This is a genomic window from Paenibacillus marinisediminis, from assembly GCF_054343325.1.
Map to the genome: position 1 here is coordinate 1 of NZ_JBTGUH010000020.1, position 46748 is coordinate 46748.

The 46748-nt window shown below is 46.7% G+C and carries 38 protein-coding genes and 1 pseudogene; 34 read left to right on the forward strand and 5 right to left on the reverse strand.

Translation table 11 applies throughout. The features are described from left to right. Positions 1 to 726: 726 nt before the first annotated feature. Entirely contained in the window at positions 727 to 2304 is a 1578-nt protein-coding gene (locus tag ACXX53_RS22620; protein ID WP_458570961.1) for an FAD-dependent oxidoreductase, read from the reverse strand. Between the two features lie 278 nt (positions 2305 to 2582). On the opposite strand from ACXX53_RS22620, the gene ACXX53_RS22625 reads away from it, so the two are divergent. Then, positions 2583 to 3338: a class I SAM-dependent methyltransferase gene (locus ACXX53_RS22625; protein ID WP_458570997.1), complete on the forward strand. Its 756-nt coding sequence runs from the start codon at positions 2583 to 2585 to the stop codon at positions 3336 to 3338. A gap of 24 nt (positions 3339 to 3362) precedes the next feature. Here ACXX53_RS22625 and ACXX53_RS22630 read toward each other — a convergent pair whose 3' ends face one another. Further along, positions 3363 to 3959 (reverse strand): HD domain-containing protein, encoded by a 597-nt coding sequence (locus ACXX53_RS22630; RefSeq protein WP_458570962.1) that lies wholly within the window; start codon positions 3957 to 3959, stop codon positions 3363 to 3365. Between the two features lie 166 nt (positions 3960 to 4125). Here ACXX53_RS22630 and ACXX53_RS22635 point away from each other — a divergent pair, with 166 nt between their 5' ends. Beyond that, a complete protein-coding gene (locus tag ACXX53_RS22635; RefSeq protein WP_458570963.1) occupies positions 4126 to 5103 on the forward strand; it encodes an aldo/keto reductase in 978 nt (325 codons plus the stop codon). A gap of 42 nt (positions 5104 to 5145) precedes the next feature. Here ACXX53_RS22635 and ACXX53_RS22640 read toward each other — a convergent pair whose 3' ends face one another. Beyond that, entirely contained in the window at positions 5146 to 6327 is a 1182-nt protein-coding gene (locus tag ACXX53_RS22640) for an acyltransferase family protein (protein ID WP_458570964.1), read from the reverse strand. Between the two features lie 257 nt (positions 6328 to 6584). Between ACXX53_RS22640 and ACXX53_RS22645 the strand changes: the two genes are divergently transcribed. The 15 genes from ACXX53_RS22645 (at position 6585) to ACXX53_RS22715 (ending at position 24089) form a co-directional block, all read left to right on the forward strand. After that, positions 6585 to 7850, forward strand: coding sequence for an ABC transporter substrate-binding protein (locus tag ACXX53_RS22645; protein WP_458570965.1), 1266 nt, complete (start codon positions 6585 to 6587; stop codon positions 7848 to 7850). Between the two features lie 80 nt (positions 7851 to 7930). Continuing rightward, positions 7931 to 8884 (forward strand): carbohydrate ABC transporter permease, encoded by a 954-nt coding sequence (locus ACXX53_RS22650; RefSeq protein WP_458570966.1) that lies wholly within the window; start codon positions 7931 to 7933, stop codon positions 8882 to 8884. Positions 8885 to 8894: 10 nt separating this feature from the next. Further along, positions 8895 to 9776, forward strand: coding sequence for a carbohydrate ABC transporter permease (locus ACXX53_RS22655; RefSeq protein WP_458570998.1), 882 nt, complete (start codon positions 8895 to 8897; stop codon positions 9774 to 9776). A gap of 81 nt (positions 9777 to 9857) precedes the next feature. Then, positions 9858 to 10922, forward strand: coding sequence for a Gfo/Idh/MocA family protein (locus ACXX53_RS22660; RefSeq protein WP_458570967.1), 1065 nt, complete (start codon positions 9858 to 9860; stop codon positions 10920 to 10922). Between the two features lie 11 nt (positions 10923 to 10933). Then, entirely contained in the window at positions 10934 to 11773 is an 840-nt protein-coding gene (locus ACXX53_RS22665) for a hypothetical protein (RefSeq protein WP_458570968.1), read from the forward strand. Positions 11774 to 12268: 495 nt separating this feature from the next. Next, a complete protein-coding gene (locus ACXX53_RS22670) occupies positions 12269 to 12493 on the forward strand; it encodes a hypothetical protein (protein WP_458570969.1) in 225 nt (74 codons plus the stop codon). A gap of 76 nt (positions 12494 to 12569) precedes the next feature. Next, complete coding sequence (gene rpoD, locus ACXX53_RS22675; RefSeq protein WP_458570970.1) at positions 12570 to 13499, forward strand: RNA polymerase sigma factor RpoD; 930 nt, start codon at positions 12570 to 12572, stop codon at positions 13497 to 13499. 166 nt (positions 13500 to 13665) lie between these two features. After that, positions 13666 to 13893 carry a hypothetical protein gene (locus tag ACXX53_RS22680; protein ID WP_458570971.1) on the forward strand — a complete coding sequence of 76 codons (228 nt, stop codon included), beginning with the start codon at positions 13666 to 13668 and terminating at the stop codon, positions 13891 to 13893. A gap of 15 nt (positions 13894 to 13908) precedes the next feature. Then, positions 13909 to 14487, forward strand: coding sequence for a GNAT family N-acetyltransferase (locus ACXX53_RS22685; protein ID WP_458570972.1), 579 nt, complete (start codon positions 13909 to 13911; stop codon positions 14485 to 14487). A 235-nt stretch (positions 14488 to 14722) separates the two neighbouring features. Further along, complete coding sequence (locus tag ACXX53_RS22690; RefSeq protein ID WP_458570973.1) at positions 14723 to 15397, forward strand: class D sortase; 675 nt, start codon at positions 14723 to 14725, stop codon at positions 15395 to 15397. Between the two features lie 307 nt (positions 15398 to 15704). After that, the gene (locus tag ACXX53_RS22695; protein ID WP_458570974.1) at positions 15705 to 20279 is read left to right on the forward strand and encodes a SpaA isopeptide-forming pilin-related protein; all 4575 of its coding nucleotides are present in this window, start codon (positions 15705 to 15707) and stop codon (positions 20277 to 20279) included. 184 nt (positions 20280 to 20463) lie between these two features. Beyond that, the gene (locus tag ACXX53_RS22700; RefSeq protein WP_458570975.1) at positions 20464 to 21564 is read left to right on the forward strand and encodes a threonine aldolase family protein; all 1101 of its coding nucleotides are present in this window, start codon (positions 20464 to 20466) and stop codon (positions 21562 to 21564) included. 43 nt (positions 21565 to 21607) lie between these two features. Beyond that, on the forward strand, positions 21608 to 22240 hold the full coding sequence (locus tag ACXX53_RS22705; RefSeq protein ID WP_458570976.1) for an SAM-dependent methyltransferase: 633 nt from the start codon (positions 21608 to 21610) through the stop codon (positions 22238 to 22240). Positions 22241 to 22361: 121 nt separating this feature from the next. Then, a complete protein-coding gene (locus tag ACXX53_RS22710) occupies positions 22362 to 22862 on the forward strand; it encodes a hypothetical protein (protein ID WP_458570977.1) in 501 nt (166 codons plus the stop codon). A 66-nt stretch (positions 22863 to 22928) separates the two neighbouring features. After that, a complete protein-coding gene (locus tag ACXX53_RS22715; RefSeq protein ID WP_458570978.1) occupies positions 22929 to 24089 on the forward strand; it encodes a hypothetical protein in 1161 nt (386 codons plus the stop codon). 26 nt (positions 24090 to 24115) lie between these two features. On the opposite strand, the gene ACXX53_RS22720 is transcribed toward ACXX53_RS22715, so the two are convergent. Continuing rightward, positions 24116 to 24655, reverse strand: coding sequence for a hypothetical protein (locus tag ACXX53_RS22720; protein WP_458570979.1), 540 nt, complete (start codon positions 24653 to 24655; stop codon positions 24116 to 24118). Positions 24656 to 24966: 311 nt separating this feature from the next. Here ACXX53_RS22720 and ACXX53_RS22725 point away from each other — a divergent pair, with 311 nt between their 5' ends. The 6 genes from ACXX53_RS22725 (at position 24967) to ACXX53_RS22750 (ending at position 32208) form a co-directional block, all read left to right on the forward strand. Next, positions 24967 to 26436 carry an ABC transporter permease gene (locus tag ACXX53_RS22725; protein WP_458570980.1) on the forward strand — a complete coding sequence of 490 codons (1470 nt, stop codon included), beginning with the start codon at positions 24967 to 24969 and terminating at the stop codon, positions 26434 to 26436. Positions 26437 to 26450: 14 nt separating this feature from the next. Beyond that, positions 26451 to 27956 carry an ABC transporter permease gene (locus tag ACXX53_RS22730; protein ID WP_458570981.1) on the forward strand — a complete coding sequence of 502 codons (1506 nt, stop codon included), beginning with the start codon at positions 26451 to 26453 and terminating at the stop codon, positions 27954 to 27956. A 13-nt stretch (positions 27957 to 27969) separates the two neighbouring features. Then, positions 27970 to 28941, forward strand: a complete 972-nt coding sequence (locus ACXX53_RS22735; protein WP_458570982.1) for an ABC transporter ATP-binding protein — start codon at positions 27970 to 27972, stop codon at positions 28939 to 28941. Continuing rightward, a complete protein-coding gene (locus tag ACXX53_RS22740) occupies positions 28938 to 29918 on the forward strand; it encodes an ABC transporter ATP-binding protein (RefSeq protein ID WP_458570983.1) in 981 nt (326 codons plus the stop codon). The genes ACXX53_RS22735 and ACXX53_RS22740 overlap by 4 nt, the downstream gene beginning before the upstream one ends. 38 nt (positions 29919 to 29956) lie before the next feature. Then, positions 29957 to 31795, forward strand: a complete 1839-nt coding sequence (locus ACXX53_RS22745; RefSeq protein ID WP_458570984.1) for an ABC transporter substrate-binding protein — start codon at positions 29957 to 29959, stop codon at positions 31793 to 31795. A gap of 224 nt (positions 31796 to 32019) precedes the next feature. Beyond that, positions 32020 to 32208: a DUF3934 family protein gene (locus tag ACXX53_RS22750; RefSeq protein ID WP_458570985.1), complete on the forward strand. Its 189-nt coding sequence runs from the start codon at positions 32020 to 32022 to the stop codon at positions 32206 to 32208. Between the two features lie 463 nt (positions 32209 to 32671). Here ACXX53_RS22750 and ACXX53_RS22755 read toward each other — a convergent pair whose 3' ends face one another. Next, a complete protein-coding gene (locus ACXX53_RS22755; protein ID WP_458570986.1) occupies positions 32672 to 34141 on the reverse strand; it encodes a GGDEF domain-containing protein in 1470 nt (489 codons plus the stop codon). 393 nt (positions 34142 to 34534) lie between these two features. Between ACXX53_RS22755 and htpG the strand changes: the two genes are divergently transcribed. The 11 genes and pseudogenes from htpG (at position 34535) to ACXX53_RS22810 (ending at position 46485) form a co-directional block, all read left to right on the forward strand. Continuing rightward, positions 34535 to 36415 carry a molecular chaperone HtpG gene (gene htpG, locus ACXX53_RS22760; RefSeq protein WP_458570987.1) on the forward strand — a complete coding sequence of 627 codons (1881 nt, stop codon included), beginning with the start codon at positions 34535 to 34537 and terminating at the stop codon, positions 36413 to 36415. A 349-nt stretch (positions 36416 to 36764) separates the two neighbouring features. After that, on the forward strand, positions 36765 to 36974 hold the full coding sequence (locus tag ACXX53_RS22765) for a DUF6199 family natural product biosynthesis protein (protein WP_458570988.1): 210 nt from the start codon (positions 36765 to 36767) through the stop codon (positions 36972 to 36974). 22 nt (positions 36975 to 36996) lie between these two features. Next, positions 36997 to 37248: pseudogene (locus ACXX53_RS22770) on the forward strand (RNA 2'-phosphotransferase); the annotation flags it as partial. A 227-nt stretch (positions 37249 to 37475) separates the two neighbouring features. Further along, the gene (locus ACXX53_RS22775; RefSeq protein WP_458570989.1) at positions 37476 to 37886 is read left to right on the forward strand and encodes a hypothetical protein; all 411 of its coding nucleotides are present in this window, start codon (positions 37476 to 37478) and stop codon (positions 37884 to 37886) included. Positions 37887 to 37934: 48 nt separating this feature from the next. Beyond that, the gene (locus ACXX53_RS22780) at positions 37935 to 39059 is read left to right on the forward strand and encodes a slipin family protein (RefSeq protein ID WP_458570990.1); all 1125 of its coding nucleotides are present in this window, start codon (positions 37935 to 37937) and stop codon (positions 39057 to 39059) included. A gap of 228 nt (positions 39060 to 39287) precedes the next feature. Then, entirely contained in the window at positions 39288 to 40292 is a 1005-nt protein-coding gene (locus ACXX53_RS22785; RefSeq protein WP_458570991.1) for a tetratricopeptide repeat protein, read from the forward strand. A 34-nt stretch (positions 40293 to 40326) separates the two neighbouring features. After that, positions 40327 to 41202, forward strand: coding sequence for a radical SAM/SPASM domain-containing protein (locus ACXX53_RS22790; protein ID WP_458570992.1), 876 nt, complete (start codon positions 40327 to 40329; stop codon positions 41200 to 41202). A 24-nt stretch (positions 41203 to 41226) separates the two neighbouring features. Further along, the gene (locus ACXX53_RS22795) at positions 41227 to 41955 is read left to right on the forward strand and encodes a DUF6904 family protein (protein WP_458570993.1); all 729 of its coding nucleotides are present in this window, start codon (positions 41227 to 41229) and stop codon (positions 41953 to 41955) included. Positions 41956 to 42019: 64 nt separating this feature from the next. Next, on the forward strand, positions 42020 to 43375 hold the full coding sequence (locus ACXX53_RS22800; RefSeq protein ID WP_458570994.1) for a dipeptidase: 1356 nt from the start codon (positions 42020 to 42022) through the stop codon (positions 43373 to 43375). Positions 43376 to 43549: 174 nt separating this feature from the next. Beyond that, positions 43550 to 45823: an outer membrane protein assembly factor BamB family protein gene (locus ACXX53_RS22805; RefSeq protein ID WP_458570995.1), complete on the forward strand. Its 2274-nt coding sequence runs from the start codon at positions 43550 to 43552 to the stop codon at positions 45821 to 45823. Positions 45824 to 45957: 134 nt separating this feature from the next. Continuing rightward, positions 45958 to 46485, forward strand: coding sequence for an ankyrin repeat domain-containing protein (locus tag ACXX53_RS22810; protein ID WP_458570996.1), 528 nt, complete (start codon positions 45958 to 45960; stop codon positions 46483 to 46485). Positions 46486 to 46748 lie beyond the last annotated feature (263 nt).

Sequence of the window (46748 nt, forward strand, 5' to 3'; positions counted from 1 at the left end):
CGAAAGCGATCTAACAGTACCCTCGGATATATGTCGCCGGTACGATTTGAGCAATTGTACTACGAGAGAGCAGCATAACTTAAGGGTGTCCACTCTATTGACAGAAGAGCAAAAAACCGTGTTACAGAGACGAGGCTGTGTGCGGATGGGGAGGCCGGCGCGAGCTAACAGGTTTTTTCCCCGTTACAGCGGGTGAAACTCGCAGGTTAGGTGAGATAACGTGGAAAAACCGTGTTACAGGTAAGAGGCTGTGTGCTGATGGGGAGGCCGGCGCGTGCTAACAGGTTTTTTCCCCGTTACAGCGAGCGAAACTCGCGGGTTAGGTGAGATAACGGGGGAAAACCGTGTTACAGAGACGAGGCAATGCAGGGATGGGGAGGCCGGCGCGCGCTAACAGGTTTTTTCCCCGTTACAGCGGGCGAAACTCGCAGGATAGGTGAGATAACGTGGAAAAACCGTGTTACGGAGACGAGGTTATGCAGGGATGGCCTGAGACGTCGAAAAAGTGCATCTCAGCCCCCGAACGAGCCGATTTTGGGTCTGAGACGTCGATAATCGACGTCTCAGGTGGTGAATCGAGCTCGTCAGAAGGGATTCGGGGTCTGAGACGTCGAAAAAGTGCATCTCAGCCCCCGAACGAGCCGATTTTGGGTCCGAGACGTCGATAATCGACGTCTCGGGTAGTAAATCGAGCCCGCCAGGAGGGTTTGGGGCCTGATATGGCGCCTATACAGAGTGAATCGAAGGCCATTTCAGCTCGATGCCCTCTTGCACCAACCGCTTCTGGAAGCTGTCGAGCTCTGACGCATTGTTGCGGACTGCAGTGGGATGAATCCCGTGATCCAAGCAGTAGCTTGCGCAATAGCCAGCAGCCTCCCCAATGTTCCATTCCACAGGGTGAAGGCGGTAGCAGCCGTTCGTGATGTGGGTTACACCTAGATTCTTGCATGCCGCAAGCACATTAGTAACCCGCTGTGGGATTAGGCTGCCGAGCGGGATCTGAAATGGAAGTGAAGAGATATCAATGTACGGCCGGTTGCCTGTGCTTGGATGCAGATCGATCCGGTAGCAGCCGATACCGACGGAATCGTGAAACTCTTCGGCTTGGCCGCTTGGTCGGCAGGCTGTTGCGACATGCTGCTCAAGGACCGTGAACTCGGCTTGAATCCTTCTGGACTCTCGGACATATGGATACATCGCCAAGCCATCTTCGGTACCGACGACATCTGGACGCAATCGGAATCCAGGATATCCTTGCTTGTCATCCGATCGCGGCGCTTCCGTCTGCAGCCAGTACAGCAGCGAGAGCGACAGCTGCTTCGCCTGATGCAAGTGCAAAGCGCGCTCCTCTTCGCTCACATCAATGATCGAGCCTAACCAGTAATCATTTTGCGGCCAGTTCACTAGAGAGATAGAGCTTTGATAGGTTCCCTCTTGAAAATGCTGATGATTCAGGATCTGTCTATAATGAAACAAGGAGAATCCAACGGTTGCCGTGAGCAGCTCATATTGGACGGGTTCCATCGTCGATGGTATTACACCCTTCAGACTGAGCAGATGATCAGGCCAGAACTCCGGCTTATAGCTGCGCCAGAAATCATAAAGCTCTGGCTTGGCTATCGTATGATTCTCGCCTTCTAGGTAATCTACCGCGAAGCAATAGGTAAAGCCCTGCATATCCATCGGCAGCGGATCCCCATCTACCGCGTGCGGCTCTCCGGTCTGTTGGATCGATTCAGCTCCCGTGACATATTCGATGCCGGCGAGAGGCAATAGATCTCCGCATTCCGTCGCATCCAGATAGAACGGAGCGAGCAGAACCGTCCGTTCCTCTGTCGCAAGATCTCTCACGGTTACTGCGCTTACCTTATCGCCAGATGTCTCAGCATGATCAAGGACATGGCGATACAGAATGCGCAACCGCCCGCTATGTATGTAAGGGGCAAGCATCTGCTGCAGAACAGCGAGCGCAACGCGCGGCTCATGGCATAATCGGCTGACGACACCGCTGCCGGGGTTCAAGTGCTGGATTGCTCTGGCTTCAGCGGTCATTGGGAAGTGCTGTCGGTAATAGCTGCGCACACCTTCTCGAAATTGCCGATAGCTTCTAGTACAGCCGAAGGACTCAATCCAACGATGTTCGTCAGGCGGCACAGCTTGACTAGTCAACTGACCGCCGATCCATGAGGTCTCCTCCGTCATAATAACGGTCTTGCCAGATCTTGCAGCAGCAAGAGCAGCGGCAGTTCCGCCCGTTCCTCCGCCGATGATGACGATATCGGCTTTCATTTCTCGTCGATTCATACTGCAACTCTCCTTTATGAACGTATGATAAAGCTGAAATCGTTAAAGCATATGCACATCCTTAATGATAAAATCATGCTGTCAGTTTCGATGCGGCATTAGAATTGAATTTAAGCACGAAGCTACTTTCATTGTAGAAACTCGAATAGGTGAATAGAAGGGTATAGGGATGACCATTTATGGTAATCTGATGCGTTCTTGCATAAAATAGATTCCATATAGTTGAGATAGCATCCATGATCGTAACCGGAACATTACATAGGAGAGGATGATTGAGATTGCAGCCGACTCATAGATTCACAGGTAAAGCAGGTGTTTACTCCCAATACCGCCCAGGGTACCCAATGGGATATATCGACTATCTGATCTCATCGAATGGGCTGACTCCTGATCATATCGTTGCTGATATTGGCGCGGGGACTGGCATATTAACAAGGCAACTGCTTGATCAAGGTTTGAAGGTCATAGCTGTTGAGCCCAACGACGATATGAGGGCGAACGCGGAGGGGATGTTAAATCACTATCCGAACTTCAGCTCTGTCAAAGGAACTGCTGAACATTCAGGACTCACCGATCACAGCGTTGATCTTGTCACGGCAGCGCAGGCGTTTCATTGGTTCGATCAGGAGCAATTCAAGGAGGAATGCAAGCGAATCTTGAAGCTAGATGCGCTTGTGGCCTTGGTGTGGAACAGCAGAGATTCCTCCAGTGAGCTGGTTATCGAAAATGCTAGAATCTGCAAGGCCTATTGCCCTGCCTTCCAGGGCTTTAGCGGCGGAATAGAAGAAACGCCCGAGATATACGAGCGTTTCTTTAGAAATGGCAAATATGATTATCAAGTAGTAGATCATCCTATAGCATTCGATAAAGACAGCTTTATCGGTCGCAATCTATCCGCTTCTTATGCGCCTAAGTCGTCAGATGAACAGTATGAGCCGTTTGTTGAAGCCATCACCGCTTTATTTGACAGCTACTCTACTGAGAATCAATTAATCATGCGCAATCTGACCAGAAGCTACATTGGAAGAGTATAGGTTAGAATATAGAAGGCTGGTGTTCTAGCCATGACGAACGCTTCCTTCCGCAAATACCTGCTGATACAGCGCAACGAATTCCCGATACATATCATAATCTTGGAGACGCTTGAGCGCTTCGGTTAGTCCGCTGTAATACCATTTTTGAGCGTCCTTTCCTTGATTGAAACGATCCCACAGCGCATCGCCAACGATGCTATAGTCTTCAGCAATAGAGCGCATGTTAGACAATTTATCAGCACAAGCAAGCATCAGCTCTCGGACAGTGGCTTCACTTGAAAGATAATCGAGGGTATGCTGCTTCCGCTCATGCCATGTCTTGCTCTTATCTTCAGAAGCGCCTGCTACAAGCGCAGCGACGTCCTCGCCAAACTCTAGTGTTATATTTTCAATCGTAATCTGAGTGTCTTCCACCGTATCATGCAGCAGACCGGCACAGATGACTGGCATTTCAGCGCCGGCAGCAGTTAAGATCTGTGCCACCTCGAAGGGATGGACGATATAAGGGACGGTTGTGCCTTTCCGAAACTGCCCAGCATGAGCAACGGCCCCAAATTGTATCGCCTTGTGAAGCATCATATTTGGTTGAAATGATGGATCTGTATTAGGGGATGATACCATATGAGACTCACATCCTTTTTTTAAAATGACTGCCGGTTATCAAGTTCATTGTCCCATAAAAAGGTTATTGAAAGGAAGAGGCGCGTCGGATAATATCTCTTTGTATGCACACGTTAAACTTGTTATACTGATGAAGTGAAAATACACATCTTCTGGAGGGTTAGACATGAAAATGATGCCGTTAGAGCAAAGAGGAATTCATACCAATCGGCTTATACTAGGATGTATGCCGTTTGGCGGAGGGTGGAACAGCGACCCTATTACGCAAGAAGATGTATTGAAAGCAGAGAAAGCAGTGGATGCTGCTCTGTCCATCGGAATCAACATGTTTGACCACGCCAATATATATACAAGAGGGAAGGCAGAGGAAGCATTTGGCCGCATCTTAAAGAGCAGACCAGGATTGCGCGATCAAGTGATCATTCAATCCAAATGCGGGATTAAGCTGGCTGAGGGCGACACGCCAGGAATGTTCGACTTTTCGAAGGAAAGCATTCTAGCAACTGTAGATGGATCCTTGAAACGGCTCGGCGTAGATTACCTGGATACACTGCTTCTGCATCGCCCAGATCCGTTGATGGAGCCTGAAGAGGTCGCTGAGGCGTTCGGTCACCTTAAAGCTTCGGGCAAAGTTCGTTACTTCGGCGTGTCCAACATGAACGCGGCTCAGATCAGCTTCCTGCAGCAGGCGATCCCAGATCAGCTTGTTGTAAATCAGCTGGAGATGAGTCTGGCTCGCGTGGATTGGCTCGATCAGGGAATACATGTGAATCAGAAAGCGGGCACATCTGTGAACTTCGCTGAAGGATTGATGGAATACTGCCAGATGAATAAGATTCAGATTCAAGCGTGGGGTCCTCTGGCCCAGGGGCTGTTCTCTGGAAGATCCGTAGAGAATGAGTCGAAGTCCGTGCAGGATACGGCGAAGCTAGTGAGCCAGTTGGCAGCGGAGAAGGAAACGACTCCAGAGGCTATCGTGCTCGGCTGGCTGATGAAGCATCCAGCAATGATCCAGCCTGTCATCGGTTCGGCGAATGCAGAGCGTATCCTGGCTTGTCAGGATGCGGAGCGTCAATCGAAGCTGATGACGAGAGAAGAATGGTATCGTCTATATATTGCTTCGCGTGGAGTACCAATGCCATAAGCGGAAGTATGAAGTGTTAAAGACAAAGGCGTTCAGAGCGGACTATGCTCTGAACGCCTTGTTTGTTTCTTGGCGCGAAGGCACATGCTGCCTATCGCGCTTGCGCCATCTGCCAAGAAACGCGAGCGTCTTGGCATCGATGAAACGATAGAATAGATGCGCAGCAGCGAAAATAAGTACAAGCGAGATGACCGTAGTCAGCAGTACATTAACTCCATAAGGAAGCGCGGGGTTCATTTTCAGAAACAGGTAACTAGAGAAGGAGCAGATGATCGTAAAATGAACGAGATATAAGGAAAAGGACACTTTACCTAGATAGGCGAAGGGCTTCAGGCTGAACAAAGTCTGCATGCGAGATGAATTCAATAAGGCGGTCAGGATCAAGAAGGAGCCAATAATGTGATAGAACACGAAGAGTGAGATGCTGCCCGCCCCCCATACGAGTACGGAATATACCGTCCCCTCAGAACTTACATAAGGATATGACCCCAAGTAAATGCCTATGATGACAAGCGCCGCATTCACCCAAGGATAACGAATATACCCGAGCCAATCCCTGCCGCTGTTCCTCAAGTCGCTTAGGAGCATCCCGAGAACAAACCCTAAATAATAGGAATCTATGAAGAACCAAGCAAGTGCCGCATATCCGATAATGCGAACCCGTCGTGCCCCCAGAGCTATTAGAAAAATAAAGATGATAAAGGAACCGAACAGCTCGTAAGTCATGGTCCAGAGCACGGGATTGTATTGCGAGCCATGCGTGAAGAAGGTGTTGAACAGCCCTTCCCGCACCAGCGTCAGAATGCTTGGATCTGCTTGATATGGATCAGGCATTGATGCTCTCGTCAATCCGTTGATGTCATTATAGTATCCGAGACCAAAAACCATAATTAGATAGGCGATGAGTACAGAGGCGAAGGCGGGAACGGCTAGCCGAACATATCTTTTGAGAGCTGAGAAGTAGACGATGGAGCGGTCTTTCGATTGAAAATAGCGATGGCTCAGCACATAGCCGCTTAATACGAAAAATAAGCACACCGCAAAGTTCCCGTTAAATAACAGATTAATAGGCGTCTGCGCTGCGAATTGTTCAAAGCCGAAGTGGATGATCTCGGGGTTCCCTTCAAATACGTATGGAGCAAACACTTGAAAGAAGTGGGTTATGACGACGATGAAAGCCGCTGTCCCTCTCAATCCATCCAAATATATGATCTTCTTGTTCATAGCTTCATCACCTGTTCAACAATAAGAATTAGATATAAATCATAAATATGGTAAACAAGTAATAAATATACTTGGTATATAATGGCGTGTCAATCAATCAACATGGGCATATGTGGAGGGATTATCCTTCATTAATAAGTTGGACTAGAGAAAATAACTGAACATTTCTGCATCGGAGCTGTCCTGCTCTGGAGGTGATGCGAGGCCCACAGGTAAGCAAGATGATCAGTACTAACATATGACTAGGAGGGAAGAGCATGAAACGACAATCGATGCTATGGAGCCTTATTCTCGTTCTATCGATCTCATTCGTTGCTGCTGGATGCTCGGGCGGTAAGGGTGGAGAGAAGGTGGAGCTGAGCTTCTGGTATGGCTGGACAGGACCAGAGGCGGCAGCGCTTGAAAAGCTCATCACAAAGTGGAATGAAGCGAATCCGGACATTAAGGTTAAAGGGTTGTCCCAGAGCGATTATCAGAAGCAGCTCACCGCAATTACAGGCGGCAATCCCCCGGATATAGCTTCACAGTTCGGACAGAACGTCGTTCCTTGGGGAGAACGCGGGGCTATGATGGCGCTCGATGATTATATTAAGAAAGACAATGTCGATCTGAAGGACTTCGTGCCAGCGGCATTAAGTTCTTCACAGTCCAAAGGCAAGACCTATGCGATACCGATCGCAATGCACGTGTCGATGCTGTTCTACAATAAAGACTTATTGAAGGAAGCCGGATTCAACGGTCCTCCGGAAACGATCGCTCAGCTGAAAGATTATATTAAAGCGTTGAGCGTCGTGGAGCCTGATGGACGCCTTCAGCGGCTGGGACTGTGGCCGGGAATGGATGCGTATACATTCGCATACGCCTATGGCGGTTCCTTCTATGACGAAGCATCCAAGCAAATCACGATAGATAATGACGGTGTGAAAGCTGCGATCGAGCTGTCTAAAGGAATCTGGGATCAGTATGGCTCTGAGAATCTGGATCGGTTCTCATCAGCGCTTGGGCAGTATATGTCCGCGCAGAATCCATTCTTCTCCGGCAAGTATGCCATGACCATCGATGGCGAATGGCTGCCTACTTTCATTAAACAGTTCGCGCCTAATCTGAACTACGGTATAGCGCCAATCCCGTATGATGAGAAAAATCCAAATATGAAGAACCCTGGCAACGTTGCGACGAGCGTGTTCTATATACCAGACGGAGTGAAGAATCCAGATGCATCCTGGAAATTCCTGAAGTGGATCACGGAACCGCAGCAAATGGCAGAATTTACAGCAGCTCTCGGCAATCTGCCAACGAGAACATCCGCCTTCGAGAATACGCTGTACGCTGACGTTCCTGGATTCAAGGAGTTCCTGGCGTATTCCTCGAGCCCGAACCTGAAGTCCTTTCCGGCGACATCCTTTGCAAACGAATATATGACAGAGTTCGGCGTGCAGTATGACGCTATTTTACGAGGAAAAATCAGTATGGAAGAGGGCTTGAAGAAAGTGAAAGAGAAGATTCAGCCGCTAGTGAAATAAGTAGACCATAGTTGGATCTGATTCTGAGCAGCGATGCCCAGGATTAGATCCAGCTTAGCGATGAAAGGAGGAATGAGCTGATGAAAGCCTCCGCAGCAATGAATCCATCCACGAATAGAGCTGGGAAGTCGAGAAGGGAACGACACTATTTTTGGCAGGGCTTAGCTTTTGCCTCTCCGTGGATTATTGGATTCATCTTCTTTACGGTATATCCGTTTCTTAGCTCGTTGTACTTTAGCTTAACGGAGTACGACTTGTTTAACCCGCCTAGGTGGGTTGGCTTACAGAACTACAAGGGGATTCTTGCGGATGACGCATTCTATAAGTCGCTCGGCAATACGTTCTATATGGCATTCATCGCGGTTCCCATTACACTCTCGAGCTCGTTGCTGATGGCGATGCTCCTCAATTATAAAGTGAAGGGGATTCGATTCTATCGAACGATCTTCTACTTGCCTTCAGTTATTCCGATCGTAGCGAGCGCGCTGCTGTGGACTTGGATGCTGAATCCTGACTTCGGATTAATCAACATCATGCTGCGCTCTGTTGGGCTGCCGGATCCGGCATGGCTGCTTGACCCGAGTTACACGAAGCCCTCCCTCATCCTGATGAGCTTGTGGGGATCAGGGGCTGGCGCACTGATCTTCTTGGCCGCGCTTCAAGGCATACCGCAGCAATTCTATGAGGCGGCGCAGGTCGATGGCGCGAACTGGTGGCATCGATTCTGGAGGATTACAGTTCCAGCCTTGTCGCCTATCATCCTATTCCAGCTCATCATGGGATTGATCGGCGCGTTTCAGATCTTCACGGAATCCTACATCCTGTCGGGGGGCAAAGTGGCTGGAGGCAGCCCGCTGGGCGGGCCGGGCCAGTCGATGCTGTTCTACGCGGTTAATCTGTATCAAGAAGCGTTCGTCTTCTTGAAAATGGGCTATGCCTCAGCGCTCGCATGGATATTGTTTGTAATCGTATTGGTCATTACGTTCGTGCTCTTAAAAACTTCTGGCCGCTGGGTCTATTACGGAGGTGAGTAAGGTGAATGAGATGAGTGCACAAGTTTCGAGAAGCGGAGCTGCCAGACCGAAGCGAAGCAGCAGCTTTGCCTATAAGCTGCGTACTTCCATATTGCCGCATACTGCGCTTCTGTTCTTCTCGATCATTTTCCTATTCCCGTTTGCCTGGCTCTTCTTCACTTCGCTAAAGACACCGGAGGAGATCTTCGCGATGCCGCCAAGGATTCTCCCTCAGGAGTTTCATTGGTCCAATTATGCGGCTGCCATCGAAGCGATCCCCTTCTTCCGTTATATGGGCAATACGCTGCTGATCTGCTTCATTAATATCGTTGGTCAATTGTTCGCTGCTCCGCTTGTGGCGTATTCTCTCGCCAAGATTCCTTGGAGTGGAAGGAAGATCATATTCCCGATTGTCTTAGCGACGATGATTCTGCCGTCGCAGGTGCAATTGATTCCTCAGTACATCATCTTTACAGAGCTGGGCTGGGTCAATACGATACTGCCGCTCACGATTGGGGCATTCTTCGGCGCCCCCTTCTTTATCTTTCTTCTACGCCAGTTTCTATTAGGTATCCCAAATGAGCTGTCGGAAGCGGCGAAGATTGACGGAGCCTCTGAGTTTCGAATCTATCTACAGATCATTATCCCGCTGTTAAAGCCGGCGCTGGCCACGATCGTGCTGTTCTCCTTTGTATGGTCTTATGTCGACTTTATGGGACCGCTCATTTATCTGAACGACTCTGAGAAATGGACCATTACCATCGGCTTGCAAGGCTTCCAGCAGGATCACGGCGCTCAGTGGGAGCAATTGATGGCCGCAGCGACAATTATGACCATTCCGATGATCGTCTTGTATTTCTTTGGACAAAAATATTTCATAAAATCCGGTTCGGCATTGACAGGTTTTAAATAGTCTAAAAGAAGATTTAAGTGTAAAATATAGGTAGCCGTCATCGGCTGCAGTGCGATATCCACATAATCGGAGGGACAATTCATGAGTAAAATGAAAGTAGCTGTCATCGGTTGCGGCACGATTGCTAACAGTGCGCACATCCCAGCTTATCTCGCAAATCCGAATGCAGAGATTAAATATTTCTGCGATATCAGAAAGGAGCGAGCGGAGCAAGCAGTTGAGAAGTACGGCTGCGGCATAGCGATTGAGGATTACCATGAGATTCTGGCTGATCCGGAGATTGAGGCTATATCGGTATGTACACCGAACAACTGCCATGCTTCGATCGCGATCGACTGCTTGCGTGCAGGCAAGAACGTGCTCTGCGAGAAGCCTGCGGCAAGAACTTATCAAGAAGCGCTTGAGATGCAGAAGGTGCAGCATGAAACCGGCAAGATTCTGAACATTGGGGTCGTCAATCGATTCAACACCGGTGTGAACATTATTAAGAAATTGATCGACGACGGTGAGCTCGGGGAGCTGTATCACGTATATGTGAGCTTCCGTGCACAGCGTTCCATTCCAGGACTCGGCGGAGACTTCACTAACAAGGCTGTAGCTGGAGGCGGCGCGTTAATTGACTGGGGTGTGCATTTCCTCGATATCGTGATGTACTGCACAGGAGACCCAGAGCCGAGAACGGTGACTGGTCAAGCCTATTCCAAGCTGGGCAAGGACATGAAGAATTATTCGTATATCGGTATGTGGGCGGGACCGCCTAATTATGAGGGTACATACGATGTGGACGATTTCGTAACAGCTATGATTCGAACACAAGGTCCTTCTATCACGGTAAATGGTGCCTGGGCGCAAAATATTGGCGTCGATGAGATGTACATTGACTTCCTGGGGGACAAGGCAGGGATAAGACTGCAGTATGGTGCGGAGTTTAAGATGTACAGCGCGAAGCACGGTACTCTTCTTGAAACGACACCAAAATACAATGCGACTGATATGTTCAAGAACGAAATCAACGAATTCCTGGATTGCATCAAGTCTGGCGAGAAATTGCCGTCACATATCGATACCGTCATTATGTCGTCCAAGATCATTCAAGCGATCTATGACTCCTCGGAAACAGGTGAGGAAATTTCTTTCGTGAAGTAAGGAGCGTTCAGATGAAGAAGATAGGATTCATCGATTATTATCTCGATGAATGGCACGCGAATAATTATCCTGAATGGATTCGATCCGCGAGCAATGGGAATATGATCGTATCTTACGCGTACGGTGTGAAGTCTGCTGAACAGGGTTTAAGCAACGAGGCGTGGTGTGAGAAGCATGGTGTTGAGCTGCTGAACACGATTGAAGAGGTAGTAGAGAAGAGCGATTATGTGATCGTGCTGTCTCCGGATCACCCAGAGCAGCATGAGGCGCTCGCTCAGATCCCGCTGCAATCAGGCAAGCCTACTTACATCGACAAGACGTTCGCTCCTGATCGAGCGACAGCGCTGCGTTTATTTGAACGCGCGGAGCAGTACGGAACGCCGATCTACTCATCGTCAGCCCTGCGATTCGCTTCCGAGTACGTCGCGACAGAGCGAGAAGGAATCGAGAGCATTGCCAGCTGGGGACCAGGAATGCTCGAGAATTACTCCATCCATCAGATCGAGCCGATCATCTCGCTGATGGGTCCTGAGGCGACGCGAGTCATGTATATCGGGACTCCGAAATCACCGGCGCTGCTGATCGGGTTCGCGGATGGGCGGCAAGCGACGATTCACCACTTTGGATGGGAATGTCCGTTTAGCATGGCGCTCAATTATGAAGCGGGCGACTGCAAGCTGGTGAAGCCGGAATCGAACTTCTTCCAGCTGTTTATTCAAGATCTCATTACCTTCTTCGAAACAGGCCGGATCACAGTGCCTGCTTCCGAGACGATCGCTATTATTACAATTATTGAATACGGATTGAAAGCAGCGAAGCAGCCTTATCAATGGTTGGAGCTTCCGCGCTAGGTGTAAATGTTTAATCAATGAACAAGGGGCTGTCCCAAAAGTAGATTTTTCTACCTGGGAAAGCCCCTTGTTTTTTTCGATGATGGCGAGCTCAAGGTTGTCCATTCCTACTTCTATCTACAAGAGCCGGGAGCGGACACAGGAGCCGCTATTCGCCGCAAACACCACTAATTCGCCATACTAGCGGACCGTAGAACCGTTATTTGACCTGAAATAGCAGTTTAGTGCTAGTTTTGAAGCGAATAGCGTCATCTGTGTCCGTTCAAGCGTGGGTCATACAACTTATTGGTGTAGAAACAAAGAAGGGCTGTCCCAAAAGACATGAGAAAAATGACTTTTAGGACAGCCCCTTTATTATTTTCTAGGTAAAGAGATTGTTTATTTTGCAAATTGAGAGTATAATATAGTGATTAAATTATGTATAAATAAATAATATAGCATATTTCGGTTGGAATGTCAATAACTTTAACAAAGAATATAAGGGAGGCTTTCTTGATGCAAGCAGGCTTTGTCATTGAATGCTTAAACTGCGGGCGAGTCTATCGTGTCATTCCTGGGTCCCGCGACTACCGCAATGAAGCGATAACCTTCGGTACAGACAATTACGGAGCCGATCATATGGCTTGCGAATGCGGCAATGCGGTAGAGGAACACAGCCAGTTTAAGGGAAAGCAGTTCGAAAGCGATTTTGAAGTGGAGTGGCGCAGCATATCCCGTTAATCGCCAGAGCATATGCCAACATACAGGCTTATATAATGATTAACCGTTTGCGTCAACCGAAGGGGGCTAGAGCAAGATGGTAAATGAATATCGAGAAGAGCTCGAGACCGTAATAACTGATCAAGCTAGTGCAGCTGATCTGAACAACTCCTATGATTACGAGCTTACTCCAGGCCTGAAGGTGGACGATCCTGTTCGCTTATATCTGAAAGAGATCGGTCGCTTCCATCTTCTGACGGGAGAGGAAGAGGTCACGCTTGCACAGCGTATTCTAGCAGGCGACGAGCAGGCAAAGCAAAGATTGACAGAAGCCAATCTGCGCCTTGTCGTCAGTATTGCCCGCAAATATAACGGCCGTGGTATGCTGTTCCTTGATCTGATTCAAGAAGGTAATATGGGGCTGATGAAAGCTGTTGAGAAGTTTGATTATACAAAGGGATTCAAATTCAGCACATATGCGACTTGGTGGATCCGACAAGCGATAACGAGAGCAATAGCGGATCAAGGTCGAACGATCCGTGTACCCGTTCATATGGTGGAGACGATCAATCGGTACACACGGATATCAAGACAGCTGCATCAGGATAATGGAAGAGAGCCCACATTGCAAGAGATTGCAGATGCAATGGAATTATCGGTCGAGAAGGTGCAGGAGATTGCGAAGATCGCTCAAGAGCCAGTATCGCTTGAAACACCGATCGGAGACGAGAACGATTCTAACCTGAAGGACTTTATTGAAGACCGTGAAGTGATGACTCCCGCTGATTCAGTGGCCTTTACGCTGTTGAAAGAACAGATGGATAACATATTGGATACGCTGACCGAGCGGGAGGAGAATGTGCTCCGACTTCGCTTTGGATTGGATGATGGACGCCCAAGAACACTTGAAGAAGTAGGAAAGGTGTTCAGTGTCACCCGTGAACGTATTCGTCAGATCGAAGCCAAAGCGCTGCGCAAGCTGAGACATCCTAGTCGAAGTAAGCAGCTGAAGGATTATATGTTTTAATGTACACAGCTACAGACCAGACGGCATCACCGCCTCTGTCTGTGGCTGTTTATTTATGTTCACATGTAGCTGTTTAGCTTGATGGCCTTCCAGCCTGTAATGATCACTTCGATCAGAGTTATTATGGAATTTATATCCTTTATAGCTATTTTTCGATATAATATGCATGAAAGAGGTATTTTCGACATACACAGCGTACATATCGGAACATCCTCTTCGGGAGAAAGAGATCGAACTATTCGAGGCCATCGCTTGTATGAGGGGGCTGCTGTTGAGTCGAAGTACCGGTATACCTCTTGGTTCGGGAACGATTGATAAGGTTAAGAAATTAATAAGTGATAATCCATATTTGATAGAGTTAGAGCTTGGTGATCTGACTAAGAACAAACCTTAACGAAATGGTGATGACATGAATCTAGATGCGGTATTTGCACAATTGCCTGTGCTGGAATCAGACGATGTGGTATTGAAAAAGGTGGAGGTCCAGGATCTTGAGGACGTGTATGTCATCTACGACAATGATAGGGTGTTTACGTACTGTGGCATTATACCGAGGCATAATAAGGAAACGGTTAAGTCGATAATCGAACATTTTGAGAGAGATTATAATAAGCGATCTAAGGTGAAATGGGGGATATTCTCGAATCGCGAGCAGGGCAGGCTGGTTGGGATCATTGAAGCGTTTGATTTCAATCAAAAGGTGAACATGGTGACGATCGGCTATTACTTAGCGGAGCAGTATTGGGGTCAAGGTATTGCCTCAAGCGCGGTGAAAGCGCTGGTGCGCTTTCTGTTCGAGGATGTTAATGTCAATCGAATCCAAGCCGAAGTGATGCCTGCGAATGAAGCATCGAAGAAGGTGCTGCTGAAGAACGGCCTCCAGCTGGAGGGAACGTTAAGAGAAGCCGCAGTATGGTCGGGCAAGGGAGTTGTCGATCTAGAGATATACAGTGCGCTGAAACGGGAATATGAGCATAGTCGTCGATAGGAGACAGAGATCGATCCGAGGCTATATGTGTGGTAGAAGCCAACTCTAGACAAGTTGGAATTGATTTTTATCACATTGTGAACATTAGGATGTGACAATCTTCGTCACAATTACATAATATTATCTATAATTTAATAATAATTATTGTTTTGTTAGTATTATTATTGTAGTGTAATATTTAGGAAGATTGTGAGAGCTATTAAGCTTGGAAGCAAGATGTGGAAAGGATGACTCGATGAAAATAAGAATATTGTCCGTGCTGCTAATTGTTGCGGGGATCGTTGTTCTTAGCTTTCCGAAGCTATCTGAAATGTATTATTCGAATCAGCAGGAGCAGCTCGTGAAGGAGTGGCAGGAAAGCTTCAACAACATTCAGAGTGTGTCTTCTCAGACGGAGGAGACCACAGTTGAGGACGAACAATCCTCCAGTTCTGAGGTTGCGACGAATAAGCAGGCCCTATCTAAACAAGACTTCGATGCCAATAAGGATATGGAAGGAATCTTGAAGATCGATAAGATCGATCTCCTGCTTCCGATCTTGCATGGCGCGACGCAGAGCAATATGAAAACGACAGCAGCCAGCATTGAAAATACAGGCACAGCAGGAGAAGTAGGGAACTACGCCATTGCAGGTCATCGCAACTACACTTTCGGAAGGAACTTTAACCGGCTCGATGAACTGGAAGTAGGCGATGCGATACAGGTTGATACCAGGGATCAACAGTATGAATATATCGTAACAGAGAAGCTAGTAGTGAAGCCGGAGGAAGTATGGGTGCTGGAAGGCAATGGCAAGGACAAAGAGATAACATTGGTCACTTGTGAGCCCATGGTAGACCCTACCCATCGGTTAATTATTAAAGGTAAGATTACTGAAAAAGATGCTGCTACAGTTGCGAGTGAAAAATAGTTGGCGTCCTGAATATTTATGCAAATTTCTGAAAATGTGATAATTATTTCTGAATAATAACAAATTTTTTACTTTTATCCTGTTTTTATCCTGTATAGTAGATTGGCATCCTTGTTATACGCAATTTATATACATATTTTCATATTTTAAGGTGGTGTTGTCTGGAATCGTCGATAGACGCAGTATAAGATGCAACAAGAATAGAGAGAAGAGATTCATTGACAATTAGTTTCAGAAGGGAGAGAGAAAGTTGTCAATTATGAGGAAACTAAGGAAACCCTTATCGATTGTGCTAACTATCGGGTTATTGTTTAATCTCTTGCTGCCGGCTTCATTCGTTAGCGCAAGTGATAAGGGGAATTCAGGAGCTTCAGCACAGGAAAGTGTTACGCAAAATGTATACGGCTCCGATCAGGATGGTGTTACCCAGGCTGTTTATGGAAGCATCAAGGAAAATATTATTACTAGCGTGGTCATAAAGGATGAAGCTGGTAACTTAATTCAAAATGTCCGACCGGATCAAAATGAAAAAGTAACGATTAATTTTACTTGGAAGCTGCCTGCAGGTCACACGTATCATGCAGGAGATACCTTTATGTTCGAACTGCCTGACCAGTTTCAGATCTATGTAGAGCAGAATGATGAACTGGATGGTGGTGTGGGGACATACCATGTGACCCCGGAAGGGCTAGTTACTTTCACATTTAATGAGGAGATCAACGACGGCGACGAGTTGGATGGCTACTTCTATGTCTGGAGATATTTTGACAAGGACAATATGTCTGGAAGCACGCAGCAAAAGATCCCGTTTAACTTCGCAGGCAATCAAGTGACCATTCCTGTTCATTTCAAAAGCACAGATACCACAGAAATGAACAAATCAGGAGTGAAGAATAAGCCTACGAATCCGAACAAAATCGACTGGAGCGTTGATATAAACAAGGGCGAAAAGTCGATTAAGAATGCGGTATTTAAGGATAAGTTTTCTATAGAAGGTCAGCCAAATGCAACGGCAGGACTGGATATGGTTATGAACTCGATTCAAGTATACAGATTGCAAGTGATGCTGAATGGAGATCTAGTTCAAGAAGCGACGCCGATTCCAGAGTCGGAATATGTGAAGCAGAAGACCGCTGACGGATTCGAGCTTCAACTAGGCGACATCACGAACGCTTACAGAATCGTATACACAACTGATATTACGAAGACAGATGATGTAACGTTCAAGAACAATGCGGTGCTTACAGGAGACGATCTTGCCACACCGATGTCGAAGTCCGCTACAGTTTCAGTAAGCTTCAATAAACCGCTGACGAAGAAGGTAGCTGGCTATGATGCTTCTAAGCAAGAAATCAACTGGGAGATAGAATACAATTATAGCAAGCGTGATATTGATGCAGTAGATGCGTGGATCAAAGATACATTCGATACGAAACTTGTTCAATTGGTTCCAGGTTCTCTTAAAGTGTATGATATGACGATTGATGATAATGGTAGTGCAGTACCAACAGGAAAAGTGCTTGAAGCTGGAATTGATTACGTTCTTACTGATAAATCGGATGGTTTCGAAATCAAGTTTAATCAAACCGGCAGCTCAAGCGCAGCATACAAAGTCGCCTATACAACAAGCGCGAAAGATCGAGTGCATGATAAGGTGACGGTTACGAATACAGCTGAGATTCCGAACACTGATTCGCAAACTATCTCACGAGATATGAATCAAGTGATCTTCCATAAATATCCTGGCAATATTGATTACAAGGAAAAAACATTAGAGTGGATTCTTACGCTAAATGAAGACAATGCTGTCATGGAGAATGTCGTTATCACGGACAGCTTCGCTAATCAAGGATTGGAATTGATTCCTGGGTCCTTGAGCATTGACGGCTTAGATCCTAAGACGGATTATAAGCTGGAACCGAATAAGGATTATAATACAGGATTCAAGATTACATTCTTACATGATATAAATACATCCCATGTGATCAGGTATAAGACGAAGTTTGATCCAACCATCCATGATATTGATGGCATCAAGAAGATTACATATAAAAATGATGCCACATTGAATTGGGACGTAAACGGAACTACGAAAGAAATTAAAAAGGATGCTACGCATACGCTGGATAATTTCACGAAGGACAATGGTCAGAAAACCGGCAGCTACAACGCGAAGACGAAGGAGATCACATGGACCATTGATGTGAACTACAATCTTCACAATGTTAGTAAAGCGATAGTCCGAGACTTCTATTCAACCGGTCAGAATTGGGTAGACAATTCATTAACTATACATCAGCTTAATCTGACAGGCGGCAGCAATGGAGTAGAAGTTGGAAACAAGCTTGATGAGAAACTCTATACCTTTACACAGATGAAGAATGATAAAGGTGAAGACGGCTTTGAAGTTAAGTTTGTTAATCCTATTAACTCTGCATATCGCATTACGTATAAGACGAGCCTTAAAGGCTTGTTCGTACACGACACATACAGCAACAATGCGACTATGTATGATGCGGATCCATCCAAGACGCTATTCAACAAGTCTACCACTGTTGAACCTACACATGGCGGAGAATACGTCTCGAAGACAGGCGGTCAGGGTACTGGAGCTGAATCCGAGCTTGCTAACTGGAAGATCGAGATCAACCAGGGTCAGTCGCATATAGAAGATGCAATTCTCACGGATACACTGTCGGCGAATCAAATTCTGCTGCCAGATTCATTCCAGCTGTATCATGCGGTTTCAGATGAAAATGGCAATCTGACTCAGGGAAGCCTTGTTAAGGCTGATGAGTACACCTTGAAAATTCAGGGCAACAGCTACACGCTTACGTTTAAGCAGCCGATCGAAACGGCATATACCCTGAAGTACAAGTCATTTATTAATGCTGGCAACGGCGAGAAAATAACCAACAATGCTAGTTTCAAAGGAAAGTCCTCCGCAACAGTTGATAATTCGAATAATGTAGAAATCGTGGTTGTGTTCGCTGGAGCTGGAGGCGGAGCAACTGCTGGCAGAGGAGACCTTCAAGTCGTTAAAGTCGAAGCAGGAACGAACAAACCGTTACCAGGAGCCAAATTCGGACTTTATGACAAGAGTGGGAATATACTGCTGCAAGAGCTTGTGACGGATGAAAATGGTGTAGCTGTATTCAAGGACTATAAATACAAAGAATACATGCTGAAGGAGCTTTCTGCTCCAGCTGGCTATCTGCTTGATGAAGAGTATAAGGTCGGCAAGAAGATCACCTTTAATGCGTCTTTACCAAGCATCAGCGTATCAAACGTAAAAGGCAATTGGAACTTCGAATTAACTAAGGTGGATCAGGACGATGATACCCTTACATTAGAAGGAGCTGTATTCAAGCTCCAGAAGAAAGATAATGGGACGACATACAGCGATGTGCCTGGTAAGACCGACCTCAAGACGAATGCTGATGGCAAGCTGTATCTGACTGATCTGGCTCCTGGCGATTATCAATTAATCGAAGTTCAAGCTCCTCATGGTTATAAGCTGGATGCTACGCCGATCCAGTTTACGATTGATGCGAAGCAAGTGACACCTAAGACAAGGACCATGAAGAACGAAGCGCTTCTCGGTTCTATCGAACTGCTGAAAGTAGATGCAGATAACCATTCGCCTCTTGCCGGCGCTCAATTCGAGCTGCGGAATGAGAAAGGCGTGGTGCTGCAGAGCGGACTGACAACGAACCAAGATGGAGTGTTGACCATACCTAATCTGAAGTATGGAGTCTACCAACTCGTTGAAACGAAAGCTCCAGAAGGATATAAGCTGTCGAGCCAACCATTAACGTTCGAGATCAATGGAGTAAGCACGCTGAAGAAGGAATTCAGTAATGAACTGCTCGTAGGGTCAGTCAAGCTGACCAAGACGGAAAAAGGTCTTCCGAGCAAGAAGCTCGCAGGCGCCAAGTTCCGAATTCTAGATGCCAACAAAGAACCGCTCAAAGATAAGGCGGGTCAAGAGATGGCAGAACTCGTAACGGATAAGGACGGAGAGCTGCTTGTAACGGATCTTGTGCCAGGCATGTACTACATGCAAGAAACAGCAGCGCCGAATGGTTACTACTTGAGTAAGGATTTAACACCGTTTGAGGTTGTGGCTGATTCCGAGGCAACTGTAACGGTAGAGAACACTCGTGTTCCATTTGTTCCGAATCCGGATCCAAAGCCAGATCCAGTAGGGTCAGTCAAGCTGACCAAGACGGAAAAAGGTCTCCCGAGCAAGAAGCTCGCAGGAGCCAAGTTCCGAATTCTGGATGCCAACAAAGAGCCGCTCAAAGATAAGACGGGTCAAGAGATGGCAGAATTGGTAACGGGCGATAACGGAGAACTGCTTGTAACGGGTCTTGTACCAGGCATGTACTACATGCAAGAAACAGCAGCGCCGAACGGTTACTACTTGAGTAAGGATCTAACACCGTTTAAGGTTGTGGCTGATTCAGAGGCAGCTATAACGGTAGAGAACACTCGTGTTCCAGTTGATCCGAAACCGGATCCGGATCCAGAAAAACCAGTAGATCCAGAAAAGCCGACCGATCCAACAACAGACCCTGAAAAGCCTATAGATCCGGGAAAACCAGTAGATCCTGTTGATCCTCAAGATCCGACTACGCCGGATAAAGAAGCAAATACCGGTGATATGACAGGGGAAACTGGAGATAACGGTAAGACTGATCCTGATAAATCTCAGAAGGAGCCAACGAGCAAGCCGGACTCCAATAAGGATTCATCAGGCAACGTATTGCCGAAGACAGGAGAAGAGAGTCGCCTGCCTCTTCAACTGCTCGGATTCGGTCTTATCGCAGCAGGGATTGCCTTGTTTGCCATTCGCAAGAGATTGGTGTCTAACCAATAGTGTTATAACTTGAGCTATAATAGATCAGCCGTCCATGGAGAGATCCAGTGGGCGGCTGTTTTTATCTCAGGAGCTGCTAGTGCAGAGGTTAAGCTCTATTCCTGTTGAGATATGGTTAAAACCGGAATATACTCTTCTTATTATTCATAGATGAGGGGATCATCTGAAGGGAGCGGGAAATATCATGAGCGCTAGCACATCATTATTGGAAATGTATCAGCAGACGGAGTATCAGGTACCCGGTCATGGCGCACGCAATATCGAGGTATTGAAAGAAGCATTTTACAGTGTAGATGGACTTATGGACAGCGATATGTACGGCAATGGGAAAGTGATCGAGGACTTTCAAGCGAAGATGGCAGCATGTCTGGGTAAAGAATCGGCCGTATTCTTTCCAAGCGGCACCATGGCGCAACAGATTGCATTGCGAATATGGTGTGATCGGAAGGGGCTTAAGAAAGTGGCCTATCACCCGTTATGTCATCTGGAGATCCATGAACAGGATGGATTGAAGGAGCTGCATCATATCGAGCCTATCCTGCTCGCAGATCAGAACAGATGCGTTCAACTCGAAGATGTTCACCATATGAAGGAAGAGATCGCGTGTTTATTGTTAGAATTGCCGCAGCGTGAGATAGGCGGGCAACTGCCGTCATATGAAGAGCTTGAAGCCATCTCCGCTTATTGTCGTGAACATGGGGTAAAGTTACATCTGGACGGAGCGAGGCTCTTCGAGACGCTCCCCTATTATCAGAAGTCTGCTGCAGAGATATGTCAGCTCTTCGACAGCGTCTATATCTCTTTCTACAAAGGGTTTGGCGGAATCGCCGGCGCTATACTGGCGGGCAGTGAAAGCTTTACAAGCGAATCGAAGATATGGAAGAGACGTCATGGCGGTGATTTGATCAGCCTGTATCCGTATATCATCAGTGCTGACCATTATTTTGAACAGCGAGTGCATAAGATGGAGCAGTATTATGCGGGGGCCAAAGAGCTTGCGAGCTATTTGAATCAATGTGAAGGTATCTCGACCAGACCAATAGAGCCTGTATCTAACATGTTTCATGTACATTTTACAGCTGCAAAAGAGCAGGTTGAAGAGATTCTTGTCTCTATTTATAAGGAATGCGGCATTGGATTGACCCGTTACCTAAAGGAAACAAGTGAGGCATCCTGCTGCTTTGAATGCAGCATCGGCGATTCCTATGCGAATATTCCGCAAGAAAGATTGCATCATATGATTCGTATGCTTGGTGAGCGTATGAATACATTAAACATCGGATAAGGGATGGCGTTATTGGTTTTTGTAATGGAACAGGAGTGAGTAAATGAAGGAGCAGTATTATGATTCTCTGATGCATATCAAGACAGTCGGCGATCAGAAGGAACTCAATAAGCGGACCTATTATCATCCCTATGAGCCTACACCATACGCAGCGTTGGATGAGCTATTCAATTATTATGCATTGAGCAGCAGCGATCATATCGTTGACTTTGGTTGCGGCAAAGGACGGCTGAATTTCTACATTCACTATCGTTTTCAGGCAAATGTCACTGGGATTGAGATGAGTGAGACGTTCTACCAGGAAGCTATCGATAACCGCAATAGCTATATGGCTGCAGCCCCAACCAGCACAGATTCAATTCAGTTCCATAACTGCTTGGCGGAAGAATACGATATCGATCCACGGGATAATAAGTTTTATTTCTTTAACCCATTTTCGGTACAAATATTCATTAAGGTCATCAACAATATTTTGTACTCTGCGGTAGAGGCGGAGCGGGAGATCGATGTCATTCTCTATTATCCGTCAGAGGATTATCTCTATTATTTAGAGAACCGCACGCCGTTTGAAATGGTGGACGAAGTGAGATTGCCCGGCTGGTATGAGAAGGATGCATCTGAAAGGTTTGTCATTTATCGCTACGCAAACGGCGGAATCGAGGGGTTAAGTGCATAACGTGCTTAAGGTCGCATATGAGCCATACATGAATATTTTATAATAGATATACCTAAATTAAGGAAACACGGACTGAAACTGCATGGAGCCGTATTCGGATACTCAATAGGAGGCAAGCGGAATGAGCGACCTGCTGTACTATTTAGATGGAGGAACGGGAGATCGGCTGGAGGTTTATGAGAACTATTTGATCGTGCGCCACATCGGGTTATTTCGCTTTCTAATGAAGCCGGAGATGCTGGGAGATCGATTAATCTATATCTGCAACATTGAGGAGGTGCACCTGAAGCGGGCAGGCTGGACAGCGGGACATTTGAGATTCGTGCTAACTATACGCGATAACAGCGTCATCAGTCTGCTTTCTTCAGGGAACACTGCGCTTACCATTACATTTGTTAATGGCGACCATGTCAATGAAACCGCTGAGGCGATTAAAGCCTATATTGAAGAGAAGATCAGCAAGCCCAAGGGACCTCATATGCAAAATGTAATCCAAGACGAAGATGAGCTTCAGAAGCTAAAAAAGCTGCTGGATGGCGGCTTGGTAACGGAGGCTGTATATGCGCATCGATCACGGGAGATTATGGAGCAGCGCAAGAATAATGGTCTCTTGGACTCGTGAAGTTCCCCATAGTTATTCAACCTGCAAAATTAGTTAATCCCTTATCAAATTGGAGGATGGATAGCGGTGAAAAAAGCTGTTTTCTTTAGTGCAACATCAATATTGGCTATTTCAATTTTAGTAGGGGGAGCGCTTGGTGAACAAGACTTTTGGAATGGTGCTGTAAAAACGAGTGAGAACCTTGGGTATAAAGAAGGGGTGCTGTATAACAGACCAACACTTGATGACAAAATGGCAGTTATCAAAAGTATTGATCCTAATACGAATCAAGGTACAATGATGCTTCAGAACAGAGCTGATGGACTGATAAAAAAAGATATCGCAATTACAGTAGATGGTCATAATAAAGTATTGTCATTCGATTACGTGATGAAAGACGGTACAGCAGTCATGCTTGATTTACCTGATCACAAACCGGGAACTATGTATCAACTGTTTTCACATCCCGATCCGCTGAAAGAACTAATCGCTTATGAGGACTCCAAATATCTCCTCGATATTGAAAAGGGGACGATTGAAACCCTATTAAATAGTATATCTTCCTCAGATGGGATGACGATTGAAGCAGCAAGGGAAAAAACTCTTAAGGTAGCAGCAGAAATTGATCCCAATTATTTTATCTGGTGGGGTACCAATCCAAGTATGAATCCATCAGGGACTAAGTTAACATTTTATACAAACAGAAATGATCGTGATGAAACATGGATAAAGGACATGGTCACAGGAGAAGAAAGATATTTGACAGATCACATAGTTGTTTCCGACTGGATAGATGATAACCGTTTCATAGGAACTAGATCCTCTGAGGCGTTTATTTTTGACACGGCAAATCTGCAAGAAAAGTCATTGGGAGAAGTATCTTCTATTAAGTTATTTTCACCATATATCGTATATCAATCAAATGATGACTCTATACATGTAATGGATACTAATTCTGAAGAATCAAAAGTAATAGCTGAAGAGGGTCTCGGTCGAGTTGCGCATACTTCATTTGACGCAAAGAATAATATGCTGTTTGTAGTGAATCAACCTGATAGAACAAAGCCTTTAGAACAACTCACAGCAATCAGTCTTACTGACATGAAACCTCTACGTGCGATTGATGTTCCTGGTGGAAAATTTGTTTCTGATCTTAAAATTATGGATGATCAAAGGCTGCTTGTTGTACTTTATCACACTGAGTCTGGTTATGAAGAAAGTGTATTTGTTAATAGTAGTGACTTTTAAACAAGATCATCCTTGAACACCAACATTTAATTAGTTACGTAGCCATCTAATTTCCATGATCCATCTTCCATTTTAAATTTCATATAAATTTCAACCATAAATTCGTTCTTAATGTCAGCGTTAGCGAATGCGAGTTCTACTTCGTTCTCATTTGATATGGTAAGACCTCTAAATTCGAGTGTCTGTAAGTTTATATTCTTTGGTATGGTTGTGCTGTTGGGTTTGTCGCCGTATATAAAATCAATTGTATTAGACTCTCGATTAATCGTAACATTCTTGGAAGAGACGGACTGGAGGTAATCATAGTTAGTTGCCTCCATAGCGGCGAATATTTTGAAAGAAAGATTTAAAGTGTTTCGTAAATTTTCATTATCTTGAGAAGTTCTCTTTTGGAATTCTCTAGATTCTTTTTTTAGTATTTCGTGTTCTACCACAATTGGAGCAGCTGCATTAATGTTGTTGTCCATTTTCACTGGTGATACTGCTTGGTCCTGATCATTTGAAATGCTGCAAGCAGACAATATGAGTAATATGGAAGCCGATAAACATATCATTAATTTTTTCAAATCATCCCCTCCCCGAAATGATAATAACACAAAACGAAACCATAAAGTTCCATTCTGCCAACTTATCAAGATATCCTTGCCCCCTAAATTTAGACACTTTCACGTACATTCTACCTAAATCGTATGAACCGATCTATTTCCGCGAAGGCCCTCTGTAACTAAAAAATATCCTGCATAAAGCTTGTACGAGCAGCATACATATGGAAATGGCACCTGCAAAAATGTATTCAAGAAGTTGTTTACAAATATATCCTTCTAAATTATAGTAAACTTGTAGGAATTATATGGATTAACGGATTGAGAGGGATGTTATGTCCAATATCATGCGAGGCGCAGCAATAGAGCGGGTGAGTACAAGAAGCCGAAGATCGATAGCCGAAAGCACAGGGGCAGCATTTCAGAAAATGTGGAATAAGCCTTTGTATAAGGTGCTGCTGCTAATACTTGGATTCCCTATTCATCTAGTAACAGCTATTGTATACATACTCCGCAAGCGCAAGGAACGTTATTCATCGATCAGGCAACAAGTGCTGCACGAATATACACAGCAGGGTTATCGAGAACATTTAGTCGATGAAGTAAGGAAAGAGCTCACTAACAAATATCAATTCTTCCGTAAAGCCATTCGCCAAGAACGTCTGGATAAAGAGATCGAGACCATCGCGGGCAAGCAGTTCAATGAGGCTGTGGATCAGCGAACGCTGGAGAAGATGAGGCAAGAGGGGGCAGAGCGAGTAACATTTACGAGCACGTTTCAATTGTTAGCAGCCAACCCGTTATTCCTAGGGCTATCCTTCGTACCCGGAATATTCATGTATATCGGGATGTATTTGTATAGTCAGCCTTATCTGAAATACGTCTTTGAGCGATTGGTGATGATGGTATTCGTCATCTTTGGTGTTACCTTGTTCGTGTTCACGATTCTTTACATATCGCCACTAGATCCTGCAGCTAACATACTCGGCCAATCCGCAACACAGGCTCAGCTCGATCAATTCAACGCGGTTTATGGCTTGGATCAACCCTTCTTTGTACAGCTATGGACAACATTTGAAGGATTATTCTCATTTGATCTAGGCAAGTCATTTGCTGGAAATGAGCAAGTGACAATTGAGATTATGAGGAAACTGCCGGTGACGCTGGAGTTAACGGTTATTTCGCTTATACTGGCTGTCGTTCTCTCCATTCCGTCCGGTATCATATCTGCCATCAGGCAGTATTCCTTCTTCGATTACAGCTTCATGCTGTTTGTCTTAATTGGGCTTTCACTGCCGAACTTCTGGCAAGGCTTGATCTTCATCTTGAACTTCTCCATTAAGTTAACTTGGTTCCCGGCAACTTACAGTCCACAGAACTGGTTATCTATGGTGATGCCAGTCATCGTGCTAGGTACGGGGCTTGCGGCATCAATTGCCCGAATGACCAGATCCTCTACTCTAGAGGTCATTCATCAGGACTATATTGTAACAGCGAAGGCGAAAGGGCTAAGCGAGCGCAAGGTTATATTCAAGCACGCGCTTGGTAACGCGTTGATTCCAATCGTGACGGTTATCGGTCTGCAGTTTGGCGGGTTATTGGGGGGCGCGGCAGTTACAGAGAAAGTATTTAACATCAGCGGTATTGGCAGTTATATCGTAGATAAGCAGTTCATTCCGGATATCCCAAGCATCGTCGGAGGGGTAATCTATATCGCAGCAGCGATCTCGCTTGTGAACCTATTCGTGGATATTCTGTACTCGTTCTTAGATCCAAGAATCCGCTCCAAAATGAAACATTACTAAGTGGGTGTAGAGATATGAATAACCAGAGGATAAACAATGAAGTGAGACGCAGGCTGAAGACCAGTCAGGAATATAAGCTGGCGAATTTCGCTTGGGGGTTTACGCTAGGGATAGCCGTGATCTTGTTGTTTAACGGTGCAGATGTGATTGATAAGGAATTGAACATTCCGCTGCTCATCTTGACCGGAATCTACACGGTATTTGGGCTGCTCCAATGGCTGGTATCCGTCAGAATTAGGCGTGACCTCATCCGCCATGAGGAGATTCGCAAGTCTACCCGAGTTTTTGGCTTCATCTTAATAATCGCGTTAGCGACAGGAAATGTATTCATTGCGATAGCGGCGCTGGACATCATCAAGAAGCACAAATCAATGGAATACACCTTATCGATCTACATGATCTTAGTGGACTTATGGATCATCATCCTTTCAGGTTTGAACCTGTTTAAGCCGTACGTTGCAAATACCTTCTTAATGGGTATGGGCGCACTGCTCGTGTTAAGCGTGATACATATTATCGCCATGCTGCTCGTGGCACGGATGATTCATGACAAGCGAGTTGATCGGAGACTTATGCCGCTTGCTTATGTCCTTATCGTCACAGCGGTAACGGGCAACCTGTTCGCTTTCCTGCTCGGGATTACGATTCTGAGTAAGATCAAGCATCATGATAAGCAAAGCTTGGCTACTTGGATTGACATCCTGCGGCGGCTGTTTCGCAACACGATGGCGGTGCTCGGTCTATTGTTCATCGTGCTTCTGCTGTCGGTATCAATCTGTAGTTACTTTACGTTTGAAGCATCATTAGCGATTGAAAATAACTTTGAGACACTGCTGCAGTCGCCGAGCTTGGTATATCCATTCGGGACAGATGATTATGGAAGATGTGTATTCACCCGCATCATTCTCGGGGCGCGAATTTCCTTAATCGTAGGGATTATCTCTACATTAATCCCAGTAATTATAGGGGGATACTTGGGTGCATTATCTGGCTTCTATGGGAAAACGGCAGACAATGTGATCATGCGTACACTGGATATCTTATACGCGGTTCCCGGTATGCTGCTTGCGATCGCCATAGTGGCAGCCTTTGGTGCGAATACGACCAATCTGATATTGGCGCTAAGTGTCGGGGCAATCCCGACCTATGCACGAACGATGCGTGCGACAGTCATGAGCGTATCGAACTTCGAATTTGTTGAGGCAGCCAAGGCCTGCGGTGCGAAGGACAATACCATCATATTCAAGCATATTATTCCGAACTCGCTGGCTCCTATCATCGTTAAGGCGACATTAACGATCGGCACAGCGGTAATCGCGACGAGCAGCTTGAGTTACCTTGGCTTAGGTGTTGAGCCGCATATTCCAGAGTGGGGCAACATCTTGAAGGTCGGCAGCAAGTATCTAGAGACGAATCCGTACTTGGCTATATATCCAGGGCTTGCAATCATCGCTATGGTATTAGCATTTAACTTCTTTGGGGATGGGCTTCGAGACGCCTTGGATCCCAAGCTGAAATAGGAGCTGAAGGCTGTTGGACGATATATTGGAGATCAAGAATCTTCATGTTCATTATGTGACGGAAGATGAGGTCGTTAAGGCGGTAAATGGGGTCAACTTATCCATCGCCAAAGGGGATAGCTTGGGCCTGGTTGGAGAAACCGGCGCAGGCAAGACGACTACGGCGCTTTCGATTATTCAACTGGTGCCCGATCCGCCCGGAGTGATCGCGGATGGCGAGATCTATTTCAAGGGACATAACGTCATCTTGAACTCAGAAAAGGACAATCGCAAGCTGCGGGGCAACGGCATCTCGATGATCTTTCAGGATTCGATGACCGCGCTGAATCCAATCATGCGGGTAGGCGATCAGCTATCCGAGGTCGTGCTGAACCATATGAAGGTCAGCAAGGCGGAAGCGAAACAGCAGGTCATAGAGCTGCTCGAGATCGTAGGTGTGAAGGCCGACCGCTATGACGATTATCCGCATCAATTCTCAGGCGGGATGAAGCAGCGGGTGCTGATCACGATGGCGCTGTTGTGCAATCCGGAGCTGCTTATCGCGGATGAGCCGACGACTGCGCTCGATGTGACCATTCAAGCTCAGGTGCTGGAGCTGATCAATCAGCTGCGACAGAAGTACAACATGTCGCTGCTGCTGATCACGCATGATCTGGGCGTGGTGGCGGAGACGTGCAACAAGGTGGCGATCATGTACGCAGGTCAGATCGTCGAGATGGGCACGGTTGAAGAGGTGTTTACGAATCCGAAGCACCCTTACACGCAAGGACTGTTTGAGTCGATTCCGAAGCTGGATGAGGAACAGGACATGCTCATTCAGATCGAGGGGAGCATCGCGAATCCGGCTCTGCTTCCAACAGGCTGCATCTTCCACCCGAGATGCAAGCATAAGCAGGCTGTCTGTGAGACCACTTCACCTGAGGTATACGGGGAAGGACATCAGTGTAAATGCCACTTCGCATTAGGTAAAGAGGTGACGGTATGAGCCAGCAAACGTTGCTAGAAGTTCGCAACCTCAAGAAATATTTCGCTGTGCCAAACGGAAATCTGCATGCGGTGGATAACGTCTCGTTCAGTGTGAAGGAAGGGGAGACGCTCGGAATTGTTGGGGAATCGGGCTGCGGCAAGAGTACGCTCGGCCGAGTCATTCTTCGGCTGCACGAGCCGACTGCGGGCAAGGTATTGTTTCAGGGTATGAACATAACCGCGTTCGAGAAGGAAGAGATGCGGCATATGCGGCAGCATATGCAGATCATCTTCCAGGACCCTTATGCATCGCTTAATCCGAGGCTTACGGTCTCTCAGATTATAGAAGAACCGATGAAGTACTATCCGTTATTCAAGACGGATAAAGAACGCAAAGCGAGAGTAGCCGAGTTGATGGACTTGATCGGTCTGCCGCAGCGAGCTTACAATGCTTATCCACACGAGTTCGACGGCGGACGCCGGCAGCGGATCGTCATCGCGAGAGCGCTGGCGTTGAATCCTAAGTTCATCGTATGCGATGAGCCGGTTAGTGCGCTGGATGTGTCGGTTCAGGCGCAGATCTTGAATCTGATGAAGGATCTGCAGAAGAGGCTGGGACTGACCTACATCTTCATCTCGCATGACTTATCGGTAGTGAAGCACATCTCGAATCATGTCGGCGTGATGTATCTTGGACAGCTGATCGAGAAGGCGCCGAAGACCGCCTTCTTCAAGCGGCCGCTTCATCCGTACAGCATGGCGCTGCTGTCCGCAATCCCGTCTGTCAATATCCGGGAGAAGAAAGAGAAGATCATCTTGAAGGGCGAGATCTCCTCGCCGATCAATCCGAAGGCTGGCTGCCGCTTCGCACCGCGATGTCCATTCGCGACTGAGCGATGTCAGATGGAGGATCCAGCGCTGCTGGAAGTGGAGCCTGATCATGTTGTGGCATGCCATCGGGTAGAGGAAATTCGAAGCGGGGCATTAACATTTTAACAATGTAAAGATAAGTAGATCATAGGGGAGGCTGCCGTATGAAGGCAAAAGGGATCATGACTTTCATCTTAAGTATTACGTTGGTGCTGACAGGCTGCACTACGGTGAAGACGAAGGATGATGTGAAGAAGGTTGAAGAAGTAGAGAAGCCGAAGACAGAGATTGTGAATCAGAAGCCTGTTGATATTCAGCTTCTGACGATGAGCAGCAATGAGACAGATGCGAATATCGTGCGCGACCAGCTGACGAAAGCTGGCTTCAATGTAAAATTAAACGTGCAGCCGGACTTCGGCAGCTACACATCGCAGGAGGCAGCAGGCAACTATGATATTGCCATTTCCGGCTGGACAACGGTTACAGGCAACCCAGACTATGCGGTTAGATCGTTGTTTGTAACAGGTGGCGACTATAATAGAGGGCCTGTTGCTGATCCGGAAGTTGATAAGCTGATTAATCAGGCTGCCGCAGAAACGCCGGATAAGTACAAGGAGATCTACAAGCAGCTCGAAGAGCACATTGTGTTCAACAAAGCATATATCGCGCCGCTGTATGTCTCGAACAAGAACATTGGAGTGAACAAGGACGTACTGAAGGAAGATACGGTTAAATTGTTCAAATCAAGAGCATCACAATGGGAGCTCATTGACTTCGTGGACGAATCCAAGCGCGACAAGGATCCTCTGCTGCTGCAGCAGGCGATCTCAACGCTGACCTCGCTTGATCCGATCAAGGGTAATGATGGTTCCATCAACACGTTGAATACGAATATGTATGTTCGATTGATCAACCTGACGCAGGATGATCAGATTACTTCTAACGGCTCTCTTTCCTTTAATCATGCGATCGCCGAGGGAAATTCCGAGTATTACTTCATCCTGCGGGACGATATTCATTTCGCTAAGATTGAGAACAAGGCTGCAGCGGATTCAGGAGAACGAGTGGGTGCTGATGATGTCATCTTCTCTCTGAAACGAGCGAATAATAAGGATTCCGTACCGGATCATCGAACTTACAGCTTGCATGAGCATATCAAAGAGGTTGAAGTAGTAACAGACTTGAATGCGTTGGCTCAGTTAAAGCAGTCGGGTACGGGCACAAGCATGAAAGAGGCATTGGAACAAGGACTGCCATCACCTATCTCAGCCTTAACAGCTAATAAAGCAGAGGCGGATAGCAAGGCGGGCAAGTATCAAGTGGTGAAGGTAACGACAACTGAGCCGTTCCCTCAGGTTCTGAACTATCTGGCCCACCAATCCGCTGGGATTGTGTCGAAGAAGCAGGTAGAGAGCATTAATACGTATGATGTAGCGAAATATGATGTGAACAAAGATATTTCTTACGGCGATCAAGCGACGATCACTGAAGGCGGTAAATACAACAATCAGCTGTATGCAAGCGGTCCGTACATCTTGGCTTATAAGAACGACTACGAGGCTGTATTCTACAAGAATCCTTCTTATCAGAAGGGAACGAATTATGAGCCTAAGATTGCTAAGGTGATCGTGAAGTTCATCAGTGAGGCAGACAGTGCATTGTCCGCATTGCGGAGTGGAGAGATTCTAGCGTATAACGGTATCGCGGATACGAAGCTGGATCTGGTTACAGGCGACAGTAAGCTGAAGCTGACGACGATGAAGAGCAACGGGGTATCCTACTTGCTGTTCAACCTGGAGAACAGTGAGCTTACGAAGAACGAGGATCTGAGAAAGGCTGTGCTGTACTCGATCAACCAAGATGAGTTCATTCAATATTATAAGAATAACAAGTCGAAGGCAGTGTCAACGGCAACGCCGCTGGTGGATACAGGTCTTGAATTGAAGGCCGATGCCGCGAAAGTACAGGAATACCTAAACAAGTATAGAGCAACTGTGAAATAAGGACAGATAAGAGTTAATAGTAAAGTGCCCCTTGCGGTGATGCGAATCATTTCGAGGGGCTTTTTGCTGGTTGATAATAGGGGCGAAAGTTATTTACAAGTCATTTTCTGTACATATTGATGGTAATGCGGTATATTTCAACTTGCTGGTTATATAGCTGGCTTACATGAATACCAAGGATCATCGACGGATATTCAATATATAAATAGTGATGGAGTGAAGATATGGGCAAGGCTAAGGGCGGAACAGGCAGAGGAACGGGTAAGAAGGGCTGGAACAGATGGCAAGCGAGTGAGAGCCGTAAGAAGAACGCGCCTAAGCCTTATAAGAGCAAAGGGGTCAAGCGCGCTAAGGAAGAAGCGGCTGCAGCTGCGGCAGCGAGCGGCAATAAGGAACATAAACCAAAGGCTTAATGGTAGAGCATGAATTAGTGAAGAGATATTCCTTCACTATGTGGCGGATGCGATACCGCGGAAATTCCCCGTTACAGCGGTCGAGCCTCGCAGGTAAGATGAGATAACGGGGAAAAACCGTGTTACAGGTGAGAGTCTGCGTATGGATGATGAGGCTCGAGCGAGATAACAGGTATTTTCCCCGTTACAGCGGGCGAAGCTCGCAAGTAAGATGAGATAACGGGGAAAAACCGTGTTACAGGTGAGAGTCAGCGTACGGATGGTGAGGCTCGAGCGAGATAACAGGTTTATTCCCCGTTACAGCATGTGAAACTCGCAAGTAAGATGAGATAACGGGGAAAAACTGTGTTACAGAGACGAGGCACAACAGGGATGGGGAGGCTCGCGCCGGAGAGCTGAGACGTCCAAAAACGACGTCTCAGCCGCACAACCGGCCGCGCACAGTCCTCGGCTGTTTCCCATGCTATTGGTAGAAGTGGTATTGATCCTTTCCTCGCTCTTTGGATACATACAAGGCTTGATCTGCTCGCTTGCATAAGACACTTGGATCCATTCCATGTTCAGGAGCCAGAGAAATACCGATGCTCACCGTAACCATATTCCGCTGCTGCTCCACCTCTTGATCGACAATCTCTTTTACCATGGAGATAATCCGCGCAGCTGTGTGCTCCACTTCACCTTTGTTCGTGGACGGCATAATGATGACGAATTCATCACCGCCAAGTCGGATCGTGACGTCCTCCTTGCGGGCGATAGAGCCGATGCCTTGGGCAACGCACTTCAGCAGATGATCGCCCCTGTCATGTCCAAGTTCATCATTTACAAGCTTGAAATTGTCCAGATCAATCATAAGCAACGCGGTCGAGCCTTTATTATTCAATAGTACGGTCTCTAGGATCTCGTCAAATGCAGCCCTGTTCTTTAACCCAGTAAGGCTGTCGTGAAAGGCTAGATACATCGGTCTAGCAAACCATCTGGAAATGATCAGAGCCAACATGATCGCTGCAATAATAGCGGTGATTATCTGGATCATAAAAGTACGCTGATTGGCCTCCAATATGGCTTCAAGATCATGCTCATTATAGATGATCTCCAGTACTTTATTTCGAGTAGCTCCTATATCAACGGTAGAAGTGTAAGGCACATAAAGGTAGACCGCAGGCTCTCCTTTCCACTCCTCCCGGTGTGATGTTGTTTGCCCTGTCCTCAAAGCTTCTTCAAATGCTCTCCTTCTATCCGCTGTCAGTATGTGGTCAGTAGGATTAGATCCTAATGTAAGGCCTCCCGGATTCAGAACGTTGATCTCATCAAGAGAGGGATTCTTCTGTACGAGATGGTCGATCGTGTTCAAGAAATTAAACTGTTGAAAGATATCACCCTCCGAAAGCGAGTACCCCAACTCAATGATATATTGTTTATCGCTTGTTGCCATGTAGCTATATTTCTTCAATTGACCGCTCCGCTGCTCGATATCAATTCCGTCATGATAGAAGCCGCCTGCATTTCTTCGTTCGTCGAGAGTCTGAGCAAACTTCTGACAGCATGAGGTGAAATCTAGTCCGATATCAATAAGTGTACTGCTGTGGGTAATGATGTTGTTCTTATTCAGAATATATACATCGAATGAAAGCTGCTGCTTCAAAGCTTGAAAGTCCCATTCATCAAAGTCGGGATTCTTATCGTACAGCTCCGACAGCATCTGTGAGTCTTCTTTCATTTGTACAGCACGATCCTCACCGAATATAAATAACGCCTTCTCAACCATCTCAATTGCGTACTTGACCATCTCCACATTCTGCTCTACTTGGGCCTGCTTATAATCGATCGCCTGTTCCTCTAGCCTGAACTGGTTAGTTGTTGCAAGTGTAATCGATATGAGTAAAGCAAATATAACGAGAGTTACCGTTAATTTAAGCCTGAAGTTTGATTTCACTTGTTACACCTCCTAGCTAGCTGCCTCCCGATGATGGTTACTTCATGATCAATACTACAAGCGAAATATTCAAAGTTAAGATTTATTAGGAAATATGAACTACTATAAAACAGGAACGTATAGGTATAAGTATTCAGCTAACAGATGAGAAAACCTCTTTCTTGCTATGTATTTTCAATAATTTCTCATATTAAGAATTCGTAAATAGGATTTTGGGCTTATTAAGCTAAGAAAATTCATTCCATTTATACGAAGTGCCCTCCCTTCAGTTATGGGTCCAGCGTATTGACATTGAAATTTAAGATGTGATATATAAGAGAAAGAATTAGCACTCATATTAGTTGAGTGCTAATCACAATAGTTCGTTCACGGATACAGAAGGGAGATCTATTTGTGGCTAAGAAACAATTTAAAGCAGAATCCAAACGATTGCTGGAAATGATGATCAACTCCATTTACACGCAGAAGGAAATCTTTCTAAGAGAACTAATCTCGAATGCCAGTGATGCGATCGACAAGATCTATTACAAGGCGCTAGCTGATGAGCATATGGTATTTAATAAAGATGAATATTTCATCAAGGTGGCCGTTGATAAGACGAACCGTACCTTAACCATCTCGGATACAGGTATTGGGATGACGAAGGATGATCTCGAGAATAACCTTGGTATCATTGCAAAGAGCGGTTCATTGGCATTTAAGAATGAGAATGAGCTGAAAGACGGTTACAATATCATCGGTCAATTCGGTGTTGGATTCTATTCTGCCTTCATGGTGGCGGATGTCGTTACCGTAATTAGCCGGGCGCTTGGCAGCGATGAAGCCTATAAGTGGGAATCCACTGGAGCAGATGGGTACACGATTGAGCCGTGCGAGAAGGCAACGGTGGGTACGGAAATCATTTTACAGGTCAAGGAAAACACCGAAGACGATCAGTACGATGAATACCTAGAAGAGTATCGCTTAAGAGCGATCGTTAAGAAATACTCCGACTTCATTCGATATCCGATCAAGATGGACGTTAAAGGTCAAAGACCGAAGGAAGGCAGCGAAGATGAGCTGGAGGAGTATCAAGAGGAACAAACGATTAACAGCATGGTTCCGATCTGGCGGAAAAATAAAAGCGAGCTGACGTCAGAGGACTATGACCGTTTCTACATGGAGAAGCGTTACGGCTTCGACAAGCCAGTATCCCACATCCATATTAAGGCGGATGGCGCGGTTGTATACAATGCGATTCTCTATATTCCTGGCAATACGCCGTTCGACTACTACACGAAGGAATATGAGAAGGGGCTGGAGCTTTACTCCAATGGCGTATTGATCATGAATAAATGCGCTGAGCTGCTTCCTGACTACTTCAGCTTCGTTAAAGGTATGGTTGACTCGGAAGATCTGTCGCTCAACATTTCACGCGAGATGCTGCAGCATGACCGTCAATTGAGCCTAATTGCGAAAAATATTAAGAACAAGATCAAGAGCCAATTGCAGAGCCTGCTGAAGGATGAGCGAGAGAAGTACGAGCAATTCTATAATGCGTTCGGCAGACAGCTTAAGTTCGGCGTGTACAATGAATATGGCATGCATAAGGATGTACTGCAGGATCTGCTGATGTTCTCTTCTTCAAAGGAGAAGAAGCTGGTTACACTTGATGAGTACGTATCGAGAATGCCGGAAGATCAGAAGTATATCTACTACGCGGCTGGAGAATCGATCGATCGACTCGAGAAGCTGCCGCAGACAGAAATGGTGCTGGATAAAGGCTATGAGATCCTGTACTTCACGGACGATGTCGACGAATTCGCGATCAAGATGCTCATGTCCTACAAGGAGAAGGAGTTTAGATCCGTATCCAGCGGCGACCTCGGGATTGAGCCGGATGCTGCTGACAAGGAATCTGACGCAGAGCAAACGGAGAGCAAGGAGCTCTTCGACGAGATGAAGAGCATTCTAAGCGATAAGGTAAAGCAGGTTCGAGCTTCCAAGCGATTGAAGACACATCCGGTATGTCTGACGACAGAGGGTGAAGTGACGATCGAGATGGAGAAGATATTGAAGGCGATGCCGAACGGTCAAGATGTGAAGGCTGACAAGGTGCTGGAGATCAACGTGAACCATGAGGTGTACAAGTCCTTGAAGGAAGCTGCCCAAGGAGATAAGGAGAAGCTTAGTCTGTATACGAATCTCCTGTACCATCAAGCACTTCTGATTGAAGGCTTGCCGATTGAAGATCCAGTGCAATTCACGAATGATATCTGTAAAATTATGAAGTAGGGCATTGCCCCGAAGCATAGCACGGAGAACACCCCGTCCCTGGCATGATCAGGACGGGGTGTTTGCTATTTATTACTGGAGTTTGAGCAGCGAAGCAATCATAGCAAGGAGAAGTTGAATCTACTTCAAGTTTGTCATAGTCCTATTTCCAAGAGTTAGGGTATGATTGATAGAGTTGTGGATTGCGTTGCTGGATAATCGGAGAGTACATACGTAAGGAGCAGCTTGATGGTAGTTTCATCTGGGTTACCTTTTTGGATCGGCTTATTATTGCATTTTGCAATACAGATGAAGTGTATGCTGTCGCAAGCGTACAGAAGGGTGATGTCAAACTACCGTATTAATTTCAATGGAGGCGATTAAAATGTTTATCTTTATTGGACTTATTGCGATAGCTATCGGTTTACTTAACCTGTTAAACCCTAAGTTTGCGTGGCACATAAAAGAAGGCTGGAAAGTTGATGGTGACTCTGAACCTAGCGACTTTTATGTTTTTATGACAAGATTAAGCGGTGTGTTTGCTTTAGTCATTGGCATGATAATGTTTTTCTCGAACTGAATGCGTCCCGCCGCACTTCTTATACCACGGCACCGCAGTTCGCTTCCTAGACAGCATTATGCGCGACGGCTTGCAGAAGCAGAGCAGGCTGCATGTTCATCTATCGAGTGATCGTGAAACAGCCGATAAAGTCGGGAAGCGTCATGGCAAACCGGTGGTGTTGACGGTCAGTGCGGGACGAATGCATGAGGATGGAATTTCATTTTATCTATCGAAAAATGGTGTGTGGTTGTGCGACCAAGTGCCTGTGAAGTATCTAGAGGTCAGGCAATAGTTACTTGTTCCGAATGCAAGCGCAGGCTGGTGCGGCGACTTCAGAAGCAGAATGATCATGTCAGAGCGGGGATTCCTGCGGGGCATAGTCGTTCTGTTTTTTTATTTTTTTGAAAAATAAATACGTTCGTAATACTTTCACCATGTTCGCACCTGCGAAAATAAGCGATGATAGGTCATGTCATCAGCGGTCGACGTCGTGTGACGCTCGATGGATGACTCGAATATGTGCGGTTGAAGTACCCAGGCAGGGATATCAGCTATCCCGCAGTGCACACGCATCATATGCGCGGTGTATGCTGTACGGTCAATTCGGCATATTCTCCTTTATTAGGGGTTCGAATCCCCGATCGTATGGACGATCAGCTCATGGTAGAGCACTCGACTTCCACTCGAGCATTAGTAAAAAAGCAGCCTTTAACAGGAATCCACTGTGGCTCCCATAGCACGCTGCGGTCGGGCTCAGCAATCCGCGGATACCGCTGTGAATCAGCTCAGCTTGTCTGCTGTTCGATGAAGGGAGTGAATGTCGGTTGCAAGTTAACCGAGCATTCATTCTCGGACTCAGCGGCAGAGAGCTGGACGGCTCCATGGCTCAAGCGCGATTCCGCCTCAACTGCAGGCGGATTCCTCCACTAAAGGCGAACTGCGAACAGAAGTACATATCTATCCCAAGGGGGAGTTTACATGTTTAAGAAGACGATCATTCAATTCGATGAGCGCGGCTTGCTGTTCCAAGATGGCAGCTATAAGCAGGTGCTGCAGCCAGGAACTTACCGTTTTGCGCCATGGTCTAATGTAAGAGTTATAGCTCTGAATGTCACGAAGCCGTTTGCGGTTCAGGGCAAAGAGCTGCAGTTGTTTATGCATGATCAAGAGCTGCTGCGGGAGCTTGAGGTGGTGCATGTTCAGGATCATGAATATGTGCTGCATTATGAGGATGGACAATTCGCCGCGATGCTGACGGCTGGAACATACGGATACTGGAAAGTGATGAAGAAGCATACCTTCGTACGAATCGATAGCCGCAATCCGGCGATCCCAGCAGAGGTTGATACTGCGATACTGCCTAAGCTTGTGGGCTTCTGCCAAGCATATGATGTCGCGAACCATGAGGTAGGTCTACTGTTCTACAACAATGTGCTGCAGCGGGAGCTGAAGCCTGGCAGGTATTACTTCTGGAAAGGCTCGACATCTGTCGTGGTCAAGACCGTTGATTTGCGCCAGCAGCAGATGGATATGACCGGTCAAGAGATGATGACCGAGGATAAGGTGACATTGCGCTTGAACTTTGTATGCCAGTATAAGCTGCTGAATCCGCAGCGAATGCTTGCGATCAAGTCGTTCGAGGAGCAGATTTACATTCAGTTGCAGCTCATTTTGCGCGAGTACGTCGGCACCTTGAAGCTTGATGAGCTGCTGAAGATGAAGCAGGAGATCGGTGCGTTTGTCTTGAGTCGGCTGAGCGAGAAGAATGAGGAGTTCGGCGTGCAGTTCCTATCCGCAGGGGTGAAGGACATTATTCTCCCTGGAGAGATCAAGGATATACTGAACACGGTGCTGTACGCGGAGAAGAAGGCGCAAGCGAACATTATTACTCGCAGAGAGGAAACAGCCTCGACCCGCAGCCTGCTGAACACGGCGAAGCTGATGGACGAGAACACGACCTTGTATCGTTTGAAGGAGCTTGAGTTTCTCGAGAAGATCTGTGAGAAGATCGGCACGATCTCGCTCACAGGAGGCGGCAACCTGCTGGAGCAGCTGAATTCGCTGCTTAGCGTGAAGAGTGCCGACAAGGTGCAGTCATCCTAGCTGCGAGTTGCGATAACACAGCAATCTCGCATGTGAGCCATCCCCCTGTTCTAATCGTTGACTTGATGAGTCTACGAACAGAATAGGGGGTTTTTGGTGCGATCATGGAGACAGGTTGAGTTGAGATTGTGTTAATTCAAGACAAGCTATACAATTATAGTTATAGAGGAAGTTGAGGTCTGCCTAGAGTGGCGGGCGAGGGATTAACCATTACATGAGGTGAACGATTTGGAATATAAACAGATTATAGAAAAGATTCATAACGGCTTAACGGGCAATAGCGAAGCTGATATCCAATACTTGCAAGCGCAAGCGGAGGAGTACAAGCATCATGGACAATCGCGTGAAATCATTAGAGCGATCGGCAAAATGATCTATGATTGTCTCCCAGCGGATAAGAGAGCAGCGTTCGCGCAGGCGGTATCCCAAGATGAGCAGAATGTTCAAGCTCAGCTGGAGCAGGCTGTATCACTCGTTGCTCAGGGGGAGCTGGAGCAGGCTAAAGGCTTGATCGAGTCATTGATTAACAGTATCGGAGCTCTGAATCAGAAGGACGAAGATAGCGAGTATTTTAGCTTTCATTCTGCCTTAGAGATCTATTTATATAAGGAATTATTCCAGCCTAAGAAGGCGATTAGACAAACCCAGCACGATAACAGCTTAATATACAGAGTGTATGGTCTTATTCTCATGGAGCTCAATCAGCTGGATAAAGCAGTTGCCGCATTCGAGCAATCCTTAACATGGAATCCGCTTGATGTGGAGACGATGTTTGAGCTGGTTGAGGTGTATAAACAAACAGAGGATCTGGACAGAATTCTCGAGATTGCGAAGCGGTCCATAGAGTATGTCTCGACCAGCGGCAATCTAGCGCGCTGCTATCGAAATCTAGGGTATTACTATACCGAGATGGAGGATTATGAGGCTGCGGTATGCTTCTACTTCTTGAGCAATTCTTATGAAGCGAATCAGCAGGCTACCTCCGAGCTTCAATATTTAGCGCAGAAGCTGGATAAGCCGATGGAGCGGCCTGATATGAAGCAGGTTGCGGAGATGCTGGCGGATAAGGGAGTACAGCTTGGAGCAAATGACATGGTGATCGGACTGGCTATGGGACTCGCGAAGCAAGCGGAAGCCCATAACGATAAGAGCGCCGCCAAGCATTACTACGGCATCGCCTATGATCTGACCGGCGATAAGCGAATTAAGGACATGATCGACGGACTTCGATAATGGATAATCAATATTGAAATGAGGGCAGCAAGTCTTGAAAACATTTAAGAAAGTATATATCGAGATTACGAGCGTATGTAATCTGGCTTGCAGTTTCTGTCCGCCAACTCATCGGCAGAACAGCTTCATCAAGCTGGATGATTTCAATCGTGTACTGGATCAGATCAAGCCGCATACGAATCATATCTACCTGCACGTCAAGGGCGAGCCGCTGCTCCATCCAAAGCTCGATCAGCTTCTCGATGCTGCTCATGACAAAGGCTTCAAAGTGAATATTACGACAAATGGCACGCTGATTAATAAAGCAAAGCACAGAATACTAGGCAAGCCGGCTCTTCGGCAGATGAACTTTTCTCTGCACAGCTTCGACGGTCATGAGGGGTCAACGGACCGAGATAAGTACCTAACAGATATCCTGACATTTGTTCGCGAGGCGGCCGAGCATAATGTAATCTTCTCCTTCAGACTGTGGAACTTGACGCAGGATAATGCTACGAATCTGGAGCGAAGCCGAAACCGAGAAACGCTATCCATCTTGGAGAAAGAGTTTAATCTGGATTATAAGATTGAAGAGAAAGTAGAGCCAGGCAGCGGTATCAAGATTGCCGATCGAATCTATATCAATCAGGATCACGAATTCGAATGGCCGAGCCTGCAGGCGCCAGAAGATGACGGCAAGGGCTTCTGTCACGCGCTGCGCAGTCAAGCTGCGGTGCTGGTTGATGGAACGGTTGTGCCGTGTTGTCTAGACGGAGAAGGTGTCATCAATCTGGGCAACATCAACAACACGTCATTCTCGGAGATTGTGGAGAGCGAACGGGCGAACAATCTGTTCTACGGTTTTTCCAGAAGAGAAGCCGTTGAAGAGCTGTGCCGCAAGTGCGGGTATCGGAAGCGGTTTGGAACGTAAATCTATATTCTAAAGGAGCTGCCCATGATAAGTGTAGTGAATACGCCTCATTATGCAGGAGTTACGATTAGCGGCGACTATAACGATTTAGATCAATTGTACTCTGTACTCCACCTTTTAGTAGACGAGCAGAACTTGCATCAGAGCTACAATTCATTAAGAATCCGAATATTAGCGTTGTGTTATGAAGTCAGACATGCTTTAATGGGAGACCGCAGTATCGAGCTGGTCGACAACGGTTTACATGAAGAGGCGATGAAATATCATGCTGTTATAGCCCCTAAGAATAACGTATATTACAGCTTTCGTGTCTATTGGCCGGAGCTGCTGTTTATTTGCAAAGCGTTGGATATATTGGCGGACCGCCTCGACAGGCATAAGAAGAAACCGCTGGAGTGGAATCTTCCAATCGCTGTGGCTCGGCAGCTTCAAGCGAATATCGTGAACTGCCTGACACAGATTATGCCTGCTCCAAAAGCGGCTAGAGTCATGAATAGTATGAACGGCTATTTTGTCGATCTAGATTATTATACGACTCAATATCTGGATTCCCTGAACTGTAAGTTTCTCGCAATGGATGCGGAGAAGCGATTGAAGAACATATCGGTGATGGCGAAGCGGATATTCGAGAGAGGCGACGACTACAAGAAGTGCAGACAAGCGGTACACGAGGCGGCCAAGGAATATAATTGTCCAGTAGAACAGATCGAGCTTGATCTAGAGTATCCGGATCCAGAACAATTGGATTGGTAATAGAGATTGGTTTCTCAAGATTAGTGGTATAATCAATAAACAACACCTTTCAAGGAGGATTTCGATGGATTACGCAGCATATTTCAAAGAGAAAAGAGAACAACAGCTGAATGAGCTCAAAGAATGGATCTCGATCCCGAGTATTTCCGCATTGTCCGCTCATAAGGAAGATATGAATAAGGCGGCAAGCTGGCTGGCTGACAATCTGAAGAAGGCTGGATTGGAGAATGTAGAAGTCTTTCAAACCAATGGCCATCCAATCGTATATGCGGATTATCTGCATGCGCCGGACAAGCCGACTGTATTAGTGTACGGTCATTATGATGTACAGCCGGTCGATCCGCTTCACCTCTGGGAGACGCCTCCTTTTGAGCCGACGATTCGAGATAATAAGCTGTTTGCTCGCGGAGCAACTGACGATAAGGGACAGCTATTCCTACATATTAAGGCTATTGAAGCTATTCTGGATCAAGAGAAATCTCTTCCTGTAAATGTGAAGCTCTGCATCGAGGGTGAAGAGGAGATTAGCAGCATGAGCCTGTATCCTTTCCTTGATGAGCATCAAGATAAGTTGGCTTGCGATGCCGTGCTGATCTCGGATACAGAGCTGCTTGGAACAGGCAAGCCGAGCATCTGCACGGGGCTGCGCGGATTGTGCTCGTTGGATGTATCCTTGACTACGGCAAATACTGACCTCCATTCCGGCACCTATGGCGGCGGAGTTCCGAACGCGCTTCACGCACTCGTGTCCTTGCTGAATTCCTTGCATGACGAGCAAGGAAAGGTTATGGTTGAAGGCTTCTACGATGACGTTCCTGAGCTCACGGAAGAGCTGAGAGCGGAATTCGCGAAGAAGGGCTTTGATGAAGAGCAATTGAAGCAAAGACTAGGCCTGGACGCGCTGTTCGGTGAAGAAGGCTACTCCTATGTGGAGCGTACTGGCGCTAGACCGACATTGGAGCTTAATGGCGTATACGGCGGCTTCCAGGGTGAAGGCACGAAGACGGTCATTCCTTGCGAAGCGCATGCGAAGATCACTTGCCGTCTGGTAGGCAATCAGGATCCGCAGGACATTCTGAACAAGATTGAGCGCCATATCCGCAAGCATACTCCAGTTGGAGCGAAAGTGAATGTACTCCAGCGCGAGAAAGGCAATCCATTTACGATCGACCCATCGATTCCTCTGCTGCAAACCGCTGCTGACGCATATGAGCAGGTGTATGGAACACGTCCAATCTTTACTCGTGACGGCGGTTCTATTCCGATCGTTGAGGCGTTCTCTCGTGTGTTGTCCGCACCAGTCGTGCTGATGGGCTTCGGTCTTCCTGGAGAGAATCTTCATGCTCCAAATGAACATTTTCATCTGGAGAACTTTGATAAGGGCTTGCTGACGATCGTTGAATTCCTGAAGCGAGTGTAAGGTTAAACCAAATATATAGGAAGAGGAATACGGATGCGATATTATCGTTAACTGTATTCCTCTTTTTTTGTGCTGTACACATGACTTCTTCTGTATATATTGAACGGTACTGCAACTTTTTACCAATTTTGATGTCTAATTGATATAGATAGAAGGTTTGAAGGGGGAAGGACTGTGAACCGGCGTTCACTCGTTCGATATTTGTTATTTACGGGGTTAATCGTTGTCAGCGTGTACCTCTTGGTTTCATCTGTGAAAATGGGTAAATTTCAAACGGATCCCACATTGGAACCGCATACTGCGACTTCTGTAAATCAAAGTAAAAAGGAAAAAGCAGTTAATCCCGTGCCGCTCAAGCTCAAAGTTGGAGAGAAGTACGAGGTTAAGCAGAACGGGCCTTATTTTACAGAACCCTTGTCTATAGACAGCAGCTTGGATAAGCTAATCGTTCGATCCAGTGTCAAAAAAGGTGATTTCATCAATGTTCATACGACTGATACAGAATTAGTTTCCGTAAATACGAGTGAGCAAGGAGTGCTATGGCTCCCATCCTGGTACTTATCCAATGCGGCTGGTGAGGTCAACATGACTTCGCCCATTTATGTATCGATACAATCTAAGGCAGAGCTTCATCTGGCACCTGAAAGTGAGATGCTGTGGCCAGAAGCTGAGAATGTCAAGCAGCGGGTATCAATTGCCAAATGGAAGAATTGGTACGGCGTCATTGTTAGCCAACCCAACTGGCATGAGGGATATAACGTGCAGCAGCCCTTTCTATTATGGGTACATGAGCGGGATATTGCGGGTCATAAGGCCATTCAGGGGGGACTCCTGGACCGTAACTCTGAGGTGCCGACAGACGTTGTTCGCAATATTGCGGGGATACAGCTGGCTGCTGGTGTTGACGATCTGTTCGTCAAGCAGCTGTTGGGTAAACCCCATTTCATTGAAACATCTGCGAATCTAGAAATGACGGGCACTCCTATGCGTCTTGGCGTGACCTGGAGATATGAACGCGAGGATTCTCAATTTCTTGTCACGTTCTCTTCCGCCGGCAAGCTAGAACGATACAATTGGCAGCTGCCTGCATATGGGGAGAAAGCAGTAAGCACCTATATGGGTGACAACTTCAATTTCACCTATGATATTAAGAATACACCGCTTGCTTCTACGTTGATGTTGAGTCCGGTATGGAGGCATCAGGGAGATCTGAATTTTACCTTTTTATTAGGCGGAAATGATGATGTACTGCTCCTTAGAGGAGATGACGGCGGGTTCAGCGGTATGCATTATGATTCTTGTCTATATGCCATTAACCGGCATACTGGCAAGAAGCTGTGGCAGGTTGATGCTGGTTTCGGCTGGTTCTTCGCGGAGATGGATCAATCCCGCCAATATGTAACGATCTATACGGCTTATAATCCTGACCTCAAGAAATATGATTACCGTATTCAACATATCAGGTTGTCAGACGGACATGTGATATGGGAGGTAAATCTGGCAGAGAATGCAGGATGGAGCAGCATGCTTGCTGCACGCGATGTGATACTGATTTACCATCCTTGGGATCAAGATAAGAAGGAAGGCTCCGTTGTGGTATATGATAGTGCAACAGGCAAGGAGCGCTGGAAGAAGACATTTACAGATGAGTATCGTGTGTTGAATGAAGGGGCGGAAGATGCCCATATTCTGATTCAGCAGAAGCAGCAGTTGGAAGCTTATGATCCACCAACAGGGCAGTTGAAGTGGACGTTGAAAGGTGCTAGTGCTGAACCGATTGATCCATACAGCATATATGACAATGGCTATCGAGCTCAACCATTCGTACCAGCAAGCTCTAAGCGTTGGCTGTTGGCAGGCAGTGAGTGGCTGCTGCTGGATACGGAGACGGGGGATGTTTCCGTAAAGTATTCTGTTGCCCGTGGTGAAAGGGTGGATATTATCGATGAACGGTATATGCTGGTCCAGCGAGGGCTGGATACCGATCTTAGCGGAAATGCCACTCGTTATGAAACCTCATTACAGGATCTGAAGGAAGAGCGGACGCTGTGGACGATAAAGGGAAGGGTATTCAGAGGGGTAATTGAAGGCGATGTGATGTATGCGGCCGTGGAAGGAATTCCTACAGCGATTGATATGGAGAGCGGCAGCAGCTTATGGAAAATGAAGACTACAGCAAATAAAGAGGATTATCTCCTGTATCTGTCTGGAAGCAGCTATGCAGTAACGGATGAGTATCTCATACTCTATTATGGCTCAGACCTCCTGGTTCTCGGCAAGAATGACGGCAAAGTGATAGGCCGAGTCCATGATATGCTAGGGGGAATGGCTGATCTTCGTGAAAGTGAAGCTAGGACTGGGCTTATGAATACCGTTGGTGATGAACTGTATGTTGGCACTTCAAATGGCGCATTTTCTCGTTTTAATCTGGAGAGCTTAAAGCCGTAATTTAGTTAGCGTGATTGCTACTCATATGGCATTATGGTATGTCCCTATTATGATCGATCAGCAGGAAAATTTAGGGTCTTGGGCGAAGAAGATATGGTTGTTCTGTAGCGTTGAATCTAATAGGAGGCATGTTGATGGAAATGGTGGGTATGAAGCAATTAATAGATGACTTGTTTGCGGCTGCGCAGGCAGATGACGTCGTGCGACTTCACGATATGTTGGAATCGCAGCCGCAATTGGCCAATGCGGAGAACAGCGAGGGGCTTATGCCCTTGGGGTATGCAGCGCATTTTGGTAATGCTGATGCGGTACGGGTGCTGCTCGAATATGGAGCGGAAGTGAATGCGATATCTCGATCCAAGGTCCCGTACATTCCTTCTAATACAGCGCTGCATGCAGCGATTGCAGGAAGCCGAAGCGAGGCGGTCGTCAAGCTGCTATTATCGCATCAGGCGCAGACGACGCTGTTCGATAGCAACGGACATACCTGCCTGCACACTGCTGCGTTCCATGATGATAACGTAGACATCATTCGCATGCTGATTGCACATGGTGCAGATGTAAATGCGAAGGCTGAAGGCGGAGAAACAGCATTATCGCTTGCTGTTAAGCAGGGCAACGAGCGTGTCGCCGCGTTCCTGCGTGAACACGGGGCAATGTAAGGAAAGGGTCGCAGCTTATGAGGCTGCGACCCTTTTTTTGTGCGGCGTGGGGGGGGTGTCGGGGGAAATGAACGCCTCAGCCCCCCGCGCGCCCCCGCGGCGGGTCAAAATGAGCCCGAGACGTAGAAAACCGACGTCTCAGGCTCAAAACCGCGCCGCAAAAGGGCTGAGACGTCGAGAATTAACGTCTCAGCCCTCCGCGCGCCTACGCGGCGGGTCAAACTGAGCCCGAGACGTAGAAAACCGACGTCTCAGGCTCAAAA

Coding starts and splice junctions, on each gene's coding strand:
- ACXX53_RS22620 (WP_458570961.1), bottom strand. CDS start 2,304: ATGAATCGACGAGAAATGAAAGCCGATATCGTCATCATCGGCGGAGGA.
- ACXX53_RS22630 (WP_458570962.1), bottom strand. CDS start 3,959: ATGGTATCATCCCCTAATACAGATCCATCATTTCAACCAAATATGATG.
- ACXX53_RS22635 (WP_458570963.1), top strand. CDS start 4,126: ATGAAAATGATGCCGTTAGAGCAAAGAGGAATTCATACCAATCGGCTT.
- ACXX53_RS22640 (WP_458570964.1), bottom strand. CDS start 6,327: ATGAACAAGAAGATCATATATTTGGATGGATTGAGAGGGACAGCGGCT.
- ACXX53_RS22645 (WP_458570965.1), top strand. CDS start 6,585: ATGAAACGACAATCGATGCTATGGAGCCTTATTCTCGTTCTATCGATC.
- ACXX53_RS22650 (WP_458570966.1), top strand. CDS start 7,931: ATGAAAGCCTCCGCAGCAATGAATCCATCCACGAATAGAGCTGGGAAG.
- ACXX53_RS22655 (WP_458570998.1), top strand. CDS start 8,895: ATGAGTGCACAAGTTTCGAGAAGCGGAGCTGCCAGACCGAAGCGAAGC.
- ACXX53_RS22660 (WP_458570967.1), top strand. CDS start 9,858: ATGAGTAAAATGAAAGTAGCTGTCATCGGTTGCGGCACGATTGCTAAC.
- ACXX53_RS22665 (WP_458570968.1), top strand. CDS start 10,934: ATGAAGAAGATAGGATTCATCGATTATTATCTCGATGAATGGCACGCG.
- ACXX53_RS22670 (WP_458570969.1), top strand. CDS start 12,269: ATGCAAGCAGGCTTTGTCATTGAATGCTTAAACTGCGGGCGAGTCTAT.
- rpoD (WP_458570970.1), top strand. CDS start 12,570: ATGGTAAATGAATATCGAGAAGAGCTCGAGACCGTAATAACTGATCAA.
- ACXX53_RS22680 (WP_458570971.1), top strand. CDS start 13,666: ATGAAAGAGGTATTTTCGACATACACAGCGTACATATCGGAACATCCT.
- ACXX53_RS22685 (WP_458570972.1), top strand. CDS start 13,909: ATGAATCTAGATGCGGTATTTGCACAATTGCCTGTGCTGGAATCAGAC.
- ACXX53_RS22690 (WP_458570973.1), top strand. CDS start 14,723: ATGAAAATAAGAATATTGTCCGTGCTGCTAATTGTTGCGGGGATCGTT.
- ACXX53_RS22700 (WP_458570975.1), top strand. CDS start 20,464: ATGAGCGCTAGCACATCATTATTGGAAATGTATCAGCAGACGGAGTAT.
- ACXX53_RS22705 (WP_458570976.1), top strand. CDS start 21,608: ATGAAGGAGCAGTATTATGATTCTCTGATGCATATCAAGACAGTCGGC.
- ACXX53_RS22710 (WP_458570977.1), top strand. CDS start 22,362: ATGAGCGACCTGCTGTACTATTTAGATGGAGGAACGGGAGATCGGCTG.
- ACXX53_RS22725 (WP_458570980.1), top strand. CDS start 24,967: ATGTCCAATATCATGCGAGGCGCAGCAATAGAGCGGGTGAGTACAAGA.
- ACXX53_RS22730 (WP_458570981.1), top strand. CDS start 26,451: ATGAATAACCAGAGGATAAACAATGAAGTGAGACGCAGGCTGAAGACC.
- ACXX53_RS22740 (WP_458570983.1), top strand. CDS start 28,938: ATGAGCCAGCAAACGTTGCTAGAAGTTCGCAACCTCAAGAAATATTTC.
- ACXX53_RS22745 (WP_458570984.1), top strand. CDS start 29,957: ATGAAGGCAAAAGGGATCATGACTTTCATCTTAAGTATTACGTTGGTG.
- ACXX53_RS22750 (WP_458570985.1), top strand. CDS start 32,020: ATGGGCAAGGCTAAGGGCGGAACAGGCAGAGGAACGGGTAAGAAGGGC.
- ACXX53_RS22765 (WP_458570988.1), top strand. CDS start 36,765: ATGGAGGCGATTAAAATGTTTATCTTTATTGGACTTATTGCGATAGCT.
- ACXX53_RS22780 (WP_458570990.1), top strand. CDS start 37,935: ATGTTTAAGAAGACGATCATTCAATTCGATGAGCGCGGCTTGCTGTTC.
- ACXX53_RS22795 (WP_458570993.1), top strand. CDS start 41,227: ATGATAAGTGTAGTGAATACGCCTCATTATGCAGGAGTTACGATTAGC.
- ACXX53_RS22800 (WP_458570994.1), top strand. CDS start 42,020: ATGGATTACGCAGCATATTTCAAAGAGAAAAGAGAACAACAGCTGAAT.
- ACXX53_RS22810 (WP_458570996.1), top strand. CDS start 45,958: ATGGAAATGGTGGGTATGAAGCAATTAATAGATGACTTGTTTGCGGCT.